We start from the raw sequence: 57671 nt of genomic DNA, 5'->3' as shown, positions 1-57671 counted from the left end.
CTGCGCGGGCATGGCCTCGCTGGTGTTCGGCTTCTCCCAGGTGCCGGAGCACGGCTGGAAGTCCGGCCAGGTCCTGGGCCTGCTGGCCGCCGCCGGCGTCCTGCTGGTCCTGTTCGTCCTGCTGCAGGCCAAGGCGAAGGAACCGCTGCTGCCGCTGCGGGTGCTGGCCGACCGCAACCGCACCGGGGCCTTCCTCGCCGTGGCACTCACCGAGTTCGGCATGCTCGGCGTCTCGGTGTTCGCCTCGTACCAGCTCCAGGTGATCATGGAGTACTCCCCGGTCAAGGCCGGGCTGGCGTTCCTGCCGATGGTGGCCGTGACGATCGTCGCGGCGACCCAGATCTCGGCCCGGCTGCTGCCCACGGTGTCGCCGCGCTGGCTGATCGGACCGGGCCTGCTGTGCACGGCCGCCGGCGTCGCCATGTTCAACCTGATGTCCACGGACAGCGGCTACCTGGACACGATCCTGCCGACCTGGGTCGTCCTGGGCCTGGGTCTGGGCCTGAGCACCCCGTCCGCGACGAACACCGTCATGTCCGGCACCCCCCAGCACGACCGGGGCATCACGGCGGCCTTCCGCACCACCTCCCAGCAGGTCGGCGGCTCGGTGGGCCTCGCCCTCGGCAACACCCTCGCGGCCAGTGCCATCGCCTCGTTCCTCGCCTCCCACCACGACGGCCCGGCCGACCTGCTCCAGGCCAAGGCCCTGGTGCGCGGCGCCGCCGTGGCCTCCACCTGGTCCGCCGTCCTCATCGCGGTCGGCGCCCTCGCGGTGGTGTGGCTCATCAACCTCCGGCCCGAAAAGAGCGCGGACACCCCCGCCGAGGAAAGCGCGCCGGATTCCGCCGTCACCGCCTGAGGCGCGGCCTCCCGGGAAATCCCCGCCATGAGGCCACCGGTAGGGGCACTTAGGGGTTGACCCCTCAGGTCAATCCCTAAGTACGATCGGGGCGCAGCTGCCGAGGTGAAACCGTGGTCGGTGAACATCTTTCCCTCCACCGGTCCTCCGGCATCCGCACCCGGCGAAAACGGCCCACGGAAGACCGTGCGTGGAATTCCCGGGCCCGATTCGTGCCACCGACATTCCCGACGGTCTCCCCGGCCGCAGTCGCGGCAGCACGGGCTCGCAGTGCCGCACGCTCCCCATCGACGCACGAGAAAGCGAGATCAAGGTGGAGACCAAGACGCAGATTCTGGAACTGGTTCGCAAATACGATCAGGAATCCGCGCAGCGTGCCTCTTCCTTCCAGCCCGGCGTCACCCCGATCCTCCCCTCCGGGGCGGCCCTGGACGAGAACGACCGGATGGCCGTCGTCGAGGCCGCGCTGGAGATGCGGATCGCCGCCGGTGTCTCGTCGCGGCGGTTCGAGCGGCTCTTCGCCCGGCTGCTGGGCATGCGCAAGGCCCACCTCACCAACTCGGGCTCCTCGGCCAACCTCCTCGCGCTCACCGCGCTGACCTCCCCCCAGCTGGGGGACGCCCGGCTCAAGCCCGGCGACGAGGTCATCACCGTGGCGGCCGGCTTCCCGACGACCGTCAACCCGATCATCCAGAACGGTCTCGTCCCGGTCTTCGTGGACATCGACCTGGCGACGTACAACACCACCGCCGAGCGGGTCGCGGCGGCGATCGGCCCGCGCACCAGGGCCATCATGATCGCCCACGCGCTCGGCAACCCCTACCCGGTCCAGGAGATCGCCGACCTGGCCACCGAGCACGACCTCTACCTCGTCGAGGACAACTGCGACGCGGTCGGCAGCACCTACCGGGGCAAGCCCTGCGGCAGCTTCGGCGACCTGAGCACGGTGAGCTTCTACCCGGCCCACCACCTCACCACCGGCGAGGGCGGCTGCGTCCTCACCAACAACCTGGTGCTGGCCCGGATCGTGGAGTCCCTGCGCGACTGGGGCCGCGACTGCTGGTGCGAGCCCGGCGAGAACGACACCTGCCGCAAGCGCTTCGCGTACCAGCTCGGCGACCTCCCGTACGGGTACGACCACAAGTACATCTTCTCCCACGTCGGTTACAACCTGAAGTCCAGCGACCTGCACGCCGCGCTGGGGCTGAGCCAGCTCCGCAAGGTCGGCGAGTTCGGTGCCGCCCGGCGGGAGAACTGGAGCCGGCTGAGCGCCTCGCTGGACGGGATCCCGTACCTGCGGCTCCCGCAGGCCACCGAGGGCAGCGACCCCAGCTGGTTCGGCTTCGTGCTGACCCTCACCGAGGACGCGCCGTTCGCCCGCAAGGACATCATCCGGTTCCTGGAGGCCCGCAAGATCGGCACGCGCCTGCTCTTCGCCGGCAACCTGCTGCGCCACCCGGCCTACCAGGACCGCACGTACCGCGTCGCGGAGCCCCTGACCAACAGTGACATCGTCACCGAGCGCACCTTCTGGGTGGGCGTCTACCCCGGCATCACCCGGGAGATGAACGACTACATCGCCCAGTCCCTCTGGGAGTTCGTCCGGCAGTACCGCTGAACCGGGCCCGCGTGTCCGCGTCCACCGAGCCCACCCCATCCGAGCGGAGCGAAACCACCATGCCCAGCAGTTCCGAAGGACTCGCCGTCCTGGGTCACCCGGCGGCGTTCACCGAGCCCCTGCACGTGGGCCGGCCCAACGTTCCCGACCCGGCGCGGGTCATGGAGCGGATCCAGGGCGCCCTCGACCGCCGCTGGCTGACCAGCTTCGGGCCGCTGGTCAAGGAGTTCGAGCAGCGTCTCGCCGAGGCCGCCGGGGTCAGGCACTGCATCGTCACCTGCAACGCCTCCATAGCGCTGCAGGTGCTCATCCGCTCCCTCGGCCTCAGCGGCGAGGTGGTCCTGCCCTCCTTCACCTTCATCGCGACCGCGCACACCCTGCTCTGGGAGGGCGTCACCCCGGTCTTCTGCGACATCGACGAGGAGACCGGGAACATCGACCCGGAGCACGCCCGGCTGCTGGTGAACGAGCGGACCACCGGCATCGTCGGGGTGCACCTGTGGGGCAACCCGGCTCCCGTGGCGGCCCTGACCGACCTCGCGGCCGAGCACGGGATCCCGCTGATCTTCGACAGCGCCCACGCCATCGGCAGCCGTCACCAGGGCCGCCCCGTCGGCGGGTTCGGCACCGCCGAGGTGTTCAGCTTCCACGCCACGAAGTTCCTCAACGCCTTCGAGGGCGGGGCCATCGTCACCGACGACGACGAACTGGCCGCCAAGGTCCGCTCGGTCCACAACTACGGGCGCGGCGAGGGCGAACACGTCTCGGGCGTCGGCACCAACGCCAAGATGACCGAGGCCGCGGCCGCCATGGGCCTGACCTCGCTGGAGAACATGCAGTTCCTCATCGACGTCAACCGCGACCGCCACGAGCGCTACCGCCAGGGCCTCGCCGGGGTGCCCGGCATCCGGCTGCGGGAGCCCGCCCCGGAGGACGAGACCAACTACCAGTACGTGGTCATCGAGGTGGACGCCGGCCGCGCCGGCCTCACCCGGGACGAGCTCGCGGCCGTCCTGGAGGCCGAGAACGTCCTCATCCGGACGCACTTCCACCCCGGCTGCCACCGCACCGAGCCGTACCTGAAGGAGCCCGGGCTGTACGCGCCGCTGCCGCTGCCGCACTCGGAGGCCCTCGGCGAGCGGGTGATCTCCCTGCCCACCGGGACGGGAGTGGATCCCTCGGACGTCGACGGCGTGTGCGCGCTGATCCGGCGGGCCGTCGAGTGGGCCCCCCGTGTGCGCGAGGCCCTGCGGGCCTCCTGAAGCTCGCTCCCCATTCCCAGGAGGTCCACAGCCGTGCCCCACACCCCGCCCGCCGCGGCGCCCCAGCGGCACTTCGCGTTCTTCGCGACCCCGGCCCACGGGCATGTCCGCCCCACCCTTCCCGTCGCCGCCGAACTGGTCCGGCGCGGTCACCGCGTCACCTTCGCCACGACGGACCAGTTCCTCGACGAGGTCGCGGCCACCGGCGCGGAGCCGGTGCGCTACGAGACGACCATCCAGGACCTCTCCCAGGCGATCCCGGCCGAGGCCGAGGACTGGCTGCCGCTGGCCCTCACCGCCGCCGTCCGCGAGTCCGCGGCACTCCTTCCGGAGCTCAAGTCCCGCCTGGGCGAAGGACTTCCGGACGTGGTGGTCTACGACTCGGCGATGAACGCGGCCGGGCGGCTGCTCGTGCGGCAGTGGAACCGGCCCGGGGTGGAGCTGTTCCCGGTGTTCCTGCCCCAGCGCGGGGGCAGCAAGTCCTTCTCCCTGGGCCGGCTGCTCAAGGAGGCCGGCGACGGCGGCCCCGGGGTGCGGCCCGCGATGCGCGACTTCCACCGGACCCTGACCGGCTTCCTGGCCGACAACGGCGCGGCCGGCCTGCCGCCGGAGGAGCTCGCCGCCGTCTTCGACGGCACCCGCATGGCGTTCTTCCCCCGGGCGTTCCAGATGGGCGGGGAGTCCTTCGGGGAGGGGTACGAATTCGTCGGCCCCTGCCTGGACTTCGAGGCCGCCCGGGGCGCCTGGCAGCCTCCGGCGGACGGCCGTCCGGTGCTCCTGGTGTCCCTCGGCACCACGTACGGCAACCGTCCCGAGTTCTTCCGCATGTGCGCCGAGACCTTCGCCGGCACCGAGTGGCACGTCGTCATGACGCTCGGCCGCAACGGCGTCGACCCGGCCGAGCTGGAGCCGCTGCCGCCGAACGTCGAGGTCCACCGCTGGATGCCGCACCTCGCCGTGCTGCCGCACGCGAAGGCGTTCGTCTGCCAGGCGGGCATGGGCAGCCTGATGGAGTCGCTGGCCTGCGGGACGCCCCTGGTCCTCGCCGCGCGCGGCCGGGAGCAGCTCATCGACGCCAACCGCGTGGTGGAGCTCGGGCTCGGGGTCCTGCTCGACCCCGAGGAGGCGTCGCCGGAGGAGCTGCTCTCGGCGGTGCGCTCGGTCTCCGGCGACCCGGACACGGCCGCCCGTCTGGAGGACATCCGGGCGGCCATCGAGGCCGCGGGCGGCGCCGCCCGCGCCGCCGACGTCATGGAGGGCCTCGCGGCCGGCCACTGACCGGACACCACTGGCCCGGCACCACTGACCGGCGCCAGGCCGTGCGCAGTCCCGTCGAGCGGCCCCGGCGCCCGGCCGCGGCTCGATTCGGTGCGGTCCCCCGTCGTTCCGGACCGAGCCTCGGCCCACCCCGAGCCACAACGCCCTTACAGCAGTGCGGAGTCCGGCTGGAACCGGGAGACGAGCAGATCCTCACGCCGTCTGACGTTGAGCTTGCGGTACACCCTGGTGAGGTGCTGCTCGACCGTGCTGACGGTGATGTGCAGCCGCTGGCTGATTTCCCGGTTCGAGTAGCCGAGCGAGGCCAGCGTCGCCACCTTCTCCTCGGCGGGGCTCAGCTCGTCGGCGCCGTCCAGGGCCCGGCCGGTCTCCTCTGGCCGGCGCTCGGCCGCCACGGGCTCCTCGCCGTTCGAGTTCAGGCGAACCAGCAGCGGTTCCGCCCCGCACGCCTCGGCCATCCGGCGCGCCCGGCGGGCCAGGTACCGCGCGCGCTGCCGTTCGCCCAGCGCCTCGTGTGCGTCGACCAGGTCCACCAGGACGTTGGCCAGTTCGTAGCGGTCGCCGCATTCCTTGAAGACGTCGGCGGCCTTGCGCAGGATCTCCGGCCGCCGTTCCGGGCCGGAGAGCGCGGCGAACTGGCGCAGCGCCAGGCCGTGGGAGCGCCGGTTGTCGGCCCCCCGCTGCAGTTCGAACTGCTCGCCCAGCAGGACCCTGGCACGGGCGTGCTTGCCCTGGCGGACCAGCGCCTCCACCGTGCCGACCCGCCACGGCACCAGACCGGGGTTGTCCATGTTCCAGCGCCGCATCAGCGCGCCGCAGTCCGTGAAGTCCCGCAGGGCCGCGTGCGTCTGGTCGGTGGCGAGGTAGAAGCTGCCCCGGGCGTAGCGGTAGTGCAGGACGCTCCGGCTGGCGAACAGTGTCTCCACGTCGGCGAGTTGGAGGACCTCCCGGACCTCGCCCATGCTCCGGCCGAGGGCCAGGCGGACGAGGACGAGGGTGGCCACCGGATACCCGATGTCCGTCCCCCAGTCCTTGGGCGGCAGTTCCTCCAGGGCCTGGGAGGCGTACCGCTCGGCGGCCTGTAGGTCCCCGGTCCGCAGGGCCGCCTCGGCGGCCAGGTACAGCATGGTCGCGTGCCAGGACGGCGCGTGCAGGTGCTCGGTGGCCGCCAGCAGCGAGGCGCACCAGGCCCCGGCAGAAGCGGCGCGATCCGCGTAGACGAGCGCCGTCATTCCCATCACGAGGGAATCGAGCGTTCGTCCATTCAGCGGATAGACACGGAGCGCCTGTTCGCTTTCGCTGATCTCCGCCTCGGTGGCCGTTCCGGTCAGCACGGACTGCAGCAGGGTCGTCGCTCTTGTCTGCACACCGTGGCTTTCCGCGGTGTCCTTGCTCTCGAACGCCGTGGAGTCCCACGGAATGCGCTCCGCCACCCCCGGGAACATCACGGCCACCCAGGAGTGGAGCAGTCGCACCTCCTCGGCCATCCGGGGCGCGGAGTCGAGCGACTGGTGGAGACGGCGGATCATCCGCTCCGCCTGTTCGTGCTGGCCCCGGTGCAGCAGGTAGCGGACGAGCAGCAGGTTCTGGGGGGTCACCCGGCCCTCGCGCTCGACCAGGTCGAGGATCGGGGCCAGCCGGCGGAACGCCGTCTGCGGGCTGTGCCGCCACTGCAGTCCGGCCAGGGCCGCGAGGATGGAGGCGCGTTCCGTCTTGTCGGCGGACATGCGGTAGGCCCGTTCCAGGCACTGTTCGGCCAGGTTCATGTCGCCGGAGTCGAGGGCGTGGTCGGCGGCCTCCTTGAGGGCGATCACGCCCCAGGCGCCCAGCTTCTCGTCCGTCCAGGCGGTGAGGCCCGCGCGCAGCAGGTACTCGGCCACCCGGCTGCTGGGCGCCCCGCTCTCGTAGAGGAAGCGCGCGATGTCGACCTGCACGGCCTCCCGGGCGTCGTCCGCCATCTGCTCCAGGACGGCCGTACGGGTGGCCTGGTGGCGCATCGCGCCGCCGCTCACCAGGCCCGCCACGATGAGCGGGCGCAGCGACCGTTCCACGGCCGCCGGCCCCAGGTCGCGGAACCGGCCCAGGAGTCCGCCCGAGGCGAGGTCCCCGAGGAGGGCCATCACCTGGGCCGTCTCCCGGACCTCCGGGTCGAACCGGCTGAGCAGCGCCGTCACGGCGAACCGGTAGTGCTCCCCGGCGATCCGCTCCGGGTCGGCCACCGGATCGGCCACCAGGCCGCCCGCCGCGTTCTCGCAGTCGGCGGCCAGCGCGGCCGTCAGCAGCGGATTGCCGCCGGCGAGGTCCAGGCAGGCGCTCGCGTACGACTGCGCCGCGTTCTCGCCGAGCCGCTCGGCGAGAACGCGCCGCACACCGTCGCCGGTCAGCGGCCGCAGCCTCAGATAATCGAGTTCCGGCTGCTGCATCAATTCGGCGTGGAAGAGCGGGTGTTCGGCCCGCATTCCGTCGGATTCGACGAAGACCATGGAAAGCCGCGCCATTCTGATACGGCGGGCAAAATACAGGAGAATGTGCAGCGACGGCGAATCCGCATGACGCGCGTCGTCCACGACCAAAAGGATCGGCAATTCCTCCGCAGCCGAACTCAGGACGGACCAGAGCTTTTCCGCGACCTCGGCGAGCGGCCGGGCGATGCCCGCCGACCAGGCCTGTCCGGCCTCGGCGACACCGGCCCCGACGGCCTCGGCGACCACGCGCCGACGGTCCGTGTCCAGATCCAGCCCGCCGAAAAGCCGTCGTACGACTCCCAGCGGAATGCCCTGCTCAGCGGCCGAGCATCCCATGCTCAGCACCCGTACGGGCTCGCGCTCCCAGCGCGCCGCCGCTGCTCGCAGGAGTGCCGACTTGCCACAGCCGACCCCTCCACTGACGACGACGATCCTGCCCTGCCCCTTCGCCGCCGCGAACGCGACGGCCTCCAGGGCTTCCAGCTCCTCGTCCCGCTCCACCAATGACACACGCACCAGTCCCCCAAAGCTGCGCTGCAAGCGGCGTTGATCCCCACCGGGCCGAAACCTTCGCTACTTCTCATCCCGGGAAGGTTTGGCCTGGGCCAACGTACCACCAAACGACCTTGAAAGCCGTTCCCGCGTCCACCCTCCGCCGCCCCGCGATAACCGGCGCGCGGTGAAACCCGGGGCGCTAGGGCTTGGTGAAGGGACGGTAAGACGCGCGTACACAGTCCACTCACACCCCCACCAGCACCGGAGGCTGGTCGCGGGCCTTCTCCCCCCGGGCTCCGGCCCTGCATTGGCAAAAGAAAAGCAATGGAAAAACCATGGTATTTCAAAATTCCGGCGGAGATGCCATGGCCGTCGGCCACACCGGCGCCATACGGCCACCCCTACCTCACCTTGCGCATCCGGTCGACTCCATCAGAGTTAGTGAGTACACTCTCACAATGTGCCCTATATCAACGATCGCGACAGGGGCGCCCCACCGGGAGCCCTCCCCATGAGCCGACCAACGAGCGCCGGTCCCGAGTTCGCCGGGGTCCACGGGAGACGGCTCGCACTCTGGCTGGCCTGCTCGGCGCAACTCACGGTGACCGCCCACGCCGTGGTCACCCTCCCGTTGCGGGAACAGCTGGGCACCTCCGCCCCGGAGCCCCGCCACCTGGTCGACCTCGGCACCTGGGCGCTGGCGGGCCTGGTGCTCTCCGCCGCGCTGTCGGCCCCCTCGACGGCGCTGCTGGCGGGGCTCGCCGGAACCGCGTTCTCCGCCCTGCTGCAGGCCCTGGCCGACGACGCGGGCCTGCTCACCGCCGCCTCCGTCCTGGCGCTGGTCTCCTCCCTGCTCGTCCCGCTCGGTGCCCTGCCGCTGCTGTACGCCGCGCTCGCCGATCCAGCCCGTTCCGGCCGTCCGTACCGTGAACAGCTCAAGGCGGCATGGCTGTTCATCGTGTTCACCGGGATCTGCGCCGTCCTGGCCCGCGACACCGTCAACCCGGCGATCCGGCACCTCCCCTGGCGCCTGCTGTTCGGCGCGGGCGCCACCCTCGCGCTGGCGGCCCTCGCGCTCGGCCTCCACCTCCTCGGGGGCCAGGCCCGGCCGGGCATCCGGCGACCGGCTCCCGCCGGCCATGCCGGGCCGGGCGAGTGGCTGGGAGCCGCCCTGACCGCCGGCGCCTGTCTGTGCTCCTCGCTGCTGCTCGTCCTGTGCGCCCAGCCCGGGCCGGGCAGACGACTGCTGCTCCTGGTCTGGTTATTGGCCGCCCCGCTGTTCGCGGCCGTCAGCGTCCTCCACCACCGGTACGCCGCCGGGGCCCCGCACACCGCCGCCCGGCCCGGCCCCGCCGTCCGGCTGTGCGGCAGCGTCTGGTCCGCCGAAGGGGCCGCCCTGCCCCGGGCGAGGCTCATCCTGATGACCGCCGACGGCACCGAACTCGCCCGGACGCACGCCGACACGCACGGGCGCTACGAGATCGAGGCTCCGCCCGGGCAGCGGTGCGTCCTGATCGCCAACTCCCGCACCCACCGCCCGGCCGCCGCCGAACTGAGCCTGCCCGCCGGGCCGTCGGAGGTCAGCCGGCAGCTGACCCTGATGACCGACCCGGCGGGGCCCGAGGCCCGCGCGATCGCCGGCCGGGTCTGGGACGACCTGGAGGGCACGCCGGTGCACGGCGCCCGCGCCATCCTCCTGGGCCACGACGGCCTCCCCGCCCACACCGTGCCGACCGGCCCGGACGGCCGCTTCCTCTTCACGGGGCTGACCCTGGAGACGTACACGCTGGTCCTGCGGCACGAGGACTACCGCCCGTCCGTCCGCTTCCTCCAGGTGACCCCCACCGCCCCGGCCCCCTTCGACGTGGTGCTCACCCCGCACTCGGCCCTCGGCTGCCTGTCGGGCACGGTCACGGACGGCCGGGGCGCTCCGGTGCCCGGAGCCCGGGTCACCCTCCTCGACCGCAGCGGCCTCGGCCTCACGACCACGGCCGCCGCCGACGGCGGCTACCGGTTCCCGGACGTGCCCCTGGGCGACTACACCCTGGTGGCCACCGACGATCCGCGCACGGGAACGGCGGTGCGCATCGACACCGCGTGCACGGAGCACAACCTGAGACTGGGCGCCTGAGACTGACCATCTGACCCGGTACCCGATCGGCCCGCGCGCCCGCACCTGTCCGGCGGGCGCCGGTCAGACCGGCCCGATCAGCCCCGCGAGCTCCACCGGGTCCAGGCTGCCGGGCTCCCGGCGCTCCCGCGCCCAGCGGTTGACCAGACCCTGGAGGGCCTCGTTCACCGGGGTGGGCAGTCCGCAGGTCCGGCCGAGCAGGACGATCTCCCCGTTCAGGTGGTCGACCTCGGCGGATCCACCACCGCGCTTGAGGCTCTGCCAGGTCGATCCCGGCCCACCCGCGCCGCCGGCCGGATCCTCGACGGCGCCGCGCCGCAGCTCGGCCAGCTCCTGCACCGAGGCGTACGCGATGCCCGAGCGCTCCAGCACCGCGACGGCCTCGGCCTTCGCCCGGGCGGCCATCTCGGCAGCAGGGCCCCCTGCCGCCCGCACAGCGCGTCGATGGCATTGGCCAGGTTGCCGAGCAGCTTGCCGTACTTCCAGCGCATCACGTCCTCCACGGCCAGGACGCGGGAGTCGGCGCCCCGCAGGTCCTCGGCGATGCCCTGGAGGATCCCGTCGGTGCCGTCGGTCCCGTCGGTGCCGTCGGTGCCGCCCGGGTAGCGGCCCAGGACCATCGCGGCCGGGCGAGGCCCGCACCAGATGCGGACCTCGCCCGGGGTGAGGAACTCGGCCGGCATGAAGACCATGGCGCCGTACACCCGCCGGAAGCAGCGCAGGGCCAGCCGCTCGTTCTCCACCCCGTTCTGCAGGCACACCAGCGGCAGCCGGAGGGCGGCCCGGCCGGACTCCCCCACGGGGCGGTCGGCCCAGGCGGCCAGGGCGGCCGTGGTGTCCTGGGTCTTGACGGCCAGCAGCAGGACGTCCCCGTCGCGCAGCTCGATCTCCTCGGGCCCCGCCACCACCGGGACCCGGACGGTGTCGGCCCCGTGCGGGCCGTGCACGGTCAGCCCGCGCTCCCGCAGGGCCGCCCCGTGGTCGCCGCGCGCCACCAGGACCACCCGGTGCCCGGCCCGGTGCAGCCGCGCGCCGACCACCCCGCCGATCGCGCCAGCGCCGATCACGATGTACCGCCTGTCCATCACGTCTGCCCATCTCCCCACGGTTGCGGTACGCGTGCCACGCGGACGATCCCCGGTATTCTCCGCGACCCCCACGGGCGCGAGGTCAGGACAGCCGTCCGTCGGCGCCGCCGTCTGCTTGGTCGCCTCCGGCATCCAGCTCGTCAACGACTCCTGCCCCGCCCGCTGCTCCGCCGGCTCCGCCACTGAGCCGGCGACCGCGGAACGGATCGGTGGCACCGCGGGCAATTCCTTGTGCCCCCAGCGGTCGAAAGGTGGTGACGGACAGTCCGCTCAGTCCAGAAAGCGCAGGTCAGGGCCTGCCACATCCAGGCCGCATGATGCCTGATGACACTTCATGACACCCAGTCCGTGAGAGCCGCGTGAGAGGCGCCCGATGACCGGGGCTTCGAGAGTGACTTGCCTCACGGTCGCATTCCAGAACTCACTCACCCCTACGAACACCACGCTTTCGCGGCAGCAGGGCAACTTCTTGCTCGGCATCGCGTAGCGACTCTGGGATATCGGAAGCCGAGGGCCACGACGTGCACCCCGCGGTGCTCCCAGTCACGCGCGGGACGGCAGACATCTCGGCGCGCGCCACTCCGCGGCGGATTACTCGTCCCACCAATTTCCCTACGTCGCGGGGTAGCCGATCCCTGCGATGTCCTCAGCAAGGTCCGCGAGAGTCAGCTCGGCATTGAGGGCACGGACCACGTCATCGGTGAGTGGCCGCAGTGCATAGACGTGCCTGACGGTATCCAGGTCGACTGGTACTTCGTAGTAGTCGACGGCGAAGCTCACGTACGCCTCCGGAGATCGGTCGACGAGGAGGTCGAACAACCAGTCGGCCCCGTCGGGGTCGACGTGTCCCTCCGGAAAATCAATCTCCCCGGTCTGCCAACTCTCGTCACCTCGCTGCGGCGCTGGGTGGCGATCCGTTGCAGCAGGGGGAAGGGGACTTCCGGGCCGCCGAAGCCGTCGAGGAGGACGAACATGGGGTGGTGGAGACTGCCGGTCCGGTCCAGTTGCTGCAGCAGGTCGGGATGGCATTGGCCCTGGGCGATGTGCACGTCGAGCCGGTCGCCTCGGACGCCAGACGAGTCGACGGCTGCCGCGATGCGGCGTTCCAGCTCAGTCTTGCGCCGGCCGTCCTCCTCGACCAGCACCATCCTCACCTTCCGGGGACTGCGCCGAAGCGCTCCGGAGAAGACCTGGTGGGCGACGACGGGAGAGCCGGGCTCGCCGTCCTGGTAAATGCCGGGGCCTGCGAACCCTTCGGCGTAGGTGACGACTTCATTGTGGCTGAGCATGATGGGTGCCCAGGCTTGGAGGTAGCGCCGCAGCAGGGCGTGCTTGGCGGCGGTGTGCGGATCGCGTGGCCAGATGACGTCCTTCGGTGCCGCCATGTGTCTCCCCGGTACGGTGAGCCGTCGCTGCCGGTGGCAGGATCACACAATCGTCACGGTGCGACCAGGGGGCGTGCACGGCGCACTGGATCAGGAGGCGGGGATCGGGTCTCGTGCGGGCATCTCGTCCCAGGTCCGGCCGTTGAGGTCGCGGCCGCGGGCCTTGGGGTTGCGGCCGCCCCACTGCTTGAAGAAGAACGGCACGCCGGCCGTCTGGCAGGCGTCGCGGATTCCGGTGACCCACGTGGGGTCCATCGGACGGTGGTGGGGGCCGGACTCGCCGCCGGCGATCACCCACCCGATGCCGTCGAGGTCCAGGCCCGGAAGGGGTCCCAGCAGCGGTTCCAGCGAGAGGAACCGGACGGCGGCCGGGACGGCTCGCAGGTCGTCGACGCGACCGAGCTGACTCTCGTCCTCGACCGACACTCCCATCCAGAGGTTGTTGGGCCACTCCAGCCGGTCGGCGACCCGGCGTAGCCGCAGGGATCGCTTCGTCAGTACCTGGTAGGTGTGCTGGGGGGGTGTCGGCGATGACCTGGAACACGTCCCGGACGAATGGCAGCGGCACCTTGGCGTGGAAGAGGTCGCTCATGGAGTTCACGAACACGACCCGGGGGCTGTGCCAGCGCCTCGGGATGTCGAGGGCGTCCGGGTGCAGTGCAAGACCGAAGCCGGGTCCGGACGTTCGCGAGTCGCCGTCCGTCTGGTACTTCACGGCGCCCATCGCCTTCAGACGCTTGGCCAGGGTCAGGGCGTAGCAGTTGTCGCAGCCGGCGGACACGCGGTCGCAGCCGGTGGTCGGATTCCAGGTCGCTTCCGTCCACTCGATAGCGCTTCGATCGCTCACTGCCGCTCCTCGCCACCGGGCCGGGCCTCGCGCCGGCCGCCACCTGGCGGACGCCGCCAAAGCCCCTACCTTCCTCCGCGGACACTGCCGGTGTCGAACCCGCTGGCCAGAGCCGCTCTGCTCCCTGGCACAGGCCAACGGCCCGGGGTTGCGCCATGGGCGTCACGCCAGCCCGACTGCCCTCACGCCGATGCCGCCAGCCGGCCCCGGGACCGGCGTCTGCGGGCGGACCATGGCCGCTTACCCACTGGCTACGGATGGTGATCTTCCACGCGGTGTGTCGTCTTGAGCGTGTCTTCGCCAGATGGTTCTGACGTGCCTCGCGCACCGCCCAGCGCGCTCTGCCGCCACACCCGACACGACAGCCACTCTTGCCCCAGAGCCACCACCCAGTCCGAGAGAAGGGGAAGCTCATGGGACAGCGTGCGCAGCGGGGTCGGGTCTACCGGCGGTGTGGTTGTACGGACGGGAACGGGAAGCAGCTGGGTCCGTGGTGTGTGTGGTTGCTGGAGGAGGCGGGTCACGGGTCGTGGACATACTGCGTCGACCTGGCCCCGGAAGAGGGCAAGCGCCGCACTCGCCGTCGGGGCGGGTTCGCCACCCGGGCCGAGGCGACGCGGGAGATGAAGGCGGTGCTGGATGGTGAGTTGCGGGGCGTCTACGAGGACCGCCGCACCACGGTGGCGAGCTTCCTGCGCCAATGGCTGACCGCGAAGAAGGAAGAACTCGCCCCGAACACCTATGCCGGCTACGAGGCGTGCGTCGAACGGGACCTCATCCCCGCCTTCGGCCACTACCGCCTCCCGGACCTGCGCCCCAAGCACATCGAGCGCTGGATCGCCGCCCAGCGCAAGGCCAAGCGCGGCAAGGTCACCGTCTACCGAATCGTCTCCACCCTGCGCAACGCCCTCAACGCCGCCGTCCGCTCCTGGGGGCTGCGCTACAACCCGGCCAAGCACTCCGTCCCGCCCAGGCCCCGCGCCGCCGAGCGCATCTGCTGGACGCCGGACGAGGCGGCGGCGTTCCTGCGCCACAACTCGGAGCACTACGCCGACCGGCTCACCGATCTGTTCGAGGTCATGCTCGGCACCGGCATGCGCCGCGGCGAGGTCCTCGCCCTCCACTGGTCCGACGTCCACCTCATGGACCGCAAGCTCTACGTCCGCTGGACCCTCGCCGCCATCGACAACGGGAAGATCCATCTCCGCGAGCCCAAGACCGAGGCCAGCCGCGCCTGGATCAGCCTCTCGTAGTCGTTCTGGTCGAAGACGGTGCCTGGACGCAGTTCAGCATCGGAAAGATGATGGCCGGCAGCGACAAGCCCGAGCGCACCGCACGCTCCCGCAACCTGTTCTACGTCTGCTGCTCCCGCCCCGTGAACAATCTGGCCGTCGTCTTCCTGTCAGACCTGCCCGTCGAAGCGGCCGAGACCGCGATGACGTGGTTCGCGCAGGCCACGATCATCCCGTAGTCGATCCGGGCCCTCTGCCTGGTGGTCGGCATTGCGGGTGCCGATAGATCATCTGCCCAGGTCGCCCCACAACAGAGCCAGCGCTGTGATGTCGCCCGCCTGCGCGGCCCGAACGAGCGCGATGTCGCCGTCCGCGCCGGTGATCGGATCCCTCACTATCCCGAACCCATCTACCCATGATCACTGGCGGGCGCCAGGAGGCGACTTACGTTGAAACGGCTGAGCCCACGAAGACGAGAGTCATTTGACTGATGACCCGCACGCGGTCCGCGGGTCAGGGTTTCCAGAGCGGACCGGAGAGTCTCCGGCACGGAAAACTCTGCGTCCCGACGACCAGTCTGTACCGAAAGGACAACTCCCCTCACCATGACGCTCATCACCACCCCCTTCGACAAGCGAGCCACGGCAACGGAGGTCCTGTCCGGGGTCGACCTGACCGGCAAGCGCGTGATCGTCACCGGCGGGGCCTCGGGGATCGGGACCGAGACCGTGCGAGCCCTTGCGGGGGCGGGCGCGCACGTCGTCATCGCGACCCGGAACCCCGCCATCGCCGAGCCGGTTCTCAAGGAGTTCCCCACCACCGAGGCCGTCGCGCTCGACCTCGCGGATCTGCGGTCCGTCCGAGCCTTCTGCGACGGCTGGAACGGCCCCGTCGACGCCGTCGTCGCCAACGCCGGCGTGATGGCGCTGCCGGAGCGGCAGGTCAGCGCGCAGGGTTGGGAGATGCAGCTGGCGATCAACTACCTCGGTCACTTCGCGTTGGTCCATGGACTGCACGAAGCTCTCCGGGCCGCCGAGAAGCCGCGCGTCGTGACCGTCAGCTCCGGTGCGCAGCGCCTGCACGGCTTCGATTTCTACGACCCGCAGTTCGAACGCCGCCGGTACGACCCCATGGTCGCCTACGCACAGTCGAAGACGGCCGACGTCCTGCTCGCCGTCGGGATCAGCCGCCGCTGGGCCGGGGACGGCATCGTCGCCAACTCCTGCGAGCCCGGCTGGATCCACACCAACCTGACGCGCCACCTCGACCGGGCCGCCATGCAGGCGGCCGGCGCCATGGACGAGGAGGGGAACCTGCTGACTCCCGACTACTACAAGACTCCCGCGCAGGGGGCGGCCACCAGCGTTCTGCTGGCCGCCTCACCCCTGGTGGCCGGTGTCACGGGCCGCCACTTCGAGGACAACCACGAGGCCGAAGTCATTGACGGAGGCCCTGAGTTCACCATGTCTGGCGTCGCGCGGTGGTCGATCGACCCGGTCGCTGCGGACAAGCTCTGGGACTACGCGTACGGCCTGCTCCCCTAGCGAGCGTCGCGTTCCCCCTGACGTGTGGTGTCGCCGCTGGTCACGGCTCCCGATCAGCGGTGTTCCGCGCGTTGTCCGGCTCGTCCTTGCTCAGCCACAGGGGGTGGTTCCGGTCTGCCCACTCCCGGCCCACGTATCCGGTCCGCATGCCGTGGCGCGCCTCAGGATCCCGGTACGCCTGGCGCATGTGCCCACCAGCACCACGGCGACGCCCCACGCGAGGATGTCGTGCACGAAGATCGCGCTCGTCCGGGAGATGCCCGACAACAGGCCGACGTTCCACATCAGCAGGCCGGTGGACATCATCACCAGTACGGTGCCGGCGATCCAGCCCGCGTACAGCTTCTGCCCTGCATTGAACTTGCCCGCCGGACGCTCCGACGGTGCGGCGGAGCGCCGACGGACCGCGCGCAGCCAGCGCCGGTCGTACGGCGCGAAGCGGTTCAGCCTGCGCAGATCGGCGCGGAAGTCCGCGGAGAACAGTCCCAGGAGGAACGACACGGGGAGCAGGATGCCGGACCACTCGTGGGCGGTGGCCATCAGGTACCGCCGGCCCGCCGCCTGGGCGAGCGGCCCGATGTAGAGGCAGGCCGCCGCCGCCGCGCACAGCACCATCAGCGCCGCGGTCGCCCGGTGGACCATCCGCTCGGCGGTGGTGAACCTCCGTACCCGCCCGTCAGGTCGTGCCGCGTTCGGCGGTGTCGTCGAGCCAGCCGTCGACGTCATATCCGCGTTCCTCCCAGTAGCCGGGGACGACCCGGTCGGTGACCGATATGCCGGACAGCCATTTGGCGGACTTGTAGAAGTACATCGGCGCCACGTAGAGCCGGACCGGGCCGCCGTGCTCGTGGGTGATCGGCGCGTCCAGCATCCGCAGGGCCACCAGCACGTCGGAGCGCCGGGCCTGCTCCAGCGTGAGGCTCTCGGTGTAGGCCCCGTCGAAGCAGGTGAAGCGCAGGGCCCTGCCTCCGGCGCGGACTCCGGCCGCGTCCAGCAGGTCGGAGAGCTTCAGCCCCTCGAAGGGCATCTTCTCGACGCGCCAGCCGTCGGTGCACTGGACGTCGTGGACGACCCGGGTCTGCGGCAGCGCCTGCAGGTCTGCGAGGGTGTACGTGCGCGGCCGGTCGACCAGGCCGTCGATCCTCAGCTCGTAGTCGTGCTCGCCCCTGCGCGGGACCGAGCCGACGATGCTGTAGTAGCGGAACCCTCCCGGGTTCGGCAGCAGGGCGCTGAGTCCGGTCGGGTCGGCCTCGGAGACCCCGGCCAGCACGCGTTCCCAGCCGGTCCGTACGTACGGCGCCGTGACCAGTCCCACCGCCCCGGCGGCGAGCATGCCCAGCATCGTTCTGCGGGCCACGGGGGCGCCATCCGGCGTGTTCTCGGCTTCTGATTCCGGCATCTGCATTCCTTCCTCCTCACGCGCCCCGGCCGGCCCGCTCGTGCGCGGGCCGGTCGGGGCGTACCCGAGTGTCGGGGTGCTCAGACGGCCACGGCCTCGATGGTGACAGGGATGTTGCCGCAGGTCGCCTTCGAGTACGGGCAGATCAGGTGGGCGGCCTCGGCAAGTTCCTCGGCAGTGCGCTGGTCGACGCCGCCGAGGCGCGGGGACAGCGTGGCCAGGAGCGAGAACTCGCCGTCGTCGCCGTGGTGGAGGGTGACCTCGGCGGTGACCTCGGTGCTGGTCAGCCTGATCGTGCGCTGGGCGGCGGCGTGGCGCAGGGCTCCCAGGAAGCAGGCGGCCCAGCCCGCGGCGAGGAGCTGTTCCGGGTTGGTGGCGTCGCCGGCTCCGCCCAACTCCTTGGGGATGGACAGGCGGTGGTCGAGCAGCCCGTCGGTGGAGCGGACGGTGCCGCCGTTGCGGCCCTCGCCGGTGACTTCGACCGTGGCGGTGTAGCTGACAGACATGGCGGGTCTTCCTTTCTCGGACTTTCTCGGAGTGACGCAACTGCCCCACGAGGCATCAGTACGTGCGGGACTGCTCCCAGTAGACGGCGCCCTGGTTGGAGGTGGCGAAGAGGAAGACTGTCGCGGCGTACGCGATCAGAGCGGGTGCGTACCGGGCGAGGAAGCCGTTGCCTTCGAGGTTCCACCCCTGGAGCCAGCCCCCGTGGGAGTAGACCGAGGTCAGCTGGATCCGCGTGGTCCCCTGCTCGCGAACAGCCACCTGCCCCCACCCGGTGTTCGCCATCGCGATGGCTAGCTGACCATGAGTCAGCATGCCGGGCCCGCCCGGTATTTCCTCTCGTCGAATTCCTTGGGTTCAACAGTCGTGCACGGCTGCGGCCCGGAGCATCGGTCACTTGACCGAAATCGTGATCCGCATTCCCACGCCGGTCGTTTCCCGGAACCCCAGTCATTTGACTGACGACCCACTCGCGGTCCGCGGGTCAGGGGGCACTGGCCGCCCCGGCCCGGGTATGGGCCAGGGTTCGACACGGGCTCGAAGGGCCCGCGTTCCCGGGATCGTGGTCGGTGGTCGGCGTACGCGGGAAGGGGCCGGGGCATGACTGGGTCGCAGCGGTGGGGTGTCACCACGACGATGGTGGGCCGCGAGGAGGAGCGGGCGCAGCTCGCGGAGTTCCTCGGGTCCGCCACGGGCCGGGCGCTCGTCCTGCGCGGGGAAGCGGGGGTCGGCAAGAGTTCGCTGCTGGGCCACGCCGTCGCGCTGGCGGAGCAGGAGGGCCACGTGGTGGTCCGGGCCGCCGGCGTCGAGGCGGAGTCCGAGCTGCCCTATGCCGGGCTGCACCAGTTCCTCCATCCGCTGCTGGCCGACGTCGAGCGGCTGGACGACGGGACCCGGGCGGTCTTCGATGCCGTGTTCGGCGGGGTGCAGGGCGATCCGCCCTCGGTCATGACGCTCGGCATCGCCGCTCTCAACCTGCTGTCGCTCGCCGCCGCACAGCGGCCGCTGCTGCTGGTCCTCGACGACGGGCAGTGGCTGGACGACGCCAGCGCCGACGTCTGCGGCTTCGTGGGCCGGCGCCTGGCCGGCGGCCCGGTGAAGCTCCTGGTCGCGGTCCGCACCGACCTCACCTCGCGCTTCGACACCGCCGCACTGCCCGAGCTGCCGGTGGACGCCCTCCCCGACGAGGAGGCGGCACGTCTGCTGGACCACCGGTATCCGGATCTGGGCCGACAGGCCCGCCGGATCGTCCTGGACCAGGCCCAGGGCAACCCGCTGGCCCTGGTGGAGCTGCCCGCCCACTTCGCGGGCCGGTCGAGCGACCTCCCGCTCGAAGACCTCATCGGTCAGCGCGGCGTGCCGCTGCCCCGGCGGCTGCAACGGCTGTTCGGCGCCCGCATCGCGGCCCTCGACGAGCAGGTCCGGGCCGAACTCCTGACGGGCGCGCTCGACGGAGCCGGAACCCCGCGCGGCACCGACGCCGTCCCCGGCACCCGCTACGCCATGCGCGACGCCGACACGGCCGTGGCCATCGGGCTGCTGGACATCGACGCGGTCACCGGTGATCTCGTCTTCCGCCACCCACTCGTACGTTCTGCCGTCGTGCGGATGGCCACTCCCAACCAGCGCCGCGCCGCGCACCTGGCGCTGGCGCAGCTTCACCGGGAGAACCTCGAACGCCGGGCGACGCACCTGGCGGCGGCGACGGTCGATCCGGATGAGGAGGTCGCCGACGTCCTGGAGGCGGCAGCCGAGTCGGCGACCCGGCGCGGCGGCGCGCTGGCGGCCGTGAGCTGGCTGACCCGGGCCGCCGAGCTCAGCGAGAACCACACCGACCGGTCCCGGCGCCTGACCGACGCGGCCTTCGTCGCCGGTCACGCCGCCCGCCTCGGCCAGGCGCACCGGCTGGTCCAGGCGGAGCTCGCGCCCGGCTCGACGGAGTCGCCGGCCTCGGTGCTGGCGGCCGCCTACCGGGCGCTCTACCAGGACGGGGACGTCCGCTCCACGCACCGCCAGGTCTCGGCCGAGATCGAGAAGCTCCGGGACCGCGGGACAGCCGCTGCGCTGGCTGTCGGCAGCACCGAACCCGACGAGGTCCTCACCCGGCTGGTGGTCCTCCTCCTGGCGATCAGTCAGTTCGGCGGGGATCGCGCGGTCTGGGAGAGCACGCGCGAACTCCTGGCCTCCATGGGCGACCTCGTCACCGAACACTCGCGCCTCTTCAGCGACACCTGGAGCGATGTGACCAGGCACGGGGCAGGCTGGGCCGGGCCGGTGCGACAGGCCGCCGCCAACCTGTCGAATCTGGAGCCCTGGGACGTCACTCGGTTCGGCGCGGCCGCGTACCACCTCGACCTCCTGAGCCACTACCGCCCCCACCTGCAGCGCGTCGTGGACCGCGAGCTGGAGACCGGAGCCGTGGCCACCGGCATGGTCATGCTGCACCAGATCATGCTCGACCAGATGGCGGCCGGCGAATGGGCCCAGGCCGAGGAAACCGGACAGCGCGGCCTGGACCGGGCGACCGAGCACGGCCACCGGCTGTTCGCCACCCAGAGCCGCGCGTACCTGGCCCAGTTGGCGGCGCTGCGCGGACAGGTCGGGCGGGCGCGGGACCTCCAGGCCGAGGTGGACGCCTGGGCCCGCCCGCGCGGACTGGGGTTCCTGACCCAGGTCGCCGACTCCGCCGGCGCGACCGCCGCGCTGGGCTCCGGCGACTACGAGGCCGCCTACCTCTACGCCATCGGGATCACGCAGCCGGGCACGTTCCGGCCCTACACGTATCAGGCCTCGCGTACCCTGCTCGATCTCGTCGAGGCCGCCCAGCACACCGGACGCGTCGAGCAGGCCCGGGCGCACGCCCTCGCCGCCCGCGACGCCGGTCTGCCGTCCGTGTCGCCCCGCCTGGCGCTGATCACCTACGGCGCGCTGGCGATGACCGCCGAGGACGAGCGGGAGGCCGCCGAGATGTTCGTCCGGGCCGAATCCCACCCGGACGCCGCCCGCTTCCCGTTCGAGCTGGCCCGGATCCGGCTGGCGCACGGCGTCCGGGTGTGCCACGTCCAGGGCCGGGCGGCGGCGCGGCCGTACCTGGTCCCGGCGGCCGAGGCGTTCGAGCGGCTGGGCGCGGCCGGCTGGACCGAGCGGGCCGGGGCCGAACTGCGCGCCACTGGGATCCCGCCCCGCGTCTCGACGCTGAACCTGGCCTCGCTGACCTGGCAGGAACGCCGCATCGCCGACCTGGCCGCCAGCGGTCTGACGAACAAGGAGATCGGCGAGCGGATGCACCTGTCGCCGCGCACCGTCAGCTCACACCTGTACCGCATCTTCCCCAAGCTGGGCATCACGGCCCGGGCGGCGCTGCGCGACGCGCTGAGCCGGACCGACACCCTGAGCCGGACCGACGCGGCGCAGGTCTGACGCCCGCGCTCAGCCCTGTGCGGCCGCGGCCTCGATGCCGTTCGCGGCCAGCCAGGCGAGGACGTGGTCGGCGACCGGGCGCCAGCCGCTGTCGAACACCAGGGAGTGCCCCCGATCGGCGAACTGCTTCAGATCGGTCACGGCGGAGGAATCTCCGTAGAGCTTGTAGGCCGAGCGGGTCACGGCGTCCGGGACCATCCGGTCCTCCTGGCCGGACACGAGCAGGAGCGGTCCGCGCGCCGAATCGGCCGTGTCCACGACGGTGTCGGCCGACCCGGCGGCGGTGCGATCGAGCCCGAGGTCCGTGAGCAGCCGGAGCGGGGCCGGGACGGCGTACCGGTCGTAGAGCTTCGCGGCCTCCTCCTCACCGACCGCGTTGGAAACGACGTGCCGGAACCAGGTCCGGGACAGCGGCTCGAAGCACAGGTGCCGGGTCGAACCGGCCGGCAGCGGCGCGAGGGCCACGGCGGCGCGGCCGAGGCCGGCGCCGAGGAGGCGCTGGGCGATCAGACCGCCGGCTGAATGCCCGATGAGCACCGGCGGGTTGTCGAAGGAACGCACGACCCTCTCGTAGTGGGCCGTGAGCGCGGCGAGCCCGAGGTCGCGCAGCGGCCCGGGATCGCGGCGGACCTGGTCGGCGGTGGGGGCCTCGCCGGGCCAGTCCGGGACGCACACCGCGTAGCCGTACGCGGTGAACCGTTCGGCCCAGCTCTCCCAGGAGGACCTGTGGAACCACGCACCGTGGATGAGGACGACGGGGGTTTGCTTCACGGCCAGACCTTCCGATTGCACACACGACGGCACACGACGATCCGCCGGCATCGCGGCGCTCCTTCGAGGATCACCGAGCGGAAGCACGGCGGAAACAGTCGAATGACTGAATGTGGCGGCCCGGCAGAGCCTTACGCCTCTTCGGGTGTCTCGACGTCATGTGACTGATGTGTCACGCCGGTTGCCGAAGAACAGTGGAGGCACCAGCGGGCCTCCAGGAGGGATCGGACATGATCAACAGGCGTACGTTCACCAGGGCAGTAGGCCTCGGCATGGGCGCCACGGCGGTGTCGGTCGGCGCGGCGTCGAACGCTCCGGCCGCCTTCGCGGCCGGTTCCGAGCAGCCCGGCCGCCCGGCCCCGGTCATCCCGACCATCGCCCCGGGCACCCACACCGCGTTCACCGAGCTCAAGCGGGTCCGGGCCGGCGTGCTCGACATCGGCTACGCCGAGGCCGGGCCCAAGCACGGCCCGGTGGTCATCTGCCTGCACGGCTGGCCGTTCGACATCCACAGCTATGTCGACGTGGCGCCGCTGCTGGCCGACGCCGGCTACCGGGTGATCGTGCCGTACCTACGGGGCCACGGCACCACCACCTTCCTGTCCCCGACGACCGTCCGCAACGCGCAGCAGGCCGCGATCGCCGTCGACGTCATCGCTCTGATGGACGCCCTGAAGATCCACAAGGCGGTGCTGGCCGGCTTCGACTGGGGCTCGCGGGCCGCCGGCACCGTCGCGGCGCTGTGGCCGGAGCGGGTCAAGGCCCTGGTGGCGGTGAGCGGTTACCTCATCGTCAACCTCCCGTCGCAGCGGAACCCGCTGCCGCCGAAGGCCGAGCACACCTGGTGGTACCAGTACTACTTCGCCACCGACCGCGGCCGCATCGCCATGGAGACCAGGCAGAACCGGCACGACCTGTGTCGGCTGGTGTGGGAGGAGACCTCCCCGACCTGGAAGTTCGACGACGCCACCTTCGAGCGCACCGCCACGGCCTTCGAGAACCCCGACTACGCCGCCGTGGTGATCCACAACTACCGCTGGCGCCTGGGCCTGGCCGACGGCGAGCCCCGCTACGAGCGCTACGAGCAGCTGCTCGCGGCCCGGCCCGCCGTCACCGTGCCGACCATCGCCGTGGACCCCGCCCTCGACCCGTTCCTACCCACGGCCGACGGCAGCGGGTACCGGAGGTTCTTCACCGGCCGGTACGAGCACCGCCTGCTCGACGGCATCGGCCACAACGCGCCGCAGGAGGCGCCGACGGCCTTCGCCCAGGCCGTGGTGGACGCCGACCACCTCTGACCCACGCGCATGCCGACCACAGGAGGTACGGACGTGAGTGATCCTGGTCCCAGCACGAACGGACAGGCGGCGGCAGTCCGCAAGGCCCGGTTCGGCACGCTCCCGGAGCGTGTCGCCTTCGAGGACATGGTCGAGGAGAAGGCGGTGCCGTCGGCGTACCGGGCGGTGGACGCCCACGACCCCGACGCGCTGGCGGTCAGGTTCTCCTGTCTGGCGGCGGATCTGGCTCTCTGAGCGCAGCGGGTCACGTACGACAGTGTTCGGGTCCGTCCCCGCCCGGGGGACGGACCCGAACGTGTTGTACCGCAGGTCTCAGCCGCGCGAGGGGCGGACGCAGCGGAAGCTGCTCGCGGCGTTCGGGTCACCGTGGCCGGTGTAGCGGGAGACCATCGGGTAGCGGCACAGGTCACGGGCGACGGTCCCACCGGTGGCGGTGGTCAGGGCGGCGTGCAGGACCGCCGGTGCCTTGCCGTGCTCGACCCAGGCGGTCAGTGACGCCAGGTCGTCGACCTTGCCACCGTCCAGGCCGCAGTGCGAGACGCCCGGTGCCAGGAAGAGCCGGTAGAAGTCGTCGACCTTCCTCGTGCCGCTCATCTCCTCGTCCACGCGCTTGCGGTAGTCGACCGTGCCCGCGGTGGGGATCAGCTGGTCGGCGTCGCCGTGCCAGGTGATCAGCTTGCCGCCGGCGTCGCGGAACGCGGAGAGGTCCGCGTCCCGGGTGCCGATGACCGGGTCGTACTCGGCGCGGGCCTTGCGGAAGAGCTCCTCGAACTTCGCGGTGGTGAGGTTCGCGGTGTCGAACGAGGGCTGCTCCTGCACGAACGTGGCGGCCCACACCGACGGGACGAAGAACGGCGCGCCCGTGGTAACGCCGTTCGCGTCGTTCTTGGTGGCCGCCAGGGGGAGGAAGTCGGCGCCGATCGGCAGCCCGTACCAGAGCCGCTTGCCGTTCACGTCGCGCGGGCCGTCCCAGATCTTGCGGACCACCTCGGCGTCCGCCTCGGTGACGGTGACCTGCTTGCCGTCGCACTCGATCCGCGTGCCGACCAGGCGGCGCGGGTCGAAGTCGCACCGCTGCGGGTCGCTGATCAGGCCGTCGGCGACGCCGTCGAGCTTGTCGCAGGCCTTGAGGGCGGCCTGCTTGAAGGCGTCGAACTCGCAGCCGGTCGGGTAGGTGTGCGCCTCGTTCATCACGACCTGCGGCCACAGGGTGGCGACCTCGAACTGGTTCCAGTTGATGCCCGGCGCCGCGGCGTTGATGCCGTTGAAGTCGTTCGGGTAGCGCTGGGCCTCCATGTAGCCCTGGCGGCCGCCGGTGGAGCAGCCGTTCCAGTAGGAGTAGGACGCCGCCCGGCCGTAGACCTCGGCCACGACCTGCTTGCCGACCAGCGCCATCTCGTGCGCGGAGCGGGAGGCGAAGTTGTCCAGGAGCGCGGTGTCGACGTGCCCGGAGGGGTCCAGCGCCCAGCCGGTGTCCAGGGGCCCGCCGACGCCGGCGTCGGTGGTGGCGGCGGCGTAGCCCTGCTTGACGGCCGCCGCGAGACCGGCCCCGTTGTCCCCGGCGGCGTACGCCTTGCCGCCGACCGCCTGGAAGCGGCCGTTCCAACCGGCCTGCGGCAGCCAGACGTTCACCTTGGCCTGGTCGTTCGCGCCGGGGTGCGTCAGCGTGACCGTCACCTCGCAGTGCGCCGGGACGTCGGGCACCTGGCCCCCGCCGAGCGGCGGGACCCCGGGCACCTGGAAGGTGCCGGCCGGCACGGCGGCCGCGGTCACGGACTCCACCGCGGTGCCCTCCGGGGCCGGCAGCGTGGACGGAGCGCAGGTGTAGGACGAGGGGCCGGCGACGGCGAGGGACGCCGACGCGCTCACCGGTGTGGAGACGGCCGCGGCGGCGGCCAGGGGGACACAGGCCGCGACGATGGTCAGGAACCGTCGTTTCATGATCTCTCCTCGCAATCGGGGACGGCGCCCTCACTGTGGTGGCCCAGGCGGTGGCGGCACATCAGTCACCTGACGCAAGTCGGCGGGACGGCTCCGAGGACCGGAACGGCCGGAAGCATGGAGTCACATGACCGATGCGCCGGGAACGGCCCGAGGGCGACAGTGAGGGAGAACCGCCAGATCCACTGCGCTGCTCAAACCCCTTGGAGCGTTTCCATGTTCAGCATCGAGAGCAACCGCCTGCGCCGCTTCGTCGCCGGGGCCGTCGCCGCGGCCGGTGCGATCGCCACCGTCGGCGCGTTCGCCGTCGCTGGCACCGCGAACGCCGCGAACGCCGCGACCGAGGACTCGGCCGCCGACCGGGGCCCGAAGCCGACCGTCGTCCTGGAGCACGGCGCGTTCGCCGACGGCTCCAGCTGGGACGGCGTGATCGCCAAGCTGCGCCACGACGGCTACCCGGTGGTGGCCGCCGCCAACCCGCTGCGCGGCCCGGCCTCCGACGCCGCCGCGCTGCGCAGCGTCGTCGACCACATCAAGGGCTCCGTCGTCCTGGTCGGCCACTCCTACGGCGGCTCGGTCATCAGCGAGGCCGCCGTCGGCGAGCCGCGGGTCAAGGCCCTCGTCTACGTCGCCGCGTTCCTGCCCGCGCCGGGTGAGTCCGCGCTGCAGCTGACCAACCGGTTCCCCGGGTCCACCCTGCCCGGCACGCTGGACCCGGTGCCGTTCACCAACGCCGACGGCAGCACCGGCACCGACCTGTACATCCAGCAGGACAAGTTCCGGGCCCAGTTCGCCGCCGACGTCCCGGCCGACAAGGCCGCGCTGGCGGCCGCATCGCAGCGGCCGATCGCCCAGGCCGCGCTGGAGGAGAAGGCCACCGCCGCCGCCTGGCAGACCGTTCCCAGCTGGGACATCGTCACGACCGAGGACCTCAACATCCCGGCCGCCGCCCAGCGGTTCATGGCCGACCGCGCCCACGCCCACACCACCGAGGTGGCCGCGTCCCACTCCGTCGCGGTGTCCCACCCGGGCCTGGTGACCGGGGTCGTCGAGAAGGCCGCCCGCGCCACCCGCTGAAGGCCCTGCCCGGCGGCCGGCTACTGCCCGGCCAGGGCGCCGTCGAGCTCACGGCGGGAGGAGATCCCCAGCTTGGCGAAGACCTTGCGCAGGTGCCACTCGACCGTGCGGGGGCTGAGGAACAGCCGCGCTCCGATCTCCGCGTTCGGGTGCCCGCCGGCCGCGAGGCGGGCGATCTGCGCCTCCTGCGGAGTCAGGACCGGCGCGCCGGGGGCCCGCTTGCGGACGGTCTCGCCGGTGGCGAGCAGTTCTCGCCGGGCCCGCTCGGCGAACGCCTCCATGCCCGTCGCCGTCGCCGCCTCGTGCGCCGCCCGCAGTTCGGTACGGGCCTGGGCGCGCCGGTTCTGGCGGCGCAGCCACTCCCCGAACAACAGTCGGGCCCGGATCTCGAACACCCGGAGCCCGCCCCGGCCGAAGTGGTCGACGGCCTCGCGGTAGCGGTCCTCGGCATTCTCCGGTGCTCCGGTCAGGGCCTCGGCGACCGCGTGCGCACCGAGGGCCCAGGGGGTGCCGGCCCGGCTCCAGTCGGCGAGCCGCTCGCGCGCCCGGGCCGCCGCGGCCGGGTCGCCGGCCCGGGTCGCGGCCTCGACCAGCTCACCACAGGTCCACTGGTACACGACGAGGTCCTGGTGCTTCGTGCCCCGCAGCGCCGCCTCCAGGGCGAGCGCGTAGTTGCCCAGACCGTTGTGGAGCACGGCCCGGGCACACGCCGCCACGTCGACGAGTCGGCCCAAGCCGCGCTGCTCGCCCTCGTGTTCCATCGCCTCGATCACCTCCAGGGCCGGTCGTTCCCGTCCCCGGTACGCGCTGATCAAGGCCGCCGGGGCCGTGCGCTTCACCACGCCGGTGGCCTCCTCGAGGGCCGCGGCCTCGGCCAGCAGGTCGCCCGCCTGGGACAAACGCCCCGCGAAGCCCAGCGCGTACGCCCGGTAGGGCAGTGCCGTCGGGAGGACCGACAGGGTTCCCGTCCGCCGGGCGAAGCGGACCGCCCGGTCGCCGATGTCCAGCCAGCCCGGGAGGTCGCCCAGCACCGCGGCGGCGTTCGCGGCCGCCCACAGGACGGACGGGTCCTCCTCGTCGGTGAGCGAGCGCTGCGCCCGCGCCAGCAGCGGGAAGGCGGCGACCGGCCCGTCCACGGTCCAGGTGACCAGGGCCCGGAGGAAGACACCCGCCGTCTCCTCGCCGGCCGGCAGGTCGCGAGCGGCCTCGGCGACCCGGTGCAGTGCGCCTTCGTCGTACCGGCCGACCCAGAGGGCCGCATCGAACGCCGCGAGGTAGGTCTCCCGTGCGGCGGCCGGGTCAAGGTCCCTGAGCGGGCCCGCCGCATCGAGCAGCGGCCGCACCGCGCCCAACCCCGAGTCGGTCATGGACGAGGCCCTGGCCCGCAGTCGGCCGGCCTGGGCCTGCTGCAGCCGGTCCAGCGGCCCCAGTTCGGCGACAGCCAACAGTTCGGGCACCCGGGCCGGCACGCCCGCGGCGAGATGGGCCGCAGCAGCCGCCAGTGCGCGCCGCGCCCGCTCCTTCCGGTCGGGGGTGAGCGCCGCGGCCCGTTCCAGGAAGGACGCGGCGGCCGCCCGCCCACCGCGCGCCAGGGCCCGATCGGCGGAGCCCTCCAGTGCGGTGGCGACCTGCTCGTCCGGCCCGACCGCGGCATGGGCCCGGTGCCAGGCCTGCCGGTCAGGGTCACGCTCGGCGTCGGTGGCCTCGGCCAGGGCGCCGTGCGCCGCGCGCAGCTCGGCGGGCTCCGCGCCCCGCCACACGGCCGAACGCACCAGCGGGTGCCGGAACCGCACCGAGGCTCCCAGACTGATCAGGTCCGCGGCCTCGGCCGGTGCCGCGGCCTCCAGCCCGATGCCCAGCAGGCGCAGGGCGTGCCACAACAGCGGCCCGTCGCCGACCGGTTCGACCGCCGCGACCAGCAGCAGGGCCCGGGTGTCGGCAGACAGGGCGTCGACGCGCCGACGGAAGCCGTCCTCGACCCGGGTCGCCAGCGGGCCGGCGCCGGGCCCGCCGAAGCCGAACGCCAACTCCACCGGCGACAGGCCCCGGGGCAGCTCCAGCAGGGCAAGCGGGTTACCGCCGGTCTCGGCCACGATCCGGTCCCGCACCCGGGCGTCGACCGGCCCCGGCAGCACGCCGTCCAGCAGCGCCCGGGCGTCGGCATCGGCCAGCCCGCGCAGGAGGAGGTCCGGCAGACCGGAGAAGCCCTCGTCCCCCTTCCCGTCGGTGATCCGCTCGGCAAATACCAACGCCACCGATTCCGCGTCCAGTCGACGCCCGACGAACGCCAGGATCCGCTGGGACATCAGGTCCAGCCACTGCGCGTCGTCGACCACGCACACCAGCGGAGACCGGGCCGCCGCCTCGGCGAACAGGCCGAGGACCGCCATCCCGACCAGCAGCATCTCGGGCGGGTTCCCCGCGCTCAGGCCGAAGGCGACACGCAGCGCGTCCTGCTGCACCGGCGGCAGCCGGTCGAGGTGCGACAACAGCGGGGCGCACAGCTGTTGCAGAGCCGAGTACGCGAACTCAGCCTCGGCCTCAACGCCGGCCGCGCGCACGACCTGCCACTGCCCCGCCTGACCGGCCAGATGGTCGAGCAGCGCCGACTTGCCGACGCCGGCCTCACCCCGCAGCACCAACACCCGGCTGCGCCCGTCGCCCACCTCGCGCAGCAGACTGGCCAGCACGTCCAACTCCCGGGCGCGCCCGAGCAGCTGGTGTTTCGCGCGCTGCGGCATGGCTCCTCCGGTACGAGTTCCTCCCGGAGGAGCTACACCCATCCTACGAAGAGCGGGGCCGGCTGAGCCGCACCGGTCCGGTCATCCCCGGCCGTCCCCGGGCCGGTGGCACGGATGGTCAGCGTCCGGGGGCCCGGAGGGTTGCGGGCGTCCGTGCTACCTCAGCGACCGGAAGGCGGTGCGGAGTTCTTCGGCCAGCAGCTGCGGCTGCTCCCAGACGGCGAAGTGGCCGCCCCGGTCGACCTCGTTCCAGTGGATGATGTTGCCGAAGGTCTGCTCGCCCCAAGTGCGCGGCGCGGGGACCGACTTCCCCGGTCGGCATGGCGTCCGCCCGAGCAGTCGCCGGCAGTGCCCGACAGGCGACCCTGGTCGACCTCCTCGATCTCGCCCTGGTGGCCAGGCAGGCGCACTGGAACCTGTACGGTCCGCGCGTCCGCTCCCTGCACGTTCAGCTCGACGAAGTGGCCACCACGGGCCTGGAAGTTCTCGGAGGTGTGAACATGTGAACCGTGCCGGACGACGTCCTGCGCCGTGTGCGCAACCTTGACCCGGCCCCCGCGAACCTGTCGGGCCGAGGAGAAGCGGGCATACGACCGGCTGCTGCACTTCTACCGCGACGGCTTCGGCTATTGGTGTGTCCCTGCGAGGCGGGCGTGCGTTCTCCATCATTGGTTCCGCGCAATCGTTCGACGTTGGTCATTTGACGGCACGTCCGCTCGGTCAAGCCCAAACCAGGCCTGCTAACCCCCGGCCGTGGCTCACCGCCCGACGTGCAACCGACGCGATCAACCAGTCGGCTCTCGCAGTCAGATGACTGATGTGCCGACGCGCGGCGGTGAAGCACGGTTGGCCAGCGGTTCCGCTCGATGCGTCGTGCCCCGTCTTCCCGAACGTACCGCTCGATGGCCGCGCGTAAGCAATGTCACCCAGCCTGTATCGGCTCTACAGGCCGACCCCCGAAAGCGAGTTCCACCATGGCCCGCACATCCCTCCGGCTGAAGTCCGCCGCCGTCGCGACCGCCCTCGCCGGCGCGGCGCTGATCGCCACGGCGGCTCCGGCGTCCGCGGCGAACCCGCCCTACGACGGCTGCCCCGCGTGGGCGCTCTGCCTCTACCAGCACGAGGGCGGGACGGGTTCGAAGGCGATCGTCACGCCTCCCCCGGCCGGCGGCAACGCGGCGATCGTGCGCCTCACGCAGGTCCACTTCCTTAACGGGGAGATCACCGACAACCAGGTGTCGTCCTGGATCAACAACTCGCAGTGCTCGGTCAAGTTCATGGACGACCCGTACGGCGAGCTCCACCCCTCCGACCTGGACTACACCGAGACGTGGCACTGGGGTGCGACGGCCGACTACGGCACCGGAAGCTCCAAGTACTACGTCAACGACCGGATCTCCTCCCTCCAGTTCTGGTGCCCATAGCAGCAGAGTCCGCTCCGAGAGCGGTGCCCTGACGGATCCGCCCCGCTCGCCACTGCCCCCGGCACCCGCCCCCGGAACCATCCGATGACACAGAAGGAACTCCCATCAAACGTCTTCGACCAGCGGCCGCGCTGTTGTCCGGCCTGCTGCTCTCCCTCACCGTCCCCGCGCTCGCCTCGGCTGCGCCCGTCCTCGAAGCGGCAGCCCCCGCCACCGCGGTGACGGCCGGCCCCGGGGCCGACGGCCCGGACCTGAGCTTCGCCAACCGCACGTCGCCGCCACCCGGGATGCCGGACTGGTCCCGCGTGGGCTTCCGGGGCGGCCAGCAGCTGCCCAGTGACGGTGACCTGACCGACGATCCCGGTTGCCGCATCACCCCGGACGTGCTCGCCGCCCGATACGGCGTGCGGGCGAACGACGGCGCCGACGACACCGCCGGGCTGCAGAAGGCCATCGACGAGGTCAAGGCCAACTGCTCGCCGAACGCCAACTTCAACCGGCTCTCGCTCATCTCCCTGCCGGCCGGGCGGATCGACGTGTCCCGGCAGATCTACGTCGACGCCGACTACCTGGTCCTGCGCGGGCAGGGCTCCGGGCGACGGCGGCACCCGGCTGGTGTTCCGGCCGGACGTCAACACCCGCTACGACACCCTGGTCAACGGCCGCTGGGACCAGGACAGCATGAAGGCGGCAGCGGCAGCGACGTCGGCACCGGCGGCTGGATCTGGCCCGGCCGCGGCCTGTTCCGGGTGCAGACCCGCGACATCGCCGACCGCTACCAGGACGACTGGGCGGCCGCCCCCACCAACCGCAAGGACATCTTCGAAGGCAGCGTCAACCAGCACTGGGCCTCCGGCATCAAGGTCGCCGCCCCGGCCGCCGACCCCGGCTACGCGGCCCGCCAGGGCCAGAGCACCGTGCAGCTGGACGCCAAGGCGGACATGAAGAAGTTCTCCCCGGGCGGCTACGTCTGGGTCGGAGCGGCCAACAGCGTCAAGTTCTACGAGCAGCAGGGCGTGTCCGACCGCAGCCAGATGGACAACCTGCACATGCGCCAGCAGATGTTCCGGGTCAACTCCCTGGACGCGGCGGCCAAGACCGTCACTCTGGACCGCCCGCTGGAGTGGGACCTGCCCGTCGACTCCACCTCCGACGGCTCCCCCGCCCTGGGCGACAAGCCGTACGCCAGCAAGGTCACCCCGCTCAAGGTCGTCCAGGGCGTCGGCTTCGAGGACTTCGCCTTCACCCAGGACATGAACGGCCTGCCCAAGCTCGGCGGCGGCACCTACCAGCTGACCCCCGACCAGGCCGTACACAACTACGGCAACATGGCCCCCGAGTACGCGATGCACGGCATCGTCTTCAAGTGGGCCGCCAACGACTGGGTACGCGGTCTGAAGGCCGAGATGACCGGCTCGCACCCGATCGTCACCGAGGACGCCCGCAACCTCCAGATCGAGCGCAACACCTTCGACGGTGCCTGGAACAAGGGCAAGGGCGGCAACGGCTACCTGCGCGGCAGCCGCGTCTGGGACTCGCTGTACGCCTACAACCTCAGCCGCAACCTGCGCCACTTCACCTTCCAGTGGTCGGCCAGCGGCAACGTCGCCTTCCGCAACGACCTCGACTCGGACCTGAACCTGCACGGCGGCTGGGAACACAACAACCTCTTCGAGCAGAACAAACTGAGGGTCCCGTACGAGCACCGCTCGGGCAGCTGCCAGACCAACTGCGGTGGCGAGGGCGGCGAGGTCGACGAAGGCACCTGGTACCCGATCTGGTGGGCGGCCGGCCCCAAGGCGGTCAAGTGGTCCGGTTCCTCGGGCCCGCAGAACGTCTTCCACGACAACACGATGGTCAAGCAGACCACACCGGGCGGGGCGTACGAGCCCTACGCGCCCTACGGCACGCAGTCCGGCACGGCCTTCCAGTTCGGCTCCGCCACCGGCGCCCCCGACCGGTTCCAGCCGCTGAGCCAGGACGGCCAGGCGATCCCGGACTGGGGCGGCCGGGAGACCCTCGACTACACGAACAAGGGTGTCGTGCCCCTCGACGCGGGCAAGCGGCCGTCGCTGTTCCTGGCGGACACCGGCGGACTCGAACCGCGCGACGACAACACGCGCAAGGTCGCCACCTGGAACATGCAGGGGGCGGACACCCCCGACGCCAACGGCAACAAGTACGCCAACGACCTGCCACAGCTGTACGGGCGCGGCTTCGGGCAGGCCGGAGCCGACGTCATCGCCCTGCAGGAGGCCGGCGCTCCGCCCCGCGGCGCCACGTTCCTGGGGGAGATCGCGACCGCCAACACCCAGTGGTTCGACAACGGTGGATTCACAGTTCCGGTCCAGGAGTACCGGATCGGCAGCGCCGCCCGGCCCACGGGGTTCCTGTACTGGCTGCACACGGACACCAATCCCAGGCCGGGAACGGTCGGGCGGGTGAACATGGCCGTCTTCAGCCGCACCCGGGTCGACCGCAACGGCGTGTACACCACCCGGGAGGGCAGGATCACCGACGGCACGGACTCCCGGCCCGCGCTCGGCATCAACGTCGGCGGCGTCGTCTACTTCTCGGTGCACGGATCCTCGGGCAGCGGCAGCGACGACCCCCAGCTCCTGCACAACATCCGGGAGCAGTTGAGGGGCACCGACCTGCCCTGGATCGCGATGGGCGACTACAACCGCGCCGTGGACAGCCTGCAGGCCGCGATCGCCCCGGACTTCACCATCCACTCCCAGCAACTGCCCACGCGCCCGACGCCGCTGGTCACCACCACAGCGGCTCCCTCGACCATCGACTACGCGGTCGTTCCCACGGCCCAGGCGCAGCCCAGCGTCACCGGAGCCGTGCGGGTCAACCTGACCACGTCGGACCACTACCCCGTCGTCTTCACCCTCGCCAACCTGCCCGCCCAGCAGGCGCCGGCGCAGCAGCAGGCCGCGCAGGCCGTGCCCGCCCAGGTCGTGGTGCGCAGCGCCGCCACCACCAACGTGGCCGGCCCCTCCGGCACCAGCCACGTGGTCGCCGATCAGCCGATCGACCAGGCGAACCTCCCGTCGCAGGTGTTCAGCCTGACGCCCGACCCCGAGTACCCCGGCTACTACCGCCTGTTCCACGCGAACGTTCCCTTCAGCGGCCGCTACCTGGGGCAGGAGGGCGGCGCCCGAAACGCGCGGACGGTGCTGTGGCCGAACGCGGCACTGGACCAGCTCTGGGCGCCGGTCGACCAGCTCGACGGCACCTGGACCCTGCAGAACTACGTCACCCGGCAGTTCCTCACCGACGTCGGCAGCGGCCAGGCGCTGGCCGGCCGCGACTACGACGGCTCGGCCGCCCAGCGCTGGTTCCTCCAGGACCCCCGCGAGGCCGCGGGCCTCAACGAGATCGTCTCGGGGGACAACGGGTCCCAGCCCTCGGCGCTCACGGTGGACGATCTGGAGACCGCGCCCCACCCGCTGTTCTTCGCCCCGAACGGGCACAACGGCAACCAGCGGTTCGGTACGGTCTCCGCGGGTCGGATCGGCTCGGACGCCTGCTTCTACCTGGTCAACCAGGGGCAGTACGTCAACTCGACGGCGGCCCATCCGGGGCAGCCGCTGGACGGCAGCGCCGTCACCATGGGCGGCTTCCGCCCCAACGACGACGGCTACCTGTGGTGCGCGACACCCGACGGCTCGAAGGGGACCCTCCTGACCAACCACACCACCCCCGTGGAGCAGCTGAACCTCACCCGGAGCGCGTCCTCCGACGTGGCGACGATCAGCAGCCCCGCGTCCACCGCACCCAAGCTCCACTGGAGCTTCCTGCCGGTCACCGGCTGACCCCCGTGGCGCCCGGCCTCCCCCGGGCGCCACAGCATCTCCCCACCTCCGGCCGCTCTCCGCGGCCGGCCCCGAGCGTCCGCCCCGCCGGCTGCACTCATACGAACACCGCGGTCGGCTGAGCTGCACGGATTCAGTCACGCTCGACCTGGCCGCCATCGCGGACTCAGCGTCATATGACTGATGTGCGACGGATTCACCGCACGGGACAGTGATGACCGATGGTCTCACCACAGACAAAAGGGGCTTGACATGACTCGCACGTGGTTGATCACCGGCGCGTCCCGGGGCTTTGGGCGGCGCCTGACCGAAGCGGTTCTGGAGAGCGGAGAGCAGGTCCTGGCGACGGCTCGGCGACCGGAGCAGCTGGCGGACCAGGTCTCCCGATACGGGGCGCAGGTCCGCACCGCGGCCTTGGATGTGACCGACGCGGCTGCGGCCCGTGCCGCGGTGGACAGCGCGGTCACGGCGTTCGGGCGGCTGGACGTGGTGGTGAACAACGCCGGATACGCCAACAGCGGCCCGATCGAGGAGATGACGGACAAGGACTTCCGCGAGCAGTTCGAGGCGAACTTCTTCGGGGTCGTCAACGTCACCCGGGCCGCGCTGCCGGTGCTGCGCGAGCAGCGGTCGGGAGTGTTCGTGCAGTTCTCGTCTCTGGGCGGCCGGGTCGGAGGCACCCCGGGCATGGGCGCCTACCAGAGCGCGAAATTCGCCGTCGAGGGCTTCTCCGAGGCACTGGCCGGCGAGGTCGCCCCGTTCGGGGTGAAGGTGGTCATCGTCGAGCCCGGAGCCTTCCGAACGGACTGGCAGGGCTCGTCCATGGAGCTGCACCCGGTGGGACCCGACTACGAGGAGACCGTCGGCGCCATGAACCGGTACCGGCGGGAGAACACCGGCACGCAGCCCGGCGACCCGGCCCGCGCCGCCCAGGTGATCATCGACGTCGTCGGCCACGACGACCCGCCGCGCCGGCTACTGCTCGGCGCCCACGCCGTGACCGTCGCCCTGGCCGCCGGTGAGGCGCGCGCGGACGAGACGCGGAAGTGGGCCGAGGCGAGCGCCGCCGCCGACTTCCCGGCGGGGCAGTGAGCTACGGGTGCCCGCACGGCCTCGGCGCCGCCGGTACAGGCCCCGGCAGACAGCCGGGCCTCCGGGCAACACCGACCCCAGTGCCGTCACAGGCCGTCGCGGCGGCCGACCAGGAGCAGACGTGAACAGCAGCCAACTTTTCGACGGTGTCGCACACCACCCCCGGCAGCACACCTCTCCCGCCACCGGTCGCTCGGGCTCACCGCTGCGCGACCACGTCCTGTGCAGCCTTCCCGCCGCCCTCAGCGACCTCTCGGCAGGGCGCCTGACATATGATCAACTCACCGACTCGCACGAGCAGATGCTCCGGAAAGTCACTCCGCAGTGCCTCTCCGAGGACGACGAGCGGACCGCGCGGCTCCTCCAGCTCGATCTGCTCTTCCTGCTCAGCGGCTACGCGCCCGCAGGGCCGCACGCCGCGCCCCGCGCCCTGGCCGAGCTGATATCCGCCCAGTGCGCCAGGTTCCCCGCCCTGGATCCCCATCTGAGCTATGAACTCCTGATCGACGTCAACTGCGAGGAATACCGGCGCAGCGGGGACATCCGGGTGTTCTCCGCAGGCCGGGACGCCGCTCTCGAACGGGACTTCTACCTCGGCCACCACCTCTCCGAACCGTGGGCCAAATCGGCCGCCTACGGCCTGCGCTCGCTGGTCCTGCCGGCGGCCGCCGCCCGACCGGCCGCCGTCCTGGACGACGTCGTCGAGCACCTTGCGGAGTTCACGCGGTACATGGCCAGGTACCGCAAGCTGTCGCAGGAGGCGTTCAACCGGTTCCGCCCCTATCACATGGGCCATCCCGGCGGCGCGCGCGGCGCGAGCGGTGCGTTCATGCCCAGTGTCCACCTCCTCGAACTGGCCCTGCTGCCGCCGTCGGAGGGGTACGGCATCTTCCTGGACCAGTCGATGTCCTACTTCCCCTCGTGGTCCCGGCCCGTCATCGCGCGTTGGCGCGGCGACTCCATCCGGGGTGCGAACGTGTCCCAGCGGCTGCGGGACGGACGGCTGGTGCTCGACCGCGCGGGCCGCGATCGGCTGGTCAGGGTGATCGATAAGTTCGTGGACTTCCGGATGGCGCACCTGGGCGTCACCCGGCACGCGCTCCCCGAGGTGTTCCGGGAGCGGACCGGGTTGACCCGTCGCGACATCCGCGAGCAGGGCGGCGAACACGACATCCTGGACGGCCGGGCCCCCGGCACGTCGGGGTTCAGCGTCCGGCACGTGCTCACCAATGCGGTGTACCGGCTCCTCGCGCTCCGCGCCGATGTCGCCCACCCCGGCTCTGCTCCGGCCAACCGGTAGGCAGGCAACCGATGTCAGCATTCCGTGTCGCAGTCGTCGACGCGTTCGGCACGTCCTTCGGGTTCACCGGCGCGTTCGGCGCAGTAGGCGGCGAGGTGATCCAGGTCCGGAGCACGCCCGTCCCTCCGGTCGGAGTCGATCCGGTGGACGACCGGTCCTTCGGTCATGTTCTGGTCCACGGTGGCGAGTTGGACGTCCTGGCGGCGCAGCTCGCCGCGCTGGGGCCGGTCGCGGTCCTGGCCGGTCGCGAGACCGGGGTGGAGCTCGCCGACGCCCTCTCCGAGCGGCTGGGGCTGGCCTCCAACGGCACGGCCCTGAGCAGCGCGCGGCGCGACAAGTATGTGCAGATCGAAACGATCAAGGCTCAGGGCGTCCCCGGCATGCGGCAACTGCGAACCGGTGACGAAGCCGAACTGCTGGCCTGGCACGAGAACGTGGGCGGGATCGTGGTCGTCAAGCCCCTGCGCGGTTACTGGGGTGCCGGCGTGTCGTTCTGCGATGTGCCGCAGGACTCGGTCGCCGCGCTGCGCAGGCTGCGCAGCCGCCGTACGGTGCTGGGCGAGCCGATCACCGAGGTCGTCGCCCAGGAGTACCTGGTGGGCGCCGAGTACATCGTGAACACGGTCAGTTGCGCGGGTGTGCACCAGCTGACCGACGCCTGGCGCACCGAGCGGATCGAGGCCAACGGGGTGCGGGACCTGGTGACCGCGCAGGTGCTGCTGCGCTCCGACGAACAGCCGGTCGGCGAGCTCTTCGACTACGGCCGCCGGGTGCTGGACGCCCTCGGCATCCGGTACGGCGCGGCGCACCTGGAGATCAAGCTGACCCCGGACGGCCCACGGCTGGTCGAGGTGGGCGCCCGCGTTTCGGGGCTGCCCTACTACACGGCCGAGGTCCTGGGCGAGGGCCAGCTGGAGTGGACCGTCGACGCCTACGTCCGGCCCGAGCGGTTCCGCGCCCGGGCGGGCCGGCCCTACCAGCGGCGGCACGCGTTCGCCTGGGCGGCACTGGTCGCTCCGGCTTCGGGACGACTGCGGGGCTACCGCGCGCTGGACCGGCTCAAGCAGGTGGCGAGCTTCCACTCCCTCACCGTGCAGGTGAGGCCCGGCGACGCAATCACCGCGACAACCTACGATCGCGAATACCCGGCTACCCTGACGCTCAGCCACCCGGTGGATGCCGTCCTGCAGCGCGACCTCAACACGGTGCGCTACCTGGACGGCCCCGGGATGTACGAGATCACCCCGGCGGCCGATTGACAGGTCCACCGTCCAGATCGCCATCACCCCGACGGCCGGCTCGAACGCCCGGTCTCCGCCCGGCGCGCATGGATCGGCTCGGCACCGTCGGACACGGTTCAGCCCTGATGCCATCAGGAATATCTCACCCGAGATCCTTCGACATGCCGCTTCCATTGGTGACGATGCGTAGTAGACCAATCGGACAGGAAGGCGGCCGGCCGACAGGCCATACCCGCGCCAAATCCACCGATCGCTGTTATCGAATTTCTCCCGACCTGTCAGCATGAGCGGCTCGCTGCAATTCGTCCGACCTCGAGGCCGCGGCCCCGAAATCGGTTGCGCACAGTAGCGAGATCCGGCGCTTGTGTGCCGACCCTGCAAGCACCCCGAAACCTGGAACGAGCCAACTACGCCTCGGCACGCCCAGAGGGTCCTCACCACGAGCCCCAGGTCAGAGGCCTGATCCGGTGTTGGTGATCGCATGGTGATCGCAGACGACCCTCCAGCCGGTCGCACCGCTAACCTCCGCGAGCCGATCAAGAACCCGATGACCGCTGGAGGAACAAGAAGTGCGCAAGTCAGCACGGCCGGGCCGGGTCTACCGCCGTTGCGGATGCCGGGACGCGACCCGGCGCCAGCTCGGGGCGGCGTGTCCTCGCCTGGCCGAGGACGGGCACGGTACCTGGACGTTCGCCGTGGACATCCCCTCCCTCAGCGGCCGCAGGCGCACCGTGCGCCGTGGCGGCTTCGAGGACGCGTTCGCGGCCGAGACGGCGCTTCGGCGCTTCCTCGAAGGGCGCCGGCTGGGCTTCGACGCCGACCCGCACGAGACGGTCGCCGCCTACCTGACCAGGTGGCTCAAGGGCATGGAGTTCCTGCTCAAGCCCACCACCTACGCCCGCTACCGCACCTACGTGCTCTGCGAGTTGATACCCGTCTTCGGCAAGCTGCGCCTGGAGGAGCTCGCCCACGACCACATCGCCGCCTACGCCCACGAGCAGCTCGACGCCGGCCGCGGACGTCAGGCCCTCTACCACTGCCTCGCCACGCTCTCCAGCGCCCTGGGCTCGGCCGTGCGCGCCCACCGCCTGCCCTTCAACGCCGCCCAGCCCCTGCCCATGCGCCGGCCCCGCCCCGACGAGCGCGTGCCCTGGACCGCGGAGCAGGCCGTCGCCTTCCTCTCCCACTGCCGCAACGTCGACCCCGCCTTCGCCGACCTCTTCGAAGTCATCATCGGCACCGGCCTGCGCAAGGGCGAAGCGCTCGGCCTCCAGCGCCCGTGCGTGCGGCTCGACGACCGCGTCATGTACATCCGCCACACCCTGTCCGCGGTCGACAACCATGAACTCGTCCTGACCGCGCCGAAGACAAAGAAGAGCCGCAACTGGGTGCCCCTGTCCGAGCGCGTCGCCGCCGCACTCCAGCGTGCCATGGCCAGGAGCACCTCCACCGGCAACGACCATGTCTTCCAGGGCGCGGACGGCAAGCCCCTCCACCCGGCCGCGGTCCGCCGGCGCTTCCACGAGCTTCGCGAGCAGGCCGGCCTGCCACACGTCACCATCCACGACCTACGGCACCTCGCCGCCACCCTCGCCCTGGAGGGCAACGTCTCCATGGCGGTCATCTCCAAGACGCTGCGCCACTCCACGCTCTCGACCACCGCGAACATCTACAGCCACCTGACCTGGGATGTCGGGATGGCCGCGGTCCACACCATCGAAGCCAGGCTTCGCCTCGTCGAAGCCCGCGCGCGCGGCGTTGACGTCCTCGTCCCCAGCAGACCCGCACCGAACCCGCTCTTCAGTCACGCCGCCTGACGGCGCTACAGCCACATCCCACGCCAGGGGCCGCACAGAACACCGTTCAGCCGGTCCACAGCTGACGTCCCACCCAAGTAACCGCCCACAAACGGCTGCCGTGGGTCCCATTGGCATGCCCGCCCATGGGGGAATCAAAGCCGGGCCAGCGCCAACCTGCGTCCGAAGGGCCTGTCAGACGCGCTCAACTCTCCAACAAGGGAGAGGCCGGCCGCCCTGAGGTGCTCCTGAGTGCAGGTAGTGCCCTCCGGGCACGACGTGAACGAGCGTTCACGACCACACTGCGACCACCAACCACGAAGGCCGTCTCCGCCATCCGGCGGAAACGGCCTCTGACCTGCAGCGATGCAAGTCGGGACGACAGGATTTGAACCTGCGACCCCTTGACCCCCAGCTCGTCCGCTCAGTCCAGAACCCGCAGGTCAGGGCCTGCCACATCCAGGCCGCATGACGCCTGGTGCCACCTCATGACACCCAGTCCGTGAGAGGCGCGTGAGAGGTGGCAGACGACTGGAGCCCCGAGAGTGACGTGCCTCACAACTGCGTACGACTCGCTTCCGGCTGTTTCCGCCCGCCCGAGGACGGCCGGAGAACGACACGGTCGCAAACTTTGGTGGCGGCGATACGACATTCACCTGTCGCCGAGTTGATCGCGGCATTCGTAGACCGCCGCCCATCTCCAAGGTCCTCGCCACCCAGCCGGTCAGATCCTCTGTCGACGTCCGCTTGGATTGACACCCCCAGTTGTTCGGCTTCCGGAAGCCGGCCGGGAAGAACCACATTCCGCGTCCGATTGCCCCAGCGGCTTCGAGTGGCGCCGGGCGCGTGCACCGGGGGCAGTTCAGCCGAGCTTCCAGAGCGTCAGCCCGCCGTGGTCGTCGACGGTGGTCCAGGTGCCGTCGCCGCGCAGCCGGGGCTCGGCGGCGAGACGGCCCCGGATCGCTCCGCTGGCGAGGTCGACGACGTACGGAATGTTCCACTCGTCGTCCTCGGTCTCGCCGGCGACGGTGATCACCGCAGTGGCGGCATCAAGGTAGCCGCCGCTCCACGCGATGTGGGGCTCTTCGACCTCGTCGTTGTCATCGGTGCTCCCGTCCTCGTCGGCTGCCGCGGGAGTCAGGAAGCGCTCGACGGCGAAGCGGCACAGCTCGGTGCCGTCGGGGAAAGCGTGGAAGACGGCGTCGTCCTCACCGTGTCCGACGGTCATGAACTCCCGCCCGTCGGGGGAGACATCGATCAGGCAACGGTCATCCCACGGGTAGGAGTGGACGCTGATCGCGTCCCCGTCCAGACGGCCGTGGAAGAGGAAGACGCCGTCCTGGCCTTCACCGACGTCCAGGAGCATGTGAATGCCGTCGGGGTGGGCCACCTGGTGGGCGCCCTGCCCGACCGTGGGCAGGGCGTATTCGGCGATCACCCGCCCGTCGGCGGCGTCCACGACCAGCCAGCGGTCTCCGCCGTCACCCCGGCCCAGCATGGCGTCCGGCCGAAAGATCCACACCTGCGAACCGTCCAGCGAGAAGGCGCAGTTGGCGAGCCCGATCGAAGAGTGCGCCGGCGGCGTGAAAGGGATCCGCCAGCGCACCGCGCCGTTGGCGTCCAGGCACATGGCCTCGTGCTGGGTGGCAACGACGACGCAGCCAGCGTCGGGCGCGAGAGCGGCGCCCCACGCGTCACGTGGGCGATCGCCCAGTCGGAACACCGCACAGGGCGCGACGGGCTCGTCGCCGGCAGCCGAGAAGTCCACCGCGAACAGAGTCCCGTCCAACGCCCACGACACCGGGCCGGGCCCGGACGGAACCACCGAGGCAACCGCTGGGGACGATGCCGTTTCCGGCGTCAACGGCTTGGTCGTGGCGATCGGTCGAACGGGCAGCAGCGTCATGGGGTGAAAGGTATCGGGCCGCCCCGACAGGCCAGGCCAGGCCAGGCCTGGGGAGAATCCGGGTACACGGGGTGGGACGCAATGGCAGCATGCAGCCCCTGTCGGGAGCCGAACCGCCCGACCTGAGTGTCGTCGCCGTGCATGCAGTGCACGGTCAGGGCGACGGTCGCCCGCAGCCAATTCGTCTCCGAGACGGCGATTGCGTACGAGCTGTCCGCTGGTGACCAGCCATCCGGCAGGTGACGCTCATGATGGATTCCTGGGCCGCCGCCACCTGCCGCAGGCATTTTCTCGGCGGCGGCGAAAATGAGATTTCGCGCTGTGCGGGATGTGCCGTAGAGTCGGTGTCACCGACGCGGGGTGGAGCAGCTCGGTAGCTCGCTGGGCTCATAACCCAGAGGTCGCAGGTTCAAATCCTGTCCCCGCTACTACGCAACAAGGCCGGGCCCGTCGCACACAGTGCGACGGGCCCGGCCTTCGTGTTGGTTCGGTCAACAATCGATGGCGGTGTCGACCTCGATTCGTCAGCGGTGAGCGGGCCGTGATCATCCTGGCGCTTTGCCCGTAATTTCCCCGTTAATGGAACGCCGGGCATGCCGACGCGAACTCCTCGACCGGACGCCGATCTGGAACCAGCGCCATCTCCTGCACGTACTGCGGGAGTTCGAGGACCACTACATCGCCCACCGCCCCCACATCACGCACTCCACCAGGACACGTCACTGACATCACGGCCCGTCCCGATCGCCGATCCCGGGCGGATCCCCCGGCTGGACGTCCGCGGACGCGACCGTCTCGGCGGCACCCTCCACGAGTACCGACATGCCGCATGACCTGCACGGACTAACTCATCGGCAGCCACAGGGGCGGCGCGCGCCGGAAGACCCCCGGCAGGGGCCGCATCATGCGCCGTCCGCCGTGCCAAGCGGCGCCGCCGTGCCGAGAGGTCGGTGATCAGTCCGCCGTGGCGATCAGCGGCTGGAGCAGGACGTCGGGCTGGGCGCGCTGGAAGGCGTTCAGGTGCCACTTGTCGGCGAACAAGGCCAGCAGCACGTCGTCCGAGCGGCGGGTGAGCACCTCGCCGTTGGTCAGGCGGGCTTTGGCCAGGGCTGCGGCGCCGTCGGCGTCGGTGATCCGGGCCAAGCGGTAGGAGAGCTGGTCGAGGGCGATCGGGGAAGAGAACTCGTGCTCCATCCGGTGCAGGATCACGTCGAACTGCATCGGGCCGACCGCAGCCATGACCGGCGCCTGGTCGCCACGCCGGTCGGAGACCAGCACCTGGATCACGCCTTCCTCATCGAGTTGGGCGACGCCCTTGCGGAACTGCTTGGAACGGCTGATGTCCTTGGGCCGTGCCACCGCGAAGTACTCGGGGGCGAAAGCGGGCAGCGGGGGAAATTCGGTCTTCTTGCCGGTGTAGAGGGTGTCGCCGACCCGCAGCGCGCTCGCGTTGATCAGGCCGACCACGTCGCCGGGGTACGCGGTGTCGACCACGGTGCGCTCGGCTCCGAAGACGGTGTGCGCGTACTTGGTGGCGAACGAGCGGCCGCTGGCCGCGCGGGTGACGTGCATGCCGCGCTCGAAGACGCCGGAGCAGACTCGAACGAAGGCGATCCGGTCGCGATGTGCCGGGTCCATGTTCGCCTGGATCTTGAACACCAGGCCGGAGAACTCCTCGCCGACCTCGCGGCTGCCGCCCTTGGCCAGCGGGCGGGGCCCGGGAGCCGGAGCGAGGTCGACCACGGCGTCCAGCAGGGGCTTCACACCGATGTTGGTCAGCGCGGCACCGAAGAAGACCGGGCTGATCTTGCCGGCCTCGAAGGCTTCCTGGTCGTAGCCGGGGCCGGAGGAGAGCACCAGCTCCAGTTCCTCCAGCGCGCTCGTCCAGGCTTCGCCCTCCTGCTCGGCGGCCTTCTCGGAGGTGAGCTGCTCCTCGAGGGCAGCGTGCGTGCCGGCTGGCACCTTGGTGTAGCGCAGCATCTGCTCGGTGTTCCCCGCTTCGACCAGGCCGCGCAGGTTGCCGGCGTTGCCGACCGGCCAGACGACCGGGACGGGGGTGATCCCGAGGTGCGTCTCGATGTCCTCGAGCAGGGTGAGTGCATCCCGGCCGCGCCGGTCCCACTTGTTGATGAAGGTGATCACGGGGACGCCGCGATGGCGGCAGACCGCGAAGAGCTTGCGGGTCTGCTCCTCCAGGCCCTTGGCAGCGTCGACCAGCATGATCGCGCAGTCGACGGCGGCCAGCACCCGGTAGGTGTCCTCGGAGAAGTCGGCGTGGCCGGGGGTGTCGACCAGGTTCATCACGTGGTCGCGATAGCCGAACTGCAATGCGGCCGAGGTCACCGAGATACCGCGCTCGCGTTCCAACTCCATCCAGTCGCTGGTCACGCCGCGTCGGTCACCCTTGGCGTGCACCGCGCCGGCAGATGTGATCGCCCGCGCGTGCAGCGCCAGCGCCTCGGTGAGCGTGGACTTGCCCGCGTCCGGATGGCTGATCACGGCGAAGGTCCGTCGGCGGCCGGCCTCATGAAGGACCTGCGGGACGGGGACGGTCTGTTCGGTGCTCACGTGTTTCCTCGGGTACGCATCGGCAGCAGGCCGGGTGACGCCTCTCCGTACCTGGTGAGCTGAGGATCAGGTCCACAGGCCCAGGAAGCGATAGTAGGCTGCCGGGCGGCATGACCCCGAAATTCCCGTTTGCCGGCTGCTGCCCCGGCTCCAGCTGGGAAAACAGCCGAACTGCCAGGAGTCGAAGCCGAGGCCGAGCCGGTCCGGGGTCCCCAGCCACAGGTTGCGCCGGCCCCGCTCGGAGTGGATCGTCAACTCGCCTTCCTTGACGCCCTGTTTGGCGACGGTGCCCTGGATGAAGTGCCGGGCGAGCTCCTCGCTCTCGCAACCGGCCATCTGTGGGGCTCGGAGAGTCGTCGCTGCAGGTCAACCCACGTATCGGTATGTGCAGGCTGGCATCGCCCGGATTGGTCGGCCTCGCCCACGACAGGTGAGCAATCCGGACGAAGTCGGCTCGCAGGGCGCGATGATCCGGATGCTCCCGAGCCCGTGCTCAGCGGTCGTATCGGGACGCTACGCCCTGCGACACCGAGCAGTGCCAGCGAGTCCACGATCCCTTGTCGCCACGACAAGGGATCATCCCAGGTCAGACCAGGTTTTGGCGCCCCCGGTGAGAGCGGGTTGAGTGCGGCACTGCTCGCTCTTCGATCCGCAGCACGAGAGCATGAGCATGGCAATTTCACACGAACCTCCCTCGGGGGCGATCACCATGCGTTCCGCAGTCCACGCCGGGCACGTCTTCCGCCGGTGCGGCTGCCGCGACCAGCAAGGCAAACAGCTCGGAGCCAGCTGCCCCAAGTTCGCCACCGAGCCCGATCACGGCACCTGGACCTTCTCCCTCGACCTCCCCTCCCCCGGCCGGCACCGCAACATCGTCCGCCGCGGCGGCTACCCCAGCGCCGAGGCCGCCCGGGCCGCTCTGCGCCGGATGATCGAAGGGCAGGCCGCCGGCTTCAACGCCGACCCCAACCAGACCATCACCGACTACCTCACCTCCTGGCTCAAGGACAAGAAGCTCACCCTCAAGCCCACCACCTACGTCCGCTACCGCGACTACGTCACCAACGACCTGATCCCCGCCTTCGGCCAGGTCAGACTCGACGATCTCGGCCACTCCCCCATCGCCGCCTTCGTTCACACCCAACTCGACGCCGGACGCGGCGAAGTGACCGTCCACCGCTGCCTCGCCACGCTCTCCAGCGCCCTCGGCGACGCCGTACGCCACCACCGGCTCCCCTACAACCCGGCACGCCCGACCGTCATCCCGCGGCCCGCCGCAGCCGAACGCCAAATCTGGACCGTCCAGGACGCCATCCACTTCCTGCACTGTTGCCACGCCGCCGATCCCGCCTTCGCCGACCTCATCGAGGTCCTCATCGGCACCGGCATCCGCAAGGGCGAAGCCCTCGGACTCCACTGGATCGACGTGCACCTGCCCGAGCGTGTCCTCTACATCCGCTACACGCTCTCCGCCATCGACAACAACCACCTGGTCATCACCTCTCCGAAGACCCGCAGCAGCAAGGCCTGGGTCGCCATCTCCCCGCGCGTCGCCGTCGCCCTGCGTCACCGGGCCGAGGCAAAGAGCCCCGCCTGGTCGATCCGCGGCGGCTTCGTCTTCCACCGCCCCGACGGACGCCCTCTCCACCCCGAATACGTCCTCAACCACTTCCATTACCTCTGCCGTGAGTTCGGCGTCCCCCGCACCACCATCCACGACCTACGCCACCTCGCGGCGACCATCTCGATCACCGCCGGGGTGCCCCTCACCGTCGTCTCCAAGACCCTGCGGCACGCCACCCTGTCCATCACCGCGAACATCTACGGCCATCTGACCACCCAGGCCGCCCGTGACGCCGTCGACACCATCGACCACGCCCTCACCACCGCCGACCAACCGGTTCCCGCCCCTATCCAGCTCCCCCACCCGAGAACACCGGACACTCACGCACCCCGAAGCCCCAGACAACTCACCACGGCCAAGAATCCAAATCAGAAGGCAAGTTGACGCTCACGCCCGGAGGTCGAGAAGATCCATCCCAGATCACCGATATCACAATGCACTCACAAGGCCCCGAAAACGCGTCAAGGCCGCTCCCGCCATCAGGCGGAAACGGCCTACGACCTGCAGTTTTGCAAGTCGGGACGACAGGATTTGAACCTGCGACCCCTTGACCCCCAGTTAAGGGGTTCAAGTAGTGTCGCCTGCCGAGGCCTTGAGCCCTCGGTTTCTTTGTTGCTCAACTACGCTGAAACTATGGAATGTTGGGACGCATCATAGACTCGCCTCCGTGTCCTGGCTCGATCACGAGCGACGACCCGTCAGCGTTCAGTTCGTACATAGACGCCCGTTTCGACCCACGGGCGCTCATAGGCGCTCATCGCGTGTGGTCCCAAAGTGGTCCCCAAATGGTCCCCAGGGCTCCAGACCAGGTCCCGTCACCGCGAGTAACCGAGATCTGACGGCCCCTCAGCAACCGTCGCTTGCAGCCCCCGGCAGCGACGCCCGTGACACCGCTCACCGGCCGGGTCGCTTCGAGCGGAACAAGGTCGACTACCCACCGGCTACGGATCGCGATCTTCCAGGTGGTGTGTCGTCTTGAGCGTGTCCTGCCCGACTGGATCTGACGTGCCTCGCGAACCGCCCGGTACGCCCTGCCGACACGCCCGACGAGGCGGCGAACCTGGGAACCCGGGATCACCGGGTCCCAGCAGGAGGAGTCCATGGGACAGCGTTCACAGCGTGGCCGGGTCTATCGGCGGTGCGGGTACATGGACGGGAATCGGAAGCAACTCGGGCCGTGGTGCCCGCGGCTGGCCGGAGACATCAAGCGCGGTAAGTGGACGTACGCCGTCGACCTGCGAATGAAGACGGACGGTGCCGGGTCCGCCGCCGCGGCGGGTTCGCCAGCCGCGCTGAGGCGGCCAGGGAGACGGCCGCATCGTGGACGGCGAGCTGCGCGGCGTCTACGAGAACTGCCGCACAACGGTCGCCAGTTTCCTGCGCGAGTGGCTCGCCACCAGGAGGGCGCACCTTGGAGCAGACACAGGTCTGTGGGCGCACTCTTCCCCCGTCGGATGGACGCGGCGACCAGGCCTGCAACTCCCAGCACCCGGCCACGCCGATCCACAAACAGCCGTCAGGCAGCCTTGGACGAAACCGACTTAACAATTGCGCCAGGCATGCACCTAATCAGGACATCGTTCGTCGTCCGCATGCTCGGCTTGGAGGACTGCCTCATTCTTGAATGTTCGCCACCAGACGACAGGGAGTGATGGTGAGTTCCTCCACGCGCCATGCGCGCGACCCGGAGATCGTCGCCGCGACGACGCAGTTGGTCAGCTTCCTGCGGGAGCTGGTGCAGACTGGCACCCGCAGGGTGCGGGACTGTCGGGACAAGTCGAGAGAGATTCTGTGGCTGGCCGACTTGCCGGAGGATGTGGCCCAGCCGAGTGCGCGCGAGGACGGCTTGGTGTTGTCGCTGGACTTCGTTCCGCCTGCTGCACCTCCGGAACTGCCTGCTGTGCTTGAGGGGTGGGTGGATCCGGTAGCCGCGGCTGACCCGTATGCGGGGGATCCGCCTCTCGCAGGGGAGGGACCAGCAGTGCAGGTCCGCCCGCAGGATCCGCTGCCGATGGCTGGAGAGTTGGTTCTCCGGCATGAGGCAGCGGAGCAGTTGGCCGCCTATACGACTTGGTTGACCAGGTGGCGACGATGGGCGGAGGCAGAGCGAGGGGACGCTCCGCGTCGGAGCCTGTACGAGGGCTTGTACGCGTGGCACCAGGTACTGGCGGTGCAGGACGATCAGCGCGAGCTCGTCCTGGCGGTCGGCCTGCTCTCGTTCGAGGACTCTGCCGGCGCGGGCGTGTTCCGCCACATGCTGACGCAGCGGTTGCACACGGCCGTGGACCGGCGTACTGCCCGGCTGACGGTGCGACTGGCCCCGGACGGCGCGCTGCGGGTGGAGGACCAGGACTTCCTCGACAGCGATGACGGATGGGATCCAGAACGTGCGATCGCCGTAGGGGAGGAATTGCAGGCCCGGTCCCCGCACCCCTTGGGGGAGGCGGTCCTTGAGCAGCTGGCTCAGTGGCACGAGCGTGCGCTCGCCCGACCTGTGGTGTTCACTGCGGCCTGGGAGGCTCCGGACAGGGCTGGCGACCCGGTCGCGCGCCTAACCTATGCGCCAGCCTTGGTGCTGCGCCCGCGTGACCGCAACTCCCTCATCCGTGTCTACGAGCAGATCGGCGATTCGATCGCGTCAGAGGCGTATGCCCCGTTGGGCATCGCGCAGTTGGTGACACTGGCCAATGACAACGAGCGCCGGGCCTGGACCGGAGTTCCACCCGAACCCTTGCTGGGGGATGACCCGCTATTCCCGCTGAAGACGAACGCGCAGCAACGGCAGGTGCTGCGCCGCCTCGAACAGGACACCGGGGTGGTGGTCCAAGGACCGCCTGGAACTGGCAAGACGCACACGATCGCGAACCTGACCGCCGCGCTCCTCGCGGAGGGCAAGCGCGTTCTGGTAACCAGCGCCCGGGACCAGCCGCTGACAGTCCTGTTGAGCAAGCTCCCGCCGACGGTCCGGGAACTGTGTGTGCTCCTGCTGAGCGCCACCAGCCGCAACGGAACCAGCGAACTGGACCGCTCCGTGAACACGCTGATCGACCAGGTTGCCGCGGCCGATCCCGAGGCCGTCACCGCTGCAGTCGACCGGCTCGCAGCCGAACGTCACCGGCTGCGTGCACGTATGGAAGCCGTCACCGACCGGATCGTCGCCGCGCGTGTGGCGGAGACCGAACATCACTCGGACGTCGCCCCGGGATACGAGGGCACCCTCGCCGCTCTGGTGTCGCAGGTGCAGGCGGAGGCCGACGATCTGGACTGGATCGGCACCCTCCCCGAGCAAACCACGTCCACACCTCCGCTCGGCCCAGCCGAAGCCCTGGAGCTTCTCCTCCTGCTGCGGGCGGGCGCGATGAAGGAGAACAACCCCGGCTGGCTCCCCGCCGAAGACGATCTCCTCTCGGTCGATGAAACGGCCCTGCTCATCGAAGCGTCACGTTCGGCGGACAGCGGTCTCGGCACCTCGACACTCCGGGTCCGCGACGCGCTCACGAGCCTCCCGATCGCCGTCACCGACGAGATCGCCCACCACCTCGCCGAGGCACTGAAGGCACTGCACCGCCTCGGTCTGCCCGCCAACCCCGCCCGGTGGCCACGCGACCACTGGCAGACCCGCGCTCTGACCGATCGGCTCGCACGCCGGGAGACCTACGTGTGGCAGCGCGTCACAGCGGTCGGCCCCGACCTGGAACAGGCACGCAGGCTGCTGGAAGCCACCGGCATGGCCACCGTCATCCTGCCCGAGCCGCTTACGCAGGACCGGGCAGCCAGCCTCATCCACTGCGCGGAAGAGTTGCGGGACTACCTGCGTGACGGCGGCAAACTACGGACCCGCTTTCCTACGGCCGTCCAAAAGCGCACGCACGAGATCCTGCAAACCTGTGCCGTCGACGGGCGTATCCCACAGAGTGTCGACACCCTCGGCACCTTGATCGCCCATGTGCGCGCCCACCGCGACGTCCTCGCTGCCACCGCCCGCTGGAACGCCGCCGGTGTGACCTGGCCGGCTGCCGACCCACACACTCAGCTGGCACGTCTGGTCGAACATCACGAGCAACTCGCCGCCATCGACACCTTCGCCAAGGCCCGAGAGAGCGCCGACTCTCTCCTGGACCGACACGGCCTACGCATCCCGCTGAACACCACGGAGGAATGGCACGACCTCGTCCAGGCAGAAGACGCGCTCGGCCGCCGCCGAGAGGCCGACGCGGCCGACCGCGATCTCGGCGCTCGTGAAAGGGAGTTGCGCGCCCACGCAACTCCCGCCCCGGCCGCACTCGCCCTCGCAGACGCCCTGCGGGACCGCGACACCAACGGCTACGCGGCGGCGCTCCAGATGCTCCTGGACGCGCGCGACGCCGCCTCGTCCCACAGCCGCTGCATCGAACTGCTCACCACCTTGCAAAAGGCGCACCCCGCGCTCGCGGAGCAGCTCACCCGCGACCCCGGCCACCCCGTCTGGGACCAGCGGATGAACCGGCTCGGCCCCGCCTTCGCCTGGGCGGCCGCGTCCCGATTCGTTGCGCAGCAGCCCACCGCAGGCCTCGACCACCGGCTCCAGGCCGAACTCGCCCAGCTGGACCAGCGGCTCGAAATCGTCACCGGAGACCTGGTCGCGGCCCGCGCCCGCGCCCACCTGATCGCCAGGATCACTCCCGAGCAGCGCTCCGCCCTGCAGGCATACCGCTCCCACATGACATCCGTCGGTAAGGGAACCGGCCGCCATGCCGGCCTCTATCGCGCGGCCGCACGCGACGCCATGAACGTGGCCCGGGACGCCGTGCCCGCCTGGGTGATGCCGATCGCCCAAGTCGCCGAAACCCTCCAGGCGCACCGGGACGCCTTCGATGTGGTCATCGTCGACGAGGCCAGTCAGGCCAGCATCGACAACCTGTTCCTGCTCTGGCTCGCACCGCGCGTCATCGTCGTCGGCGACGACAAGCAGTGCACCCCACCGCCGAACGCGCTCGGCCCGCTCCAGATCGTGCAGGACCGGCTCACTGCCTACCTGCCCGACCTGCCCCCGCGCCTGCGGCAGCTCTACACGGCCCACACCAATCTCTACGGGCTGCTGACCAACTTCTTCCCCAAAGTGATCCGGCTGACCGAGCACTTCCGCTGCATGCCGGAGATCATCAAGTGGTCCTCCGACGAGTTCTACGACAAGACCCTCATCCCGCTGCGGCAGTTCGGCGGAGACCGGCTGCCGCCGTTGGCCACCCACTACATCGCGGACGCCGTCGTGGCGGGCCGCGACGGCCGCATCCATAACGACCGCGAAGCCGAAGCCCTCGTTGACCACCTTGCCACCCTGATCGACGACCCCGCCTACCGCGAGCGCACGTTCGGCGTCATCGTCCTCCAGGGCCACCAGCAGGTCCGCGTCATCGAGCGGCTCATCAACGCCAAGATCCCCGCCACCGCCCGGCAACGGCACGCCTTGCGCGTCGATGTCCCCTCCGGATTCCAGGGTGACGAACGCGACGTGATCCTCCTGTCGATGGTGATCACCAGTCCGGGCCGCATCTGGGGAGGCAACCGGTTCGAGCAGCAGAACTACAACGTGGCGGCCAGCCGGGCCCGGGACCAGATGCACCTGTTCCACTCCGTGCCCCGGCATCGTCTCAAGACGGATGACCTGCGTCTGAAACTCCTGGCCCACATCGAAGACCCGGGCGCAGTCTACGACAGCCAGGACCTCGGACCGGTCCACCCAGACCGACCGAACCGGGCTTTCGACTCCCTGTTCGAGCAGCGTGTGTACCTGGCGATCACCGCGCGCGGCTACCGGGTCGTGCCCCAGTTCCCTGCCGGCGGCAAGCGCATCGACCTGGTCGTCGTCGGCGCCCACCAGCGCCTCGCCGTCGAATGCGACGGCGACTACTACCACTCCGACGCCGACGACATCCGCAAGGACCACCAGCGCGAGCGCGACCTGGAACGCGTCGGCTGGCAGTTCTGGCGCCTCCGCGACAGCGAGTTCCGACGCGACCCCGAGGCAGCCCTCGCCAGCCTGTGGCCGCTCCTGCAGCGGCTCGGCATCGAGCCGAAATACACCGACGAAGAACCGCATGTCACCTCGACCGCCACGGAAGGATCCCAGTGACCGACACCACCGCTCCCGATATCTCCCAGCTCGACGTCGCCACCCTCAAGGAGCTTGCCCGCGTCATCTGCGGGGACGACGACCTCTACTACCGCAGCGGCCGGGACATCTCCGAGTTCCTCACGCGCGCCGGCTGGGAACACGTCCCGGCCTACCAGGGACAATACCGCCGTGAATGGACTGTTGAACTCCTCAACGAACGCCGCCACTTGCCTGGCCAGTTGGAGAAGGTCCTGCTCCGGCTGGCCGAGCCGCTGGAGTACCTCGACGAACCCGAGCAGCTCGCCGCCGTCGTCACCGCTGTCAACGCCTTCCTGATCCACGAAGGACTTCGCATCGTCACCCCAGGAGGCCGGCCCCGCATCGTCACCTGCGACCCGGCACTCGCCGGCCCCGGACACCACTCCCCCGCCGAGTTCCGCGGCACCCTCGCCGACATCATCACCGACCCCCGCGCCGCCCAGGTCCTCCAATCCCGCATGGACGAAGCACAGACCTGCTATGAAAACGGCGCCCACGTCGCCGCGATCATCATGCTCGGCAGCATCCTCGAAGGCGTCCTGCTGCGCGCCGTCCTGGAACGCGACCCCTCACTGCTCGGCAACGCCAAGGTCGACAAGATCTCCCTGGCCGAACTCATCAAGCGCTGCCACAACGCCGGCTGGATCGACGCCGACATCGAGAAGTTCTGCCACGAGCTACGCGAGTACCGCAACTACGTCCATCCCCGCCAGGAGATCGACGCCACCCATACCCCCGACCGCGACACGCTCAACGTGTCATGGCAGGTGGTCGGTGCTGTGCTCAACGACCTTCACGCCAGCCGACCGCAGACCACCTCCTGACACACCAACGAGCCTCGCCACACGAGGACGAGGGCACCCTCGCGGACCGTCGCGCGCCGGGGTGCACTAGCCGATCAGCCTCCGAGCCGTCGACCCGCGCCACCGCACTAGGGGCGCGGGTCCGACCCGTCCCCGCGCCCGCGTCGACCGCGTACGCAGCCACCAACAACCGGAAGTGAAGGAACCGCAGATGTCCGCAGCGACCGACCGGATCTTGGCCGAACTCGCCGACACCACCCGCGTCCACGTCCGCTCCACCGCCCAGCTGGTGTCGGACGCGGACAAGGCCGCCGCCAGCATCGACCGCGAACGCGCCCGAAAGGCCGAGAACAAAGAGGAGGTGTTCCGCAAGCCGTTGACCGAGCCGCTGCCCTCCGCCGAACGCGAGGACCTCACGCTCACCACCTGGCAGGCGCTGGGCACCCTAGCCAGGTCCAGCACACTGGCACGACACGGACAGGGTCGAGGACTCGCCGAACACTGGCAGTCCCTAAAGTACTGCCGAGCCATGGCCACCCCCCGGGATGGTCATTTGCACCTCAGCTCCATCGGCGAGAGTCCTGAGCAGTTCCACCGCGGCCTTCAGGCTCGGGAACTCGGACGCGCCTTCGGCCTCGCCTTGGCCGAGCGCACCATTCGCCTTCGCCACCCCGACCGCATCATCGCCACCATCGACGCCGAAGCCGCACTCCTGCCCGGATTCGCACGCAGTGACAAGCAACCCACGCTCGGCGCGTGGCCCCGCCCGGACTACCTCATCGAGGCCTGGAAGCCTGACGAGCCGTCGATCGTCTATGCCGTGACAGCCAGCGGCAACCACCAAGTCGCCACCCCGCGCACCGGCAAGGCGCAGCGCACCACGTTCCGCCAGCTCGCGAGGGCCAGCGAACGCGTCGAACACCTCCACATCGGAACCTGGGACAACACCGGCTGCTTGCTGATGTCGACCGAGCTTATGGCCCCCGGCGGCATCACCGTCCACGCCCTGCAGGCATCCGGCAGCGCGCAGCTGCGAAACGCGCACCTCGACGTCGAAGACGGCGCCGACATCGACCGCCGTCTGAAGCGCAGTCTGAAGTACATAGACACCGTCCGCGTCCCCGGCCCTGGAGGCGATTACCGAGAGCACAGGCACAACGCTTTCCTCATACCACGCAAGGAACTCGGCTGGTTCGCGCAGGTACTGGCGGCAACCGGCGCCGCCGGGCAACTCGCCTGGACCGGAGCCGGCAGGGAGATCAGCCGTTACCTGACCGCCGTACAGGGCCGCCATCGCTACCAGGAGCGTACCTTCGCGGGCGCAGCCAGCGTCCGCGACGCCCACCACACCTTCGAGGGTGAGCTTTTCGTCGGCACCGACCAGGTCTTCAGGCTCGACGGACAGCGAGTCGAGGCGTTCTCTGGAATGGCGTCACCCCTGTACGAACTCCTGGAGACCGGGCAGGTGGAGGAGTACCGCCGCCTCGCCTATGAGCGCCGGAACGCATGGCCAACCGGAACCACTGCACCCGGCTGGGGCCCTACGTCCTTCCGTGACGACGGCACCGTCATGGCACTGCGCATTCTCCCCAAGGATCCTGCTGTCGGCCGTATGCAATGGGTCCGGTAGAAGCCCGCATCGGTCCGTTCCGAAGACCTGGAACTGCTCTCTACGGCTACGCCGCCAAGGTCTGACCGCCGTGTCCGACAGAGCGTCCCGGCTCAACTCGACCGGCATCGGCGCACTACCCTGCCAAGACACAGCGCGCGAACCGGCCCGGCCGCGGCGTTCTACTGGATGAGCAGCGCCGATCGGAGCTGGGGCTCGCGGAAGTGAGCGAGGAGATGGGGTCGTCCTCGAAAGGACCTCAGCGGCGAGGTCGAGGGCCTGGTGCAGCATCGCCTGAACGATGTCGGCCATCGGCTGTTCGTTGACGACTGCGGCCCAGTGGGCGGCGGCTTCGTGGTCGCCCTCGGCCGTGGCGCTGGCCCACTGGGCGGCGCAGACTTTGGTGATGTGGAAGGCGTGTATCCGGCCCTTGGCCAGCAGGCCTCGGTTGAGGTCGAACAGCTCGATGGTGGTCTGGCCTCTGGGGTGAGCGGGCGGTACGGGCTTTGCCTATTTCGTAGACACTTTCCCGCTATGCGGCCAAGTCCAGCTTAGTGACGCTCTTGGCGCGCTGTCGTTCGTAGTCGACTGGGCTTCGGTAGCCGAGGACGGAGTGTCGCCGCTTGCCGTTGTACCGGGCCATCCAGGAAGACTGCGGTGCGGGCCTGGGGCCTGGTCAGCCAGCGTGAACCTCAGCAAGTTTTCTCGACCAACCTACTGATTGGCTGCCTGCTTGACGGTTCCAGGTGAAGCGGCCAACTTAGCTTTCAGTAACTGGAGTTGAGTCAGATTATCGGCTCGCTTGGTAAGCGTCCTGATGGAGAACCAGGTATTACCTCGGCCAGATATACTCAACTCCATCTACACCCGCCCACCAGCGCTCAGCACGCCTGGTCCCAAAGTGGTCACACAGCCCAGCGCCGAGTTCGGACACGCCGAGCAACAGTGAGCCAATGAGCACCCGACAACCGCCTGAAATACCTGCCAAAGCCCCGGCCTGCAGGCCATCGGCCTACGTCGTGACATCGACGTACTGGACTATCTGGGTAGCGAGAACGACGACCGCCAACGATTCCAGAACGGAAAGGGTGGTCGGCAGGGCCGCCCCCGCGCCGTAGATCCAGAACGCGGCAATAGCTGCTATCGGCACCGCGGTGAAGGCTGTGAGATCAACTGCGCACTGGATGATCTTCCGTTGCTTCCGGTGGCCATCGCTTCGGTGTGCCGACTCCCATCCGAAAGGGCTGTCATGCTCACCGGCGAGTGCCGCCAGGCGAGGCCCTAGATCAGTACGGACATAACGGCCGATCGAACTGATCTTCTGATCATTCGCCAGGTAAGTCCAACCGAGCACAGAGGTCGCTGCGGGCAGCGCCAGCAACAGCGCGGGCTGGCGTGTCTGCGCCGCGCCGATCAACACCGTCACCATCGCAGCCAGCGTGACGTAGAGCAGATTGTCCCGGAAGCCTATTCGGGTCTTCTGTTCCTCCTTCACCCTGTCGTACTCGGCCAGGAGCAGCTTGCCAACAGTGACGTCATCGGTCGTAGTCACGACTGTTTCCCCGGTGCTGAGAGTCAAGGTCCCGTCCGGACAGTCTGGCCCAGCCAACGGGTCGCAGGGAAGCCATCGCCGATGCCCGCAAGTAGCCGCTGCCGCCGGGGCACAACTCGCAGCGAGTCAGGACTGTCGGCAGGTGGCGGTACGCTCGATGGAAGTCACAGTCCTGGAGGTAAGGTCCTTTGCTCGAAGGCGAGTTCGGCTCGACCAGCCCAGTTGTCGTGCTGACGGCGATCAGTCTCGAGTACAACGCGGTACGCGAGCACCTGCTCGATCCACGCCGAGTGATCCACGAGGCCACGTGGTGCGAGGTCGGTACTGTGACCGGCTCGGAACGCCAGGTCATCCTCGCAGAGGTGGGACCAGGAAACCTCCGGACAGCTGTGGTCGCAGAGCAGCTCAGGGCGGGCTTTGCGCCTCGGGCCATCATCTTCGTCGGGGTGGCAGGCAGCCTGAAGTCCGATGTCAGGCTCGGTGATGTCGTGGTTGCGGACAAGATCTACGCGTACGACGGATCCAAGCATGGACCCGACGAGCAGTTCGCCCGTCCGGCAGCCTGGAGCCCTTCGCACGCCCTGTTGCAAACCGCGTTGCACAGTTTGCGCGGCTCGGCATGGCAGGAGCGGATCCGCCTGGATGCGTACCGGTCGGACCGGCTACCAGAGGTCCATGTCAAGCCGGTCGCCGCCGGTGAAACCGTCCTGAACTCGATGGAATCCCCGCTGCGTGAACGGCTCATCCGCGTCTTCAACGACGCGGTTGCCGTGGAGATGGAGAGCGCGGGGCTAGCAACGGTAGCCGCCCTCGGCAAAGTGGACTCACTGACGATCCGGGGCATCAGCGACCTCGCCGACGGCGCCAAAGCATCGGCCGATGCCCGCGGCAGCCAGCAGATCGCGGCCTCCCACGCCGCGGCCGCTGCAATGACTGTCATCGCCGCACTGCCGGGCGATCTCGCAGGGGTCACTCCAGCCAGCGGATCCGGGCCCGTCGATGGCCTGCCCACCCCCGCGTCGACGCTGCGGCAGATCAACAAAGCAGACCGCAAGGGAGTGGTCAACGCCGTGCAAAACGGCAACCAATCAATCACCAATGGGCCAGGGGCAACCCCCAGGTGAGCAGCAACGAGAGGCCGGAGGACGAGGCACGGTCCGAGTCGGCCTCCCCTTCCGGCGACCAGCTGACGACACAGACCAACTGCGCGGACGCCGGCGGCACCGTCAATGCGGTACAGAACGGTGACCAGTTCAACCAGTACTTCGTCGGGCCCGACGGAAAGCTGCTCTTCGCCCAGTGGGAGAGAACCCTTCGGCGAGGCCCGGGAACGCTGCGCATCGGACCGGACCAGGAGCTGACCGTCGACCGGTCGGCAGCACTCGCCGATCTCACCGAGGTACTCGTCAGCGACCGTCCGGAGAAGGTCGTCATCGTCCGTGGG

General features: G+C 70.3%; 39 protein-coding genes, 1 tRNA gene and 5 pseudogenes (2 of these 45 cut by a window edge). 27 read left to right on the top strand and 18 right to left on the bottom strand.

Annotated elements, in window-relative coordinates:
- From ACZ3TI_RS32330 to ACZ3TI_RS32315, 4 genes are all read left to right on the top strand, one after another.
- Window positions 1-859 carry the 3' portion of an MFS transporter gene (locus ACZ3TI_RS32330; protein WP_465732511.1) on the top strand. Its footprint begins 653 nt before the window's first position, so only the last 859 of its 1512 coding nucleotides appear in the window; the start codon falls outside the window, past its left edge; the stop codon is at window positions 857-859.
- Between the two features lie 313 nt (window positions 860-1172).
- Window positions 1173-2477, top strand: a complete 1305-nt coding sequence (gene rfbH, locus ACZ3TI_RS32325) for a lipopolysaccharide biosynthesis protein RfbH (protein ID WP_465732509.1) — start codon at window positions 1173-1175, stop codon at window positions 2475-2477.
- 59 nt (window positions 2478-2536) lie between these two features.
- Entirely contained in the window at window positions 2537-3739 is a 1203-nt protein-coding gene (locus ACZ3TI_RS32320; protein WP_465732507.1) for an aminotransferase class I/II-fold pyridoxal phosphate-dependent enzyme, read from the top strand.
- Window positions 3740-3772: 33 nt separating this feature from the next.
- The gene (locus tag ACZ3TI_RS32315) at window positions 3773-5017 is read left to right on the top strand and encodes a macrolide family glycosyltransferase (RefSeq protein WP_465732505.1); all 1245 of its coding nucleotides are present in this window, start codon (window positions 3773-3775) and stop codon (window positions 5015-5017) included.
- A gap of 146 nt (window positions 5018-5163) precedes the next feature.
- Here the strand turns inward: ACZ3TI_RS32315 and ACZ3TI_RS32310 are convergent, their stop codons facing one another.
- Window positions 5164-7998, bottom strand: a complete 2835-nt coding sequence (locus tag ACZ3TI_RS32310) for a helix-turn-helix transcriptional regulator (RefSeq protein WP_465732503.1) — start codon at window positions 7996-7998, stop codon at window positions 5164-5166.
- A 490-nt stretch (window positions 7999-8488) separates the two neighbouring features.
- Here ACZ3TI_RS32310 and ACZ3TI_RS32305 point away from each other — a divergent pair, with 490 nt between their 5' ends.
- Window positions 8489-10108: a carboxypeptidase regulatory-like domain-containing protein gene (locus ACZ3TI_RS32305; RefSeq protein ID WP_465732501.1), complete on the top strand. Its 1620-nt coding sequence runs from the start codon at window positions 8489-8491 to the stop codon at window positions 10106-10108.
- Between the two features lie 198 nt (window positions 10109-10306).
- Here ACZ3TI_RS32305 and ACZ3TI_RS32300 read toward each other — a convergent pair.
- The 6 genes and pseudogenes from ACZ3TI_RS32300 to ACZ3TI_RS32275 all read right to left on the bottom strand — a co-directional run.
- Window positions 10307-10513, bottom strand: a pseudogene (locus tag ACZ3TI_RS32300) (ketopantoate reductase C-terminal domain-containing protein); the annotation flags it as partial.
- 299 nt (window positions 10514-10812) lie between these two features.
- Window positions 10813-11193 (bottom strand): annotated as a pseudogene (locus ACZ3TI_RS32295) (ketopantoate reductase family protein); the annotation flags it as partial.
- Window positions 11194-11808: 615 nt separating this feature from the next.
- On the bottom strand, window positions 11809-11976 hold the full coding sequence (locus ACZ3TI_RS32290; protein WP_465732500.1) for a hypothetical protein: 168 nt from the start codon (window positions 11974-11976) through the stop codon (window positions 11809-11811).
- Entirely contained in the window at window positions 11973-12581 is a 609-nt protein-coding gene (gene tcmP, locus ACZ3TI_RS32285; protein WP_465732498.1) for a three-Cys-motif partner protein TcmP, read from the bottom strand. Before tcmP ends, ACZ3TI_RS32290 begins: the two co-directional genes overlap by 4 nt.
- 90 nt (window positions 12582-12671) lie before the next feature.
- On the bottom strand, window positions 12672-13064 hold the full coding sequence (locus ACZ3TI_RS32280; protein ID WP_465732535.1) for a DUF5131 family protein: 393 nt from the start codon (window positions 13062-13064) through the stop codon (window positions 12672-12674).
- A gap of 100 nt (window positions 13065-13164) precedes the next feature.
- A pseudogene (locus tag ACZ3TI_RS32275) lies at window positions 13165-13362 on the bottom strand (DUF5131 family protein); the annotation flags it as partial.
- A 569-nt stretch (window positions 13363-13931) separates the two neighbouring features.
- Between ACZ3TI_RS32275 and ACZ3TI_RS32270 the strand changes: the two are divergent.
- The 3 genes from ACZ3TI_RS32270 (at window position 13932) to ACZ3TI_RS32260 (ending at window position 16204) form a co-directional block, all read left to right on the top strand.
- The gene (locus tag ACZ3TI_RS32270) at window positions 13932-14681 is read left to right on the top strand and encodes a site-specific integrase (RefSeq protein ID WP_465732496.1); all 750 of its coding nucleotides are present in this window, start codon (window positions 13932-13934) and stop codon (window positions 14679-14681) included.
- A gap of 47 nt (window positions 14682-14728) precedes the next feature.
- Window positions 14729-14899: a hypothetical protein gene (locus ACZ3TI_RS32265; RefSeq protein ID WP_465732494.1), complete on the top strand. Its 171-nt coding sequence runs from the start codon at window positions 14729-14731 to the stop codon at window positions 14897-14899.
- 366 nt (window positions 14900-15265) lie between these two features.
- The gene (locus ACZ3TI_RS32260) at window positions 15266-16204 is read left to right on the top strand and encodes an SDR family NAD(P)-dependent oxidoreductase (protein ID WP_465732492.1); all 939 of its coding nucleotides are present in this window, start codon (window positions 15266-15268) and stop codon (window positions 16202-16204) included.
- Window positions 16205-16244: 40 nt separating this feature from the next.
- On the opposite strand, the pseudogene ACZ3TI_RS32255 reads toward ACZ3TI_RS32260, so the two are convergent.
- The 4 genes and pseudogenes from ACZ3TI_RS32255 to ACZ3TI_RS32240 all read right to left on the bottom strand — a co-directional run bounded on the left by ACZ3TI_RS32255 (window position 16245) and on the right by ACZ3TI_RS32240 (window position 18368).
- Window positions 16245-16930 (bottom strand): annotated as a pseudogene (locus tag ACZ3TI_RS32255) (cytochrome b/b6 domain-containing protein).
- A complete protein-coding gene (locus ACZ3TI_RS32250; protein WP_465732490.1) occupies window positions 16881-17603 on the bottom strand; it encodes a molybdopterin-dependent oxidoreductase in 723 nt (240 codons plus the stop codon). The pseudogene ACZ3TI_RS32255 and the gene ACZ3TI_RS32250 overlap by 50 nt, the downstream one beginning before the upstream one ends.
- An 80-nt stretch (window positions 17604-17683) precedes the next feature.
- The gene (locus ACZ3TI_RS32245; RefSeq protein WP_465732488.1) at window positions 17684-18109 is read right to left on the bottom strand and encodes an organic hydroperoxide resistance protein; all 426 of its coding nucleotides are present in this window, start codon (window positions 18107-18109) and stop codon (window positions 17684-17686) included.
- 55 nt (window positions 18110-18164) lie between these two features.
- Window positions 18165-18368: a hypothetical protein gene (locus ACZ3TI_RS32240; RefSeq protein WP_465732486.1), complete on the bottom strand. Its 204-nt coding sequence runs from the start codon at window positions 18366-18368 to the stop codon at window positions 18165-18167.
- Between the two features lie 339 nt (window positions 18369-18707).
- Here ACZ3TI_RS32240 and ACZ3TI_RS32235 point away from each other — a divergent pair, with 339 nt between their 5' ends.
- Window positions 18708-21527: a helix-turn-helix transcriptional regulator gene (locus ACZ3TI_RS32235; protein WP_465732484.1), complete on the top strand. Its 2820-nt coding sequence runs from the start codon at window positions 18708-18710 to the stop codon at window positions 21525-21527.
- A gap of 9 nt (window positions 21528-21536) precedes the next feature.
- Here the strand turns inward: ACZ3TI_RS32235 and ACZ3TI_RS32230 are convergent, their stop codons facing one another.
- Complete coding sequence (locus ACZ3TI_RS32230; RefSeq protein WP_465732482.1) at window positions 21537-22298, bottom strand: alpha/beta hydrolase; 762 nt, start codon at window positions 22296-22298, stop codon at window positions 21537-21539.
- A 230-nt stretch (window positions 22299-22528) separates the two neighbouring features.
- Between ACZ3TI_RS32230 and ACZ3TI_RS32225 the strand changes: the two genes are divergently transcribed.
- Together ACZ3TI_RS32225 and ACZ3TI_RS32220 are read left to right on the top strand one after the other, a co-directional pair.
- Window positions 22529-23596, top strand: a complete 1068-nt coding sequence (locus tag ACZ3TI_RS32225) for an alpha/beta fold hydrolase (protein WP_465732480.1) — start codon at window positions 22529-22531, stop codon at window positions 23594-23596.
- A 33-nt stretch (window positions 23597-23629) separates the two neighbouring features.
- Window positions 23630-23830: a hypothetical protein gene (locus ACZ3TI_RS32220; RefSeq protein ID WP_360240041.1), complete on the top strand. Its 201-nt coding sequence runs from the start codon at window positions 23630-23632 to the stop codon at window positions 23828-23830.
- 78 nt (window positions 23831-23908) lie between these two features.
- On the opposite strand, the gene ACZ3TI_RS32215 is transcribed toward ACZ3TI_RS32220, so the two are convergent.
- Complete coding sequence (locus ACZ3TI_RS32215) at window positions 23909-25537, bottom strand: tannase/feruloyl esterase family alpha/beta hydrolase (protein WP_465732478.1); 1629 nt, start codon at window positions 25535-25537, stop codon at window positions 23909-23911.
- Window positions 25538-25753: 216 nt separating this feature from the next.
- On the opposite strand from ACZ3TI_RS32215, the gene ACZ3TI_RS32210 reads away from it, so the two are divergent.
- Window positions 25754-26614: an alpha/beta fold hydrolase gene (locus ACZ3TI_RS32210; protein ID WP_465732476.1), complete on the top strand. Its 861-nt coding sequence runs from the start codon at window positions 25754-25756 to the stop codon at window positions 26612-26614.
- 20 nt (window positions 26615-26634) lie between these two features.
- Here ACZ3TI_RS32210 and ACZ3TI_RS32205 read toward each other — a convergent pair whose 3' ends face one another.
- Window positions 26635-29355 carry an AAA family ATPase gene (locus ACZ3TI_RS32205; RefSeq protein WP_465732474.1) on the bottom strand — a complete coding sequence of 907 codons (2721 nt, stop codon included), beginning with the start codon at window positions 29353-29355 and terminating at the stop codon, window positions 26635-26637.
- Between the two features lie 320 nt (window positions 29356-29675).
- On the opposite strand from ACZ3TI_RS32205, the pseudogene ACZ3TI_RS32200 reads away from it, so the two are divergent.
- The 7 genes and pseudogenes from ACZ3TI_RS32200 to ACZ3TI_RS32170 all read left to right on the top strand — a co-directional run.
- Window positions 29676-29828 (top strand): annotated as a pseudogene (locus ACZ3TI_RS32200) (DNA starvation/stationary phase protection protein); the annotation flags it as partial.
- Between the two features lie 501 nt (window positions 29829-30329).
- Window positions 30330-30779, top strand: coding sequence for a peptidase inhibitor family I36 protein (locus ACZ3TI_RS32195; protein ID WP_360240019.1), 450 nt, complete (start codon window positions 30330-30332; stop codon window positions 30777-30779).
- Window positions 30780-30913: 134 nt separating this feature from the next.
- Complete coding sequence (locus ACZ3TI_RS32190) at window positions 30914-34603, top strand: endonuclease/exonuclease/phosphatase family protein (protein ID WP_465732471.1); 3690 nt, start codon at window positions 30914-30916, stop codon at window positions 34601-34603.
- 252 nt (window positions 34604-34855) lie between these two features.
- Entirely contained in the window at window positions 34856-35695 is an 840-nt protein-coding gene (locus ACZ3TI_RS32185; RefSeq protein ID WP_465732470.1) for an oxidoreductase, read from the top strand.
- Window positions 35696-35816: 121 nt separating this feature from the next.
- Window positions 35817-36995: a hypothetical protein gene (locus ACZ3TI_RS32180; protein WP_465732468.1), complete on the top strand. Its 1179-nt coding sequence runs from the start codon at window positions 35817-35819 to the stop codon at window positions 36993-36995.
- Between the two features lie 11 nt (window positions 36996-37006).
- Window positions 37007-38254 carry an ATP-grasp domain-containing protein gene (locus ACZ3TI_RS32175; RefSeq protein WP_465732466.1) on the top strand — a complete coding sequence of 416 codons (1248 nt, stop codon included), beginning with the start codon at window positions 37007-37009 and terminating at the stop codon, window positions 38252-38254.
- 677 nt (window positions 38255-38931) lie between these two features.
- Complete coding sequence (locus ACZ3TI_RS32170; protein WP_465732464.1) at window positions 38932-40053, top strand: tyrosine-type recombinase/integrase; 1122 nt, start codon at window positions 38932-38934, stop codon at window positions 40051-40053.
- An 841-nt stretch (window positions 40054-40894) separates the two neighbouring features.
- Here the strand turns inward: ACZ3TI_RS32170 and ACZ3TI_RS32165 are convergent.
- Window positions 40895-41821 carry a hypothetical protein gene (locus ACZ3TI_RS32165; protein ID WP_465732462.1) on the bottom strand — a complete coding sequence of 309 codons (927 nt, stop codon included), beginning with the start codon at window positions 41819-41821 and terminating at the stop codon, window positions 40895-40897.
- 471 nt (window positions 41822-42292) lie between these two features.
- Here ACZ3TI_RS32165 and ACZ3TI_RS32160 point away from each other — a divergent pair.
- Window positions 42293-42366: transfer RNA gene (locus ACZ3TI_RS32160), tRNA-Met, on the top strand.
- Between the two features lie 151 nt (window positions 42367-42517).
- Window positions 42518-42664 carry a hypothetical protein gene (locus ACZ3TI_RS32155; protein WP_465732460.1) on the top strand — a complete coding sequence of 49 codons (147 nt, stop codon included), beginning with the start codon at window positions 42518-42520 and terminating at the stop codon, window positions 42662-42664.
- A 228-nt stretch (window positions 42665-42892) separates the two neighbouring features.
- Here ACZ3TI_RS32155 and ACZ3TI_RS32150 read toward each other — a convergent pair whose 3' ends face one another.
- Window positions 42893-44506, bottom strand: coding sequence for a peptide chain release factor 3 (locus tag ACZ3TI_RS32150; RefSeq protein ID WP_465732458.1), 1614 nt, complete (start codon window positions 44504-44506; stop codon window positions 42893-42895).
- 66 nt (window positions 44507-44572) lie between these two features.
- A complete protein-coding gene (locus ACZ3TI_RS32145) occupies window positions 44573-44842 on the bottom strand; it encodes a hypothetical protein (protein WP_465732456.1) in 270 nt (89 codons plus the stop codon).
- Between the two features lie 373 nt (window positions 44843-45215).
- Between ACZ3TI_RS32145 and ACZ3TI_RS32140 the strand changes: the two genes are divergently transcribed.
- The 4 genes from ACZ3TI_RS32140 (at window position 45216) to ACZ3TI_RS32125 (ending at window position 54696) form a co-directional block, all read left to right on the top strand.
- Window positions 45216-46514, top strand: coding sequence for a tyrosine-type recombinase/integrase (locus tag ACZ3TI_RS32140; protein WP_465732454.1), 1299 nt, complete (start codon window positions 45216-45218; stop codon window positions 46512-46514).
- Between the two features lie 1240 nt (window positions 46515-47754).
- The gene (locus ACZ3TI_RS32135; RefSeq protein WP_465732452.1) at window positions 47755-52242 is read left to right on the top strand and encodes an AAA domain-containing protein; all 4488 of its coding nucleotides are present in this window, start codon (window positions 47755-47757) and stop codon (window positions 52240-52242) included.
- Window positions 52239-53087 carry a hypothetical protein gene (locus tag ACZ3TI_RS32130; protein ID WP_465732450.1) on the top strand — a complete coding sequence of 283 codons (849 nt, stop codon included), beginning with the start codon at window positions 52239-52241 and terminating at the stop codon, window positions 53085-53087. Before ACZ3TI_RS32135 ends, ACZ3TI_RS32130 begins: the two co-directional genes overlap by 4 nt.
- A 190-nt stretch (window positions 53088-53277) precedes the next feature.
- Entirely contained in the window at window positions 53278-54696 is a 1419-nt protein-coding gene (locus ACZ3TI_RS32125) for a hypothetical protein (protein WP_465732448.1), read from the top strand.
- Window positions 54697-55687: 991 nt separating this feature from the next.
- Here the strand turns inward: ACZ3TI_RS32125 and ACZ3TI_RS32120 are convergent.
- The gene (locus tag ACZ3TI_RS32120) at window positions 55688-56227 is read right to left on the bottom strand and encodes a hypothetical protein (RefSeq protein WP_465732446.1); all 540 of its coding nucleotides are present in this window, start codon (window positions 56225-56227) and stop codon (window positions 55688-55690) included.
- A gap of 188 nt (window positions 56228-56415) precedes the next feature.
- On the opposite strand from ACZ3TI_RS32120, the gene ACZ3TI_RS32115 reads away from it, so the two are divergent.
- The gene (locus ACZ3TI_RS32115; protein ID WP_465732444.1) at window positions 56416-57351 is read left to right on the top strand and encodes a 5'-methylthioadenosine/S-adenosylhomocysteine nucleosidase family protein; all 936 of its coding nucleotides are present in this window, start codon (window positions 56416-56418) and stop codon (window positions 57349-57351) included.
- Window positions 57348-57671 carry the beginning of a hypothetical protein gene (locus ACZ3TI_RS32110; RefSeq protein ID WP_465732442.1) on the top strand. The gene runs 3921 nt beyond the window's last position, so only the first 324 of its 4245 coding nucleotides appear in the window; it begins with the start codon at window positions 57348-57350; the stop codon falls past the right edge of the window. The genes ACZ3TI_RS32115 and ACZ3TI_RS32110 overlap by 4 nt, the downstream gene beginning before the upstream one ends.

It is taken from the genome of Kitasatospora sp. NPDC023120 (assembly GCF_055560835.1).
This window is presented reverse-complemented; position numbering and strand designations above follow the sequence as displayed.

Bases quoted from the DNA above. Each gene is read 5' to 3' on its own strand.
- ACZ3TI_RS32320 (WP_465732507.1), top strand. From the start codon at position 2,537: ATGCCCAGCAGTTCCGAAGGACTCGCCGTCCTGGGTCACCCGGCGGCG.
- ACZ3TI_RS32305 (WP_465732501.1), top strand. From the start codon at position 8,489: ATGAGCCGACCAACGAGCGCCGGTCCCGAGTTCGCCGGGGTCCACGGG.
- tcmP (WP_465732498.1), bottom strand. From the start codon at position 12,581: ATGGCGGCACCGAAGGACGTCATCTGGCCACGCGATCCGCACACCGCC.
- ACZ3TI_RS32265 (WP_465732494.1), top strand. From the start codon at position 14,729: ATGATGGCCGGCAGCGACAAGCCCGAGCGCACCGCACGCTCCCGCAAC.
- ACZ3TI_RS32260 (WP_465732492.1), top strand. From the start codon at position 15,266: ATGACGCTCATCACCACCCCCTTCGACAAGCGAGCCACGGCAACGGAG.
- ACZ3TI_RS32250 (WP_465732490.1), bottom strand. From the start codon at position 17,603: ATGCCGGAATCAGAAGCCGAGAACACGCCGGATGGCGCCCCCGTGGCC.
- ACZ3TI_RS32245 (WP_465732488.1), bottom strand. From the start codon at position 18,109: ATGTCTGTCAGCTACACCGCCACGGTCGAAGTCACCGGCGAGGGCCGC.
- ACZ3TI_RS32235 (WP_465732484.1), top strand. From the start codon at position 18,708: ATGACTGGGTCGCAGCGGTGGGGTGTCACCACGACGATGGTGGGCCGC.
- ACZ3TI_RS32225 (WP_465732480.1), top strand. From the start codon at position 22,529: ATGATCAACAGGCGTACGTTCACCAGGGCAGTAGGCCTCGGCATGGGC.
- ACZ3TI_RS32215 (WP_465732478.1), bottom strand. From the start codon at position 25,537: ATGAAACGACGGTTCCTGACCATCGTCGCGGCCTGTGTCCCCCTGGCC.
- ACZ3TI_RS32210 (WP_465732476.1), top strand. From the start codon at position 25,754: ATGTTCAGCATCGAGAGCAACCGCCTGCGCCGCTTCGTCGCCGGGGCC.
- ACZ3TI_RS32205 (WP_465732474.1), bottom strand. From the start codon at position 29,355: ATGCCGCAGCGCGCGAAACACCAGCTGCTCGGGCGCGCCCGGGAGTTG.
- ACZ3TI_RS32195 (WP_360240019.1), top strand. From the start codon at position 30,330: ATGGCCCGCACATCCCTCCGGCTGAAGTCCGCCGCCGTCGCGACCGCC.
- ACZ3TI_RS32185 (WP_465732470.1), top strand. From the start codon at position 34,856: ATGACTCGCACGTGGTTGATCACCGGCGCGTCCCGGGGCTTTGGGCGG.
- ACZ3TI_RS32175 (WP_465732466.1), top strand. From the start codon at position 37,007: ATGTCAGCATTCCGTGTCGCAGTCGTCGACGCGTTCGGCACGTCCTTC.
- ACZ3TI_RS32155 (WP_465732460.1), top strand. From the start codon at position 42,518: ATGGAACGCCGGGCATGCCGACGCGAACTCCTCGACCGGACGCCGATC.
- ACZ3TI_RS32145 (WP_465732456.1), bottom strand. From the start codon at position 44,842: ATGGCCGGTTGCGAGAGCGAGGAGCTCGCCCGGCACTTCATCCAGGGC.
- ACZ3TI_RS32140 (WP_465732454.1), top strand. From the start codon at position 45,216: ATGCGTTCCGCAGTCCACGCCGGGCACGTCTTCCGCCGGTGCGGCTGC.
- ACZ3TI_RS32135 (WP_465732452.1), top strand. From the start codon at position 47,755: ATGTTCGCCACCAGACGACAGGGAGTGATGGTGAGTTCCTCCACGCGC.
- ACZ3TI_RS32125 (WP_465732448.1), top strand. From the start codon at position 53,278: ATGTCCGCAGCGACCGACCGGATCTTGGCCGAACTCGCCGACACCACC.